We start from the raw sequence: 56,942 nt of genomic DNA, 5'->3' as shown, positions 1-56,942 counted from the left end.
CCCGTCCGATCGTCACGGCGGGCCGGGCCGCGCCGCGGGTCCTCGTCGTCGCGGTGGGGTCGGCGGCCGCCGACCGGCCGGATCGGCCCGAAATCCTCGTCCTCCCAGGGCTGCGAGACCGTACCGCGTCCGCGGTCGCCGGGTCGCGGAACCGGTCCGCTGCCGCGCCGTTCGCCCACCCGCCCGCGGCCGTCCGCGTCGATCTCGGCATCGCGGCGCCGCGGTTCCGGCCCGTCCCACCGCTCGTCCTCGCGCCGCCCACGCCGGGGTTCGTCCTCGCGCCGTCCGCGCCGGTCGTCATCCCGGCGCTCCACCGGCCGCGACCCACGCGCGTCGTCCCACCGCCCGGGGGACGCGGCGTCCCGCCCGGACAGCGCGTCCTCGCGCCGCCCCGGCAGTGCATCGTCCCGCCGCCCCGGCAGTGCATCGTCCCGCCGCCCGGGCAACGAGTTTTCCCGTCGCCCCGGCAGCGCATCGTCCCGCCGCCCGGCCGATGATTCATCGCGGCGCCCGGAGGCCGCACCATCCCGCCGCGGTGAAAGCCCGGCATCCCGCCGGACCGGAGCACCGTCCTCCCGCCGCCCCGAAGGCGCGCCATACCGATCACCCGGCCGCCCCGCCTGCCGCTGCCGCCGCTCCGGATTCTGCAGAGCAGCCGGATCCACGATCGGAAAGTCCGGTTTGTCGAAGTCGATCCCCAGCTCGGGCCGGTTGAAGTCGATGTCGTCGAAGTAGTCCCCGGACAGGTTGTCGACCGAGGTGTCGATCGGCACGAAGTCCGGATCGTCGAGCCAGCTGGGCCGCTGGTCGTCGAACGGCGCCCGGGGTCGACGAGCCCCCGAGTCGTCACTGTCCGTGTTCGAGCGGCGGGTGGGGATGACCGGGTCGGGGGCGGTCCGCTTCTCGAAGTGGCGTTCCTGGGCTACCGCGTACTTCGGCATGAAGGAGTATTCGTTGTACTCCTCGTCCCAGTATTCGTCGTCCTCGAAGCTCATGACGCGGCCCCGTTACGGCTGGGGAATGTCCCACCGCCCCGTCGCCGCATCTGTGCCACCGTCCTCACCTTGGACCACCTCCGCGCCCCCGGTGCCCGCCCCTCGCGCCCCGGATGAAACCGCCCCACGTGGTGGATGGGGAAGGTTAATCACGGATTTGCCTGGTGCGCCACCGCCTGCGGAGCCCCCTTACCGGGCCCGCGAAGCCGGCGGGGCCGGTGACCGCCCCGGCGCCGCAGCCCGCCGGGTGTGTTCGGTCGCTGGAGAATACGTCCGCCGTACGCTCCGGGTTCAATGAGGTGAGCAGTCACTATGCCGGGTTTCCGGGGAGGGTGCCGCGACGCCGGGTGATCCGGCGGCCGCGATCCGGAGCGCCGCTCGGCTTAAGGATTTCTTAAGATTCATTTCAGGAGACCTAGGAACTTGCGGGTGACCCTGATCAGGTGACGGAACGTGGCGAAGGACACCCCGCCTGAACGCGGATCATGAGGGCTCCGCCTGGCACGGTTGTGGTGCGGCCCGGTCCACAAAGCACGGCCCGCCGCAATGCCGGAGCAGCAGAGGCCGGTGCAAGGCGCAGGAAAGTGAGAAGCTCCCCGGCCGAGCGGCCGTCGCCCCCCAGTTCTGGCGGCCGCTGACTCGCGCCCATGGACGACCCGCCCGGGAGACCGCCCCCCGACCTTCCGGGCGCTTGGCGGATCAGGGCGCACCAGGCCGGGACGAGGGGCGGCGGCGGGAGCGATCCCGCCGCCGTTCCCGATGTGCGGCTCGGATCCGCCCGTCGGTGCTGAAGGGTTTCGACCTTCCGCCGGCGTACAGCACGGCCGCGGTCACGGGCCGCAGGACGCGCTGGAATACGCATGGTTCGAGGTCGGCACGTCCACCACCCCGCCGCCCCAGAACTGCTCACTCACCGTATATCCGCTGGCGACCAGTGCTTGCGCCGCGGCGCGCCCGCTCGGGCCGTCCTCCCAGGTCACCATCGGCGGGATCGCGCTGTCCACGGTCGGACGCAGGCCCGGCACCGCACCGAGCGTCGCCACGAGTCGCAGCGTCCCGGGCGTCGGCATCACGCGCTGATCATGACGTTCGGTGACGTCGGTTCCTAGTGGCAGGCTTCGATTCACAGAATGTTCCCGACATTTCGCCCGGGGACGAGAGGCGGCTTCCCGCGGACGGCCAGGCGACGGAACGGCGAACATCAGCGATGTAAACCACAGTTCGGCTCACGGTCATGAATCGGTCGGGACCCGGCCCCGGCCCGACCTTCCCCTGGGTGGCATGCGCATCGCGCTGGTCACAGAGTCCTTCATGCCCGACGTCAACGGCGTCGCCCACTCGGTCGTCCGGACCGCGGAGCACCTGATCCGTACCGGTCACGAACCGATCGTCATCGCGCCGGTGCCGGCGCCCGGACCGGTCCCGGCCACCCTGCCGTACCCGGTGGTCCGGATCCCGTCAGTGCCGATGCCGGGCTATCCGCAGATCCGGCTGGGTCTGCCGATGCCGGCCCTGCGGGCGGCGATCCGGGATCATCGCGCCGAGGTGGTGCACCTGGCGAGCCCGTTCGTGCTGGGCGCCTGGGCGCGTACCGCCGCGTCGAGCCTCGGCCTGCCCACGGTGGCGGTCTACCAGACCGATGTGGCGGCCTACGCCCGCGCCCGCAACCTCGGCGTCTGCGAGGATCTGTCGTGGCGCTGGATCCGCCGGCTGCACAACGCCGCCACCCGCACCCTGGCGCCGTCCACCGAGTCGATGACGGCGCTGCGCACGCACGGTGTCGAGCGCGTGCACCTGTGGCGCCGGGGTGTCGACGACGTCCGGTTCCATCCGGGTCGGCGCAGCGCCGGTGTCCGACGCGCGCTGTGCCGCGACGGCGAAGTGCTGGTCGGTTTCGTCGGCCGGCTCGCCGTCGAGAAAGAGGTCGACCTGCTGGCCGGCGTCTCCCGCCTGCCGCATGTCCGGCTGGTGGTGATCGGCGACGGCCCGGCCGAGGCGCACCTGCGCCGGGCGCTGCCGGAGGCCACCTTCCTCGGCGCCCGGCACGGCGGCCAGCTCGCCCGGATCTACGCCAGTCTCGACGTGTTCGCCCACACCGGCCCGTTCGAGACGTTCGGCCAGACCGTCCAGGAGGCGATGGCCAGCGGCATCCCGGTGGTCGCGCCGGCCAAGGGCGGCCCCCGCGACCTGGTCCACCACGACCACACCGGTCTCCTGGTCCCCGCGCACGAGGAGACGGGTTTCACCGATGCCGTCGCCCGGCTCGCCGCCGACCCGTCGCTGCGCCGCGCGATGGGCGCCGCGGGCCGTGCCGCGATCGCCGGCCGCAGCTGGTCCGCGGTCGGTGACCAGCTGCTCCACCACTACGCCGAGGTTCTCGGCAGGCCGCTCGCCCGTCAGGAGGTTGCCCGCCCCCGGGCCGCTGCCGCTTGAGGAGCCGATTGCGGCGTACGCCGTCAGCCCGCCCGCCGCGCCCCCGCCGCGCCCCCAGGACCGCCGCCCCGACAGACCCCCGCCCGGCAGACCCCCGCCCGGCAGACCCGCACCCCCGCAGACCGGCCCCGGCAGGCCCGCGCACCGTCACCCCGCCGCGCACCCCGGGAAATCGCGCCCCGACACGCCCGGGCGCCGCCGCTGCGCGAAACGGACCCCGCGAGCACCGCCGCCACCTGAGATCTGCAGTACACCGGCTTGCCCGGGACGCTCCGCCGGTCTTTGATTTACGTCCCGGAAACCGCGTCCCGGGCGGGCCGGGTGGCCGGGCACAGCGGTCAGGGAGCACGATTGCCCTCGGCGCGCATCGCCGCGCCGTGACCACCATCACGGCGTCACCACCGACCGGGACCGGAGCCGCTGACTAGGGCATGAGGCCAGCATGAACAATGACCGAACCGGAGTCCGGCATCGCCTTCTGGACGCCTGCCGTTCGTCCAGGCTCGGCCTGCTGGTCGCCCGTCGCCGGGACCACCTGCCGGTGCTGACGACGCGGGCTCTGCGCTGGGCCGGTTTCGGTGGTGCCCTGCTGCTCGCGCTGGCCGGCCTGTTCGGCGGGGCGCTGCCGGACGAGGGCGGCCACAACCTGCCGGTCACCACGCTGTGGCTGGCCGGCACGGCGCTGCTGGGGTACGCGTGGTGGTCCGGCCGGGATCGCGAGCTGAGCCCCCGCTGGGTGCTCGGCACCGCCGCGCTGTGGGCGGTCCCGTTCCTGCTGGTGCCGCCGGTCGGCAGCCGCGACCTCTATTCGTACAGCTGTCAGGGTGAGCTCTTCGCGCACGGCCTGAGCCCGTACACGTCGACCGCGCAGACCCTGCCCTGCTCGTGGGTGGGTGCGGTGCCGCCGATCTGGCGGGACACGATCACCCCGTACGGTCCGCTGTTCGTCCTGCTGGCCGGTGCGATCATCCTGCTCGGCCAGGCGGTTGCGCTCCCGTCCGGCCTGGTCGACGCGCTGCCGCCGCACCTGGGTTCGCTGATCCTGCCGCTGGTCCTGTTCCGGCTGGTCGCGCTGGGCGGCGTGGTGGCCATGGCGGCCGGGCTGCCGGTGCTGGCCCGCCGCTGCGGGATCGCGCCGGCCCGCGCCCTGTGGCTGTCGCTGGCCGGTCCGCTGATCGGCCTGCACCTGCTGGGCGGCCCGCACAACGACGCCGCGATGCTCGGCCTGCTGGTCGGCGGCCTGGCCGTGGTCACCCGGTGCCCGCGGCACTGGGCGGCCCGGGTCGGCGGCGGGGTGCTGCTGGGCGCCGCGGTCGCGGTGAAGGCCACGGCCGGCGTGGCCATCCCGTTCGCCGTGCTGATCGTCGCCGCCACCTACCGGAGCCGGCTCCAGGGCCTGGTGATCGGCACGCTCGCGGTCGCCGGCTCGTCGGTGGCCGCGCTGGCCGGCATCACCGTGGCCGGCGGGCTCGACCTCGGCTGGATCGCCGGCCTGTCGGACAGCGGCGCCCTGGTCCAGTTCAGTTCGATGCCCACCGCGGTCGGCATGACCATCACGTACGCCGGCCGGCTCTTCGATCCGGATTTCGACGCCGTGCCGGCGGTCCGCGCGGCCGCCTACGCCGTGCTCGCGGTCGCCCTGGTGGTCATCTGGGTCCGGGCGTTGCGGGACCGCGCCGACCCGGTGCGGGCGGCGCTGTTCGGCTCGGCCGCCGCGATCGTCGCCACGGTCGCCCTGGCCCCGGTCTTCCTGCCCTGGTACATGTTGTGGCCGCTGACCCTGCTGGCGGCCACCACGCTGCGCACCAAGGCGGTCATGGTGATCACCATCGTGGCGTCGTTCTCGGTGCTGCCGGACGGCTCCGGGCTGGTCCGGTCGCTGAAGTTCCCGGGCGCCCCGATGGTGACCCTCTACCTGATCTACCTCGGTGTCCGCCAGGTGCGCCGGTGGCGCGGTGGGCGCGAGCTTCAGGCGCTGGTCGCGGCCGACGGCATCAGCGAGGCCGAGCCGAGCACCCGGGCGACGGCGACCTCGATGACCACCCGGGCCGGGTTGGGGCGCGGCGTCCGGTAACGACCGGCGTACCGCCGCTCCGCCTCGGCGACCGCGGCCGGCTCGTCGCGGATCACCGCGAGGCCCTCCAGGGTGCTCCAGCGTGGCCCGTCGACCTGGCAGATCGCCACCCGCTGCTGGCCGCGCAGCACGTGCCGCACCTTGGCCGAGCCGCCGGAGGAGATGATCCGGGCGATCCCGGTTTCCGGGTCGAGGGTGGCGCCGACCGCCACCACGTGCGGCGACCCGTCGGCGCGCAGCGTGGTGAGCGTGCACAGATGCCGCTCGGTCCAGAACTCCCGCAGGGCCGTCGACTCCAGGCTGATCACGCCGCTCATGCCACCTCCGCTGCCAGCTCGCCGCGACGGACCGCCGCGACGAGCGCCTGATGATCCTTCTCCACCTGGTCGGCGTACGACCGGGCGAACTTGGCCAATGACTCGTCCAGCTTGTCGCTGCCGCCGCAGTATCCGGCGATCATCGACGCCCCGCTGGTCCGGGCGTGCGACTTGGCCAGCAGGTAGCCGCAGATCCCGGCGTAGTCGGCGAGCGCACCGGCGTTGATGTCCTCGACGACGATGGCGCCCTTCATGTCGCGGAACTGCCGCACGTAGTACTGGTGCTCACCCACGGTGGTCCAGCCCAGCAGCGGGTCGCTGACCGTCTGCAGCGCCTGCTGGTATTCGACCACCCGCTGCCCCTGGTGCCGGTGCCAGGCCAGCGCGCCGTGCTGGTGTTTCGCGATCACCGACCGGCGGGCCTGCTTGAGCTGGAGGAAGACCACGTCCTCCGGGTCGCTGCCCTCGCAGAGCGCCACGTACGCCCGCAGGCCGACCGAGCCGACGCCGACCACCTTGTGCGCCACGTCGATGACCCGGTAGCCGCCGAGGATCCGCGCCCAGTGCGGTTTGAGCGTGTTCAGATAGCCGTCCAGGGCCTCGTCGAGCAGGTCCCGGTCGGCGTCCGACGGCCGGGTGATCACCGGCGGCTCCTCGACCAGCCGGCGGCTGCCGTCGCGCCGCTCGGTGAACCGGGGCAGCGCCCGGTCGCTGGTGCGCCGCCGGGCCCGGCGGGCGGCCCGCTCGATCTCGTCGCGGAAGCTGCCGCGGGTCGCCACCGACCGCATCGCGTCGACGTTGAGCCGGTCGAAGGAGCGGGCCAGCAGTGGCCGGGCGGCCAGATCGGCGATCTGCCCGCGGTACTCCTCGACGCAGTGCTGCACCGCCTCGGCGCAGGCGCTCTCCCGGAAGCCGTTGACCCGGCCGGCCACGTGGACGCTGACCACCAGGCGGCGCAGGTCCCACTCCCAGGGGCCGGGGTGCGCCTCGTCGAAGTCGTTGAGGTCGAAGACCAGGTCCCGCTCCGGGGAGGCGTAGAAGCCGAAGTTGCCGAGGTGGGCGTCGCCGCAGATGACCGGGGTGATGCCGGTGTGCGGCAGGCCGGCGAAGTCGTCGGCCATCAGCCCGGCGGTGCCGCGCAGGAACGCGTAGGGACTGGCGATCATCCGGCCGATCCGGACCGGCACGAGCCACGGCAACCGGCCCTCGTGCGAGGCCCGCACCTGACCCACCGGGTCGGGCCGGTCGGCCGGCGGACGCCACTGCGCCACGTCCGACCGGGGGGACCGCTCGCGCAGAGCCCGGCCCATCTCGTATCGTTCGGCGCGCGGCCGTGCGGGACGGCGCAGGGAGGTGAAGCCCTCGTCGCCCGCTGAGCCGGGCACCACAGGGCTGCCGATGGTGGGTGTCGCGTCCATTGCTGCCGAGAGTACGGGTCGGTGAGCAAGGGTCGCGGAGGGGCTCGCGGCACCGGCATTGTTATCGATAACATTTCCCACACCGGGAGACGCGGCGCGCCGCTACGCTCCATCAGATCGGTACCTGGCGAGGAGCGCAAGTGGAGACCAAGGGATCACGTTCCCCGGCGATGACCGACGTGGCACGTCTGGCGGGCGTCTCCCACCAGACCGTCTCCCGCGTGCTCAACGATCATCCCAACGTCAAGGAGCAGACCCGCCTGCGGGTCCGGGCCGCGATCGCCGAGCTCGGCTACCGCCCCAACCGGGCGGCCCGCGCCCTGGTCACCGGCCGGTCCCAGCTGATCGGCGTGGTGGCCCGCAACAGCATGCTCTACGGCCCGGCCTCGATGCTCACCGAGTTCGAGCAGGCGGCCGCCGACGCCGGCTTCGCGGTCAGCGTCGGCAGCGTGCGTGAGCTGGACCGGGACTCGATCGCCGCGGTCGTCGACCGGCACCTGGACCAGCGGGTCGCCGGCCTGGTGGTGATCGCCCAGGTCGCCTCGGCCACCGAGGCCCTCGCCGAGATCCCGGCCGACGTACCGGTGGTCTGCATCGACGGCGACCCGGCGGCCGGGCGCTCGCTGGTCACCGTCGACCAGGTGGCCGGCGCCCGGGCGGCGGTCCGGCACCTGCTGGAGGCCGGCCACGAGACCGTCTGGCACGTCTCCGGGCCGACCGACTGGTTCGACTCGGCCGGGCGCATCCAGGGCTGGCGGCAGACCCTGCAGGAGGCCGGCCGGGAGGTTCCGCCGCTGCTCAGCGCCGACTGGTCGGCCGCCGAGGGCTACCGGGCCGGGCAGATGCTGGCCCGGATGCCGGAGGTCACCGCGATCTTCACGGCCAACGACCACCTGGCCCTGGGCGTGCTGCGGGCACTGCACGAGCGGGGCCGCCGGGTGCCGCACGACGTCAGCCTGATCGGCTTCGACGACGTGCCCGAAGCGGCCTATTTCATCCCCCCGCTGACCACCGTGCGCCAGTCGTTCGGGGACGTGGCCCGGGCCGCTCTGACACTTCTGCTGGGACAGCTCAGGGACGCCCCGCGGCCCGCCGATACGGTGATCGTCCCGGCACGGTTGGTAGTGCGCGAGAGTGTCGCCCCGCCCGCGTAAGTCTCGATTTCGCGGCCGTTACTTTGTTGTTGCGAAGAGCCGTTGACACGACTTTTGTTAGCGATAACACTGATCGCACATCACGAGATGGCCGCCAAGATCCTTGACGGGCTCATCATCGCGTCTCCGGTGCTGCACGATGAAATGCGTGGGATGTCCGCATCCCGCCCGGCGTGACCCGCCCTTCCGGCGGAGACCGCCGGCCCGGCACGACCCGCCTCCCGCGGCGGGAACCGCCGGCCCGGCACGACTCGTCCCCACGGCGAGGACCGCCGGCACGCGCAGCCAAGCGCCACGGAGGCCCGGTGACTGCACCACGACACCAAAGGAAACGGATGAAGCCGCAGATCTGGTTTCTGACCGGCAGCCAGCACCTGTACGGGCCGGAGACGCTCCAGCAGGTGGCCGACCAGTCCGCTGAGATCCAGCGCACCCTGGCCGCCGGCCTGAGCGCCGAGCTCGTCACCCGCCCGGTGCTGACCGACTCGGGCGCGATCAAGCAGGTGATGCTCGACGCGAACAACGACGCGACCGTGATCGGCGTGATCGCCTGGATGCACACGTTCTCGCCGGCCAAGATGTGGATCTCGGGTCTGGACGCGCTGCGCAAGCCGCTGCTGCACCTGCACACCCAGCACAACATCTCGCTGCCCTGGGAGTCCATCGACATGGACTTCATGAACCTGAACCAGGCCGCGCACGGCGACCGCGAGTTCGGGTTCATCCAGGCGCGCCTGGGGGTGCCGCGCAAGACGGTGGCCGGCCACGTCTCCGACCCGTCCGTGGTGTCCCGGATCGACGGCTGGGCCCGCGCCGCTGCCGGCCTGCAGCGCCTGCGCACCCTGCGGCTGGCCCGCTTCGGGGACAACATGCGCGACGTCGCGGTCACCGAGGGCGACAAGGTCGAGGCCGAGCTGCGCTTCGGCGTCTCGGTCAACACCTACGGCGTGAACGATCTGGTCACCGTCGTCGACGCGGTGGACGACAAGGCGGTCGACGACCTGGTCGCCGAGTATGCCGACCGGTACGAGCTGGCCCCCGAGCTGGCCGTCGGCGGGGCGCGGCACGACTCGCTGCGCTACGGCGCCCGGCTCGAGGCCGGCCTGCGGCAGTTCCTCACCGAGGGCGGCTTCGGCGCGTTCACCACCAACTTCGAGGACCTGGGCGGCCTGCGGCAGCTGCCCGGCCTGGCGGTGCAGCGCCTGATGGCCGACGGCTACGGTTTCGGCGGCGAGGGCGACTGGAAGACCTCCGCCCTGCTGGCCGCCGTGAAGGCGATGGGCACCGGCACCGGCCGGGGCACCTCCTTCATGGAGGACTACACCTACCACTTCGGTCCGGGCGAGCCGAAGATCCTCGGGGCGCACATGCTCGAGGTCTGCCCGACCATCGCGTCCGCCCGGCCGCGTGTCGAGATTCATCCGCTGGGCATCGGCGGCCGGGAGGACCCGGTCCGCATGGTGTTCGACGCCACGCCCGGCCCGGGTGTGGTGGTCGGCCTGGCCGACCTCGGTGACCGGTTCCGCCTGGTGGCGAACGCGGTCGAGGTGGTCGAGCCGGACGAGCCGCTGCCGAACCTGCCGGTGGCCCGTGCGGTGTGGAAGCCCGCCCCGTCGCTGTCGACCTCGGCGGAGTGCTGGCTCACCGCTGGAGGACCGCACCACACGGTCCTCACCCAGGCTGTCGGCGCGGAGGTCCTGCGGGACTTCGCGACGATGGCCCAGACCGAGCTCCTGCTCATCGATGACCGCACCTCGACCGACGACTTCGCCGACCGGGTGCGGTGGAACCAGGCGTACCACCGTCTGGCCCGCCCCCTGTAACACCGCTCTCAAAGAGGAGATTCACCGTGAAATACACCCGGCTCCTGGCGGCGCTCGGCGCTGCCACGCTGGTCACCACCATGGCGGCCTGCGGCTCCAGCGAGAAGACCGCGGACAAGGCCGCCGGCAGTGGGAACACCGCGGGCGCGCTGATCGGCATCACCATGCCGACCAAGTCCTCGGAGCGCTGGATCCACGATGGCGACAACCTCAAGCAGCAGCTCGAGGGTCTGGGTTACAAGGTCGACCTGCAGTACGCGGAGAACGACATCCCGACCCAGACGCAGCAGCTGGACAGCCAGATCACCAAGGGCGCCAAGCTGCTGATCATCGCGTCGATCGACGGCACCGCGATCTCCAACCAGCTGGACAACGCGAAGAACGCCGGCATCAAGGTCATCGCGTACGACCGCCTGATCCGGGGCAACGCGAACGTGGACTACTACACCACCTTCGACAACTTCAAGGTCGGTGTGCAGCAGGCCACCTCGCTGCTGACCGGTCTCGGCGTGCTCAAGGCCGACGGCAGCAAGGGTGACGCCAAGGGCCCGTTCAACGTCGAGCTGTTCGCCGGTTCCCCGGACGACAACAACGCGACGTTCTTCTTCAACGGCGCCAAGAGCATCCTGGACCCGTTCATCAAGGACGGCACGATCGTCGTGAAGTCGGGCCAGACCGACTTCAAGACCGTCGCCACCCTGCGCTGGGACCCGGAGACCGCGCAGAAGCGCATGGAGAACATCCTCACCTCCACCTACAAGAGCGGCGCCAAGGTCGACGGCGTGCTGTCCCCGTACGACGGCATCTCGATCGGTATCCTGTCGGCCCTGAAGTCGGGTGGCTACGGCACCGCCGCGCAGAAGTTCCCGATCGTCACCGGCCAGGACGCCGAGGTCGCGTCGGTCAAGTCGATCATCAAGGGTGAGCAGTACTCCACCATCTACAAGGACACCCGTCAGCTGGCCAAGGTCACCGGTGAGATGGCCGACGCCATCCTCAAGGGCCAGACCCCGCAGACCAACAACACCACGGACTACGACAACGGCAAGAAGGTCGTCCCGGCCCAGCTGCTGCAGTCGGTCATCGTCGACAAGGACAACTACCAGAAGGTGCTCGTCGACGGCGGTTACTACACCGCCGACCAGCTGAAGTGATCCGGATTCCGCGCCCCGCCCGCCACCCGCGGGCGGGGCGCGGACTTCATCGGCCCTTAGGAGGGTCTCTATGACCGACACGATCCTGCGGATGACCGGGATCACCAAGACGTTCCCCGGCGTCAAGGCGCTCCAGGACGTCGACATCGAGGTGCGCAGGGGCGAGATCCACGCCATCTGCGGGGAGAACGGGGCCGGCAAGTCCACCCTGATGAAGGTGCTGTCCGGGGTCTACCCGCACGGCACCTACGAGGGTGACATCGAGTTCGAGGGTGAGCCGTGCCATTTCGGCGGCATCCGCGACAGTGAGCACCGGGGCATCGTCATCATCCACCAGGAGCTGGCGCTCGCCTCGAACCTCTCGATCGCCGAGAACATCTTCCTCGGCAACGAGCGCAGCAAGCGCGGCTGGATCAACTGGAACGAGACGAACGCGGCGGCGGACGATCTGCTGCGCCGTGTCGGCCTCAAGGAGAAGGCTGTCACGCCGGTGGTCGAGCTCGGCGTCGGCAAGCAGCAGCTCGTGGAGATCGCCAAGGCGCTCTCCAAGGACGTGAAGCTGCTCATCCTCGACGAGCCGACCGCCGCGCTCAACGACGACGACTCGGCGCATCTGCTCAACCTGCTCCGAGGCCTGCGTGACGAGGGCATCACCTGCGTCATCATCTCGCACAAGCTCAACGAGGTGATGGGAATCTCCGATCGCGTCACCATTCTGCGTGACGGCCGGACCATCTGGACCGACGAGATCGAGAACCTCACCGAGGACAAGATCATCTCCGGCATGGTGGGCCGCGACCTCGAGCACCGGTACCCGGAGCACGAACCGACCGTCGGCGAGGAGGTGCTGCGGATCGAGGACTGGACGGTCTACAGCCCCACCCAGCCGGACCGCGCGCTGGTCCGCAAGGCCAACCTGACGCTGCGCCGCGGCGAGATCGTCGGCCTGGCCGGGCTGATGGGCGCCGGCCGCACCGAGCTGGCGATGAGCGTCTTCGGCCGCTCGTACGGGGTGAACATCTCCGGCCGGCTGATCAAGGACGGCAAGGAGATCAAGGCGCGGACCGTGCGCGAGGCGATCGACCACGGCATCGCGTACGCCACCGAGGACCGCAAGCGGTACGGCCTGAACCTGATCGAGGACATCAAGCGCAACGTGTCCGCGGCCGGTCTGTCCAAGCTGGCCAAGGGCGGCTGGGTGGACGGCAACGAGGAGTTCAAGGTCGCCGACGAGTACCGGGCGAGCATGAACATCAAGTCGCCGACCGTCGAGGCGGTGGTCGGCAAGCTGTCCGGCGGCAACCAGCAGAAGGTCGTACTGTCCAAGTGGATCTTCACGGATCCGGACGTGCTGATCCTCGACGAGCCCACCCGCGGTATCGACGTCGGCGCCAAGTACGAGATCTACACGATCATCAACCGGCTCGCCGACGAGGGGAAGGCCATCCTGGTCATCTCCTCCGAGCTGCCCGAGCTGCTCGGGATCTGTGACCGCATCTACACCCTCTCGGCCGGCCGGATCACCGGTGAGGTGCCGCGCGCCGAGGCCACCCAGGAGAGTCTGATGACTCTGATGACGAAGGAAGAACAGGAGGTGGCGCCGTGACCGTCGCACCTACCAACGCTGACCTGTCGATCAGCGAGGGACCGGCCGGTGCCGGGAACGCGGCCCAGCGGAAGGTCAACTTCGACCTGAAGTCGAGCGGCATCTACATCGCGCTCGCGCTGCTCGTCCTGGGCTTCACCATCTGGACCGGCGGCGACCTGCTGGCGCCGCAGAACCTCAGCAACATCATCGTCCAGTACTCGTACATCCTGGTGCTGGCGATCGGCATGGTGCTGATCATCATCGCCGGCCACATCGACCTGTCGGTCGGCTCGGTCGTCGCCGCGACCGGTGCGTTCTCCGCGGTCATGATGGTCAACTGGGGCCTGCCCTGGCCGGTCGCGGTGATCGCGACGCTGGTCATCGGCGCCCTGATCGGCGCCTGGCAGGGCTACTGGGTGGCGTACTTCGGCATCCCCGCCTTCATCGTCACGCTGGCCGGCATGCTGCTGTTCCGTGCGGTCACCTACATGATCCTGGGCAACAAGGGCATCGGCCCGTTCCCGGACGAGATCCGCACCCTGGCCAACGGCTTCATCCCCGGTTTCCTGGGCAACGTCGGGCTCGGCAGCCTCGGCGGCGCCGACCTGTTCAGCCTGGTCGTCGGCATCCTCGTCGTGGTCGCCATGGTCTTCGTGCAGTGGCGCGCCCGGATGGGCCGGGTCCGCTACCGGCAGGCCGTCGACCCGATGTGGCTGTTCGTGGCCAAGGTCGCCGTCCCCGCGGCCCTGGTCATCTTCCTGGTCGTGCAGCTCGCCCGGTTCCGCAACCTGCCCTGGGTGCTGGTCCTGCTCGCGATCCTGGTCTGCGCGTACACGCTGGTCACCAACCGGGCGGTGTTCGGCCGCCAGATCTACGCGGTCGGCGGCAACCTGCAGGCCGCGACGCTGTCCGGTGTCAAGGTCAAGTCGGTCGTCTTCTGGCTGTTCGTCAACATGGGCGTGCTGTCCGCGGTCGCCGGCATCATCTTCGCCGGCCGCCTCAACCTGGCCGGCCCGACCGCCGGTAACAGCTTCGAGCTGGACGCCATCGCCGCGGCCTTCATCGGCGGCGCGGCCGTCCAGGGCGGCGTCGGCAAGGTGGTCGGCGCGATCACCGGTGGCCTGATCATGGGCGTGATCAACAACGGCATGGGCCTGCTCGGCCGCGCGCCGGAGGAGGTCATGCTGTTCAAGGGCTTCGTGCTGCTGCTGGCCGTCGCCTTCGACGTCTGGAGCAAGCGCCGCACCGCCACCGCCAAGTAGGCAGGGGCGCCGCGAGGCAGTGGGCCGTCACGGTGACGTGGCGGCCCACTGTCGTCATCGGGCCACGGCACAACCGAAACTGCTCGGCCGTACGCCGGGGAACACCCCGTCCAGCGACCCGAAACCGCAGCGCCTCTGCAGCACCTCCCCGATCACCGACCGGTAGTCGGTGGTGGCCGCCAGGTCGCCCGCCACCAGCGCGCCGGGGGTCAGCCCGGGCCAGTCCGCGTACACCTTCCCGCCCCGGATCCCGCCGCCGAGCAGCAGCATCGCGTTGCCGTGGCCGTGGTCCGCGCCGTGCGAGGCGTTCTCCTGCACCCGCCGGCCGAACTCACTGATCGTCAGCACCGTGACGGAGCCGAGCGCCGGGCCCAGATCGGTGGTGAACGCGGCCAGCGCGGCCGCCAGGTCGGCGAGGTTGTCGTACATCCGCTGGCCCTTGACCGCGGTGCCGAGCCCGTTGTGCATGTCCCAGTCGCCGCAGTCGACCGCCGCGGTGACCAGGCCGGCCTTCGCCTTGATCAGCCGGGCCACGTCCCGCAGCGCCGCACCGAGCTCACTGTCCGGATACGTGGCTGCCGCCGCGTACGCCGCATCGCGGACCGTGTGGACCGCGGCCAGCGCGCGGTCGGCGGACCGGGCCGGACCGGCCAGCGCCGCCGGCGCGTCGGCGTACATCGCCCGCAGCGCCGCGGCCATCGGCCGCTTCCCCTCGCCGGCCAGGCTGAAGCCGTCCAGTCCGGTCATCGCCACGTCGTCGGCCGCGCCGAGCAGGATCCGGGCCGGCATCGCGTGCCCCAGCGACACCCCGGCCAGCGGGGCGGTCGCACCGGTCAGCCCGAGCATCCGGTCCAGCCAGCCGCTGCGCAGCGAGGTGCCGGGCGCGGCGTTCTCCATCGCCTCCATCGCGGCGAAATGCGACCGGGTGGGGTTCGGCTGACCGACCGCGTGCACCGCCGCCATCCGGCCGCCCTGCCAGAGCGGCAGCAGCGGGGCGAGCGCCGGGTGCAGGCCGAAGGTGCCGTCGCCGGCGATCACCTGACTCTTCGGCACACCGATCCCGGGCCGGGCCGTGTAGTAGGCGCTGTCGCCGATTGGGACGATCGCCGAGAGCCCGTCGAAACCGCCGCGCAGTGAGATCACCACGAGCGTGTCGCCGGAGTACGCGCCCGCGGCGAACGCCACCCGGGTGCTCAGCGCGGCCCCGGCCACACCGGCCAGGGTGGCGCCCAGGATGCTGCGGCGGGAAACGGTGCCGTTCATGATCACCTCAGCGGGAAGGACGGCGCGTCGAGGACGAGCGCGATCAGGTACGGGGTGTGCCCGGCCAAGGACCGGTCCAGGACAGTGTTCGGCAGCTTCCCGGCGGCACTGAGCACGGCGGCGGTGTGCGCCGGGGGCAGAACGGTGCCGATCAGCCGGGTGGCGAGCGCGTCGATCAGCGCGCCGTAGGTCGCCGGCAGCACCGGAACCAGCGCCCTGAGCAGGTCGGCCGGCCGGCTCAGCTGCTTCGGATACCAGCCGGCGGCCAGGTTGAGGTGCCAGTTGCAGCGCAGCAGGAACGCCGACGGCGACGCCCAGGCCGCCGCGACGTCCGGATACCCGTTCGGCGGCGCCCAGCGGAACGGCGCCTGGCCCGCGGTCACCGCGATGTCGTAGAGCGCGTCCAGCCCCTTCACCCCGTCCGCGTCCGGGCCCAGGCCCAGCACCCGCACGGTGGCGATCAGATCCTCGAACGGGGTGCGGACCTTCTGCCCGGCCGCGGCCGCGAACTCCGGCGCGGTGAACAGGGCGCGCAGCACCGGCACGATCGCGGTGCCGTTGTCGAGATAGACCTTGGCCAGCCGGGTGACCAGCGCGGCCGGCGGCTCGTCGGCGACGAACCGGACACACAGCTTGCGGGCCAGGTTCCGGGCGGTCGCCGGATGCATGGCCAGGTGGTCGAAGAACGCCAGCGCGGCCGGCTCCCCGTTGACGCCCGCGTTCGCGTGGCGGAAGCCGAGGATGTCCACGCCGCCCACGGCGTGCCGGGTGGTGTCGTACACGTAATCCCCGGTCCTGCCCACCGTCATGCCGGTGAGCAGGCGGGCGGCGTCCTGAACGTCGCCCTCGTCGTAGGCCATCCCGACCGTGTGCAACTCCATCAGCTCACGGGCGTAGTTCTCGTTGGGGTGCGACCGGGTCGACGAGCGCTGATCGAGATAGGTCAGCATCGCCGGGTGCCGGGCACTGGCCCGGAGCATGTCGGCGAACCGGCCGAAGGCGTGCTTGCGGATCACCTGGGCGTCGTAGTCGGCGCGGGTGTCCCACACCCCGGCGGACGGCGCGGCGACGTGCAGGTGGTTGGCCCAGAAGGCGGCCACCGTCTCGAACAGCTGCCGCTCGCTCCACGCGGCCCGGGCGATCGCGGCCCGGCCCAGCTGGCGGAAACCCTCGTAGGAGTCCTTCGGCAGCGCGGCACGCACCTGCGCCGGGGTGGCGCCGGCCAGCGGCAGCCGGGCCAGCACCGCGTCGCAGCGGCTGTCGTCGATGCGCTGCGGGTCGAGCTGACGGTCCAGCCAGCCGGCGGCGCCCAGTCGGCGTGCCTCGGCGAGAGAGTCCGGGGTGGCACCGAAGGTGGTCCGGCGCAGCAGGTGGGCAACCAGGTCGTCGGCCGTCGTCATGCCCGATGCTTCGGCGGCTGCGCGCCGGCGCCGCACGACGGCAACCGTGACTCACCGGTCCGCAATCCGGGCGCACCCGTGACCGGACAACGGTGACGGACGTAGGCTTCGTCCCGTGGATCAGGCTGAAACGGTACGCACCCCGTCGTCCTGGGTGGTCGTCGGACTCGACAACGGCGGCACCTGCAACAACGCCACCGTCCTCGACGCGACGGGCCAGTTCCTGGTGAACAATCTCGTGGAGAACCCGTCCCGGGTCCTCGACGGCCCCGAGTCGGCGGTCGAGTCGCTCGCCGAGGCGTTCACCAACATCCTGGAGCTGACCAGCACCCCGCTGTCCCTGGTCCGCGCGGTCGGGCTGGACACGCCCGGCCCGGCCAGCGCGCACGGAGTGATCTCCTCCAAGGGCGCCACCAACTTCAACCAGGTGTCGTGGCACGGCTTCGACATCCGCGGCGCCCTGGAGACCCGGCTCGGCCTGCCGGTGATCTACAACAACGACGCGAACGCCGCCGCCCTCTACGCCCACCACCGCCACTTCGGCACGGCCGCCCTGGAGACGTCGTCGGTGGCCGCGATCGTCGGCACCGGCCTCGGCGGCGGCGTCGTCGAAAACGGCAAGGTGATCCGCGGCGCGGCCGGAATGGCCGGCGAGCTCGGTCACGTCCAGATTCCCCTGCACGGCGTCCTCGACGACGGCCAGCCGGTCCCCAGGTGCAACTGCGGCTTCGAGGGCGACGTCGAGTCGATCGCCTCCCTCACCGGCATCCGCAACAACCTGCTGCCGTACTGGCTGACCCGCTTCCCGGGACACCCCCTCGCCGCCGAGCCGATCGGATCAGCGGCCAAGATGCTCCGCGGCTACGGCGAGAAGGACGACCCGCTGGCGATCGCCGTCTTCAGCCAGCAGGCCCGGGCGATCGGCAAACTCTTCACCATCGCCGCCAACTTCACCGACCCGTCGGCCTACTTCCTGGGTGGGGGAGTGGTCGAGGCCGCCCCGCACTTTCGCCAATGGTTCCTGAACACCGTCCGCGAAAGCACCCAGCTCCGCGACGAACAGGCCAGAGCCGCCACCTTCGCCCTGGTCGCCGACCTGGACATGGCCGGCGCCCGAGGCGCCGCGGTCGCCGCCCTCGACGCGGTCTCCACCGGCACCCGCTGACCGCGTCGGCACCCGTCCCGCCGGCTCGGGCCGGCGTCCGCCACCGATGCCGCGAACGCACCGGGCCGGACGCCCCGGTCAGCATCGGCCCGCGCCGCGAAGCCGTCCAACGGATCACCCGTTCAACGGTGCCTGACGGGGCGCCGGCAGGACATCTCTCCGGTCGGTGCGAATCCGCCGGCTCATGACGTCGATCCGGTCCGCGCAGGTGGTCAGCGCGGCGCGGGGCGCATCGCGTACGCCAGGAGCGGTCTATTCGTCTTTCAGGGCCGCTGCCACATCCGGGAACATCGGCAGATAGTCGGACAGGCCGAGGGTGTCGAAGAGGCGCCGGAGGAAGCCGGACGGGGCGGCCAGCCGCACCCAGCCGCCGCGCTCCATGGCGCGGCCGTGGGCGGTGACCAGGACGCCGACCCCCATCGAGTCGCAGAAGTCGAGGCCGGAGACGTCGACCACGACCCGGGGTGCGGGGCGTTCGACCAGGCGGCCGAGGTTGGCCTTCAGCGCGGGCGCGGTGTCGATGTCGAGCGAACCGCGCAGGACGAGGACGGCCGTGTTCGGTGGGTGGTGCGCGACCGATACCTGCATGTGCTGTTTCTTTCGATCGGGGGGCGGGCTGCATCCAACCCTATGCGAGCCCGCCCACCGTCGCAGTTCTCAGATCGAGTTGCGCCATTTCCGACCGTTACGCCCGATCAGCCGGTCCGCGTCGGCCGGTCCCCAGGAGGCCGCCTCGTAGGTCGGGATCGGCGAGCGGTCGTTCGCCCAGTGCTCGATGATCGGGTCGACGACCCGCCACGACTGCTCCACCTCGTCACTGCGGATGAACAGCGACGCGTCCCCGACCAGCGCGTCCAGCAGTAGACGCTCGTACGCCTCCGGCGACTCTTCCACGAAGGTCTGGTCGTACGAGAAGTCCATGCTGGCGGTGCGGACCCGGAACGAGTGGCCGGGCACCTTGGCGCCGAAGCGCAGCGAGATGCCCTCGTTGGGCTGGATGCGCAGCACCAGGGCGTCCGCGTCCAGTTCGGTGAGCTGGCTGGTCGGGATCGGCAGGTGCGGTGGCCGCTGGAACTGCAGGGCCACCTCGGTGACCCGGGCCGGGAGACGCTTGCCGGTGCGGACGTAGAACGGCACCCCCGCCCAGCGCCAGTTGTCGACGTTGAGACGCAGCGCCGCATACGTCTCGGTGCGTGACAGCGGGTCGACGCCGATCTCCTCGCGGTAGCCGGCCATCAGCTCCTCGCGGGTGCCGCCGCGCGTGTACTGCCCGCGGACCGCGGCGTCGGCGATGTCCCGGTCGGTGGGCAGCCGGATCGCCTGCAGCAGTTTCACCTTCTCGCTGCGCAGGCCCTCGCCGCCGAACGAGGCGGGCGGCTCCATCAGGGCGAGCGCGAGCACCTGGAGCACGTGGTTCTGCACGATGTCGCGCATCGCGCCGGCCGACTCGTAGAATCCGCCGCGGGTGCCGACGCCCAGCGTCTCGGCCACCGTGATCTGCACGTGGTCGACCCACGACCGGTCCCAGATCGGCTGAAAGATCGAGTTGGCGAAGCGCAGCGCCAGCACGTTCTGGACGGTGTCCTTGCCCAGGTAGTGGTCGATGCGGAACACGCTGGACTCGTCGAACGCGGCATGCACGACGCCGTCGAGCTCGCGCGCGGTGGCCAGGTCCCGCCCGTACGGCTTCTCGATCACCAGGCGGGCGAACGAACCCTCGTTCGCCTGGTTCAGCCCGGCGCCGGCGAGTCCGCAGATCACCGGCTCGAACGCGTTCGCCGGGGTCGACAGGTAGAACAGACGGTTACCGGACGTGCCGCGCTGCGCGTCCAACTCGTCGAGCGTCTCGGCCAGACGCTTGTAAGTCTCCGGGTCGTCGTAGCCGCCCGACACGTACCGCACGCCACCGGCCAACTGTCGCTTGTCGGCCAGGGTGCGGTCGCCCAGGGCGCTCTCGGCGAACTGCTCGTCGGACATCGGCGTCCGCGCGACGCCGACCAGTGCGAACTGGTCGGGCAGCCGGTTGTGGCGGGCCAGGCTCTCCACCGCCGGCAGCAGCTTGCGCCGGGTCAGGTCACCGGACGCGCCGAAGATCACCAGTGTGGCCGGCGGCGCGCTGCGCTCCTGGATGAGCTGAGGTTGGTCCATCGTCTCGTCAGTCCTCCGACCGTTGTTACCGTCCGTCTGAACCTTACGCAGCGGCCCCCTCGGATGGTTCACCCCGATGTGTGCCGCCGAGCACAATGACAACGCTTCCCTCGATGCACCCAAGACCTAACCGATAAAAGTGGCAAAATGGGCGCAAAGGTCTGGCAACCGAAGGGGACCCCGTGAAGTACCGGCTCGTGACCCGCAGCGACTTCGACGGCCTGGTCTGCGCCGTGCTCCTGCGGCACCTCGACATGATCGACGACATCATGTTCGTGCACCCCAAGGACGTGCAGGACGGCGTCGTCGACATCACCGACCGTGACATCCTGACCAACCTGCCCTATGACGCTCGCGCCTACCAGGTCTACGACCATCACCACTCGGAGACCATCCGCAACGAGGGCGACCGCAGCAACCACATCATCGACGCCGACGCGCCGTCCGCGGCCCGCGTCATCTACGACCACTTCGGCGGCCGGGCCCGCTTCCCGAAGGTCTCCGACGACCTGATGCTCGCCGTCGACCAGGCCGACTCGGCCGACTACGGGCTGACCGACATTCTCAGCCCCACCGGCTGGACACTGCTCAACTTTCTGATGGACAGCCGCACCGGCCTCGGCCGCTTCCGCAACTTCCGGATCTCCAACTACCAGCTGATGATGCAGCTCATCGACGCCTGCATCGAACACCAGGACGTCCACGAGATCCTCGCCCTGCCCGACGTGGCCGAACGCGCCAGCCTGTTCCACGAATGCTCGGCCCGCTTCGTCGACCAGCTCCACCGGGTCACCCACATGGACGGCGACGTGGTCGTCGTCGACCTGCGCGACGAGGAGGTCATCGAGGCCGGCAACCGCTTCATGGTCTACGCGCTGTTCCCGGACGCCCGGGTGTCGGTGCACATCATCTGGGGCCGCCAGAAACTCAACACCGTCTTCGCCTGCGGCAAATCGATCCTGGACCGCACCTCCCCGGTCGACATCGGCGAGGTGATGCTCCGCTACGGCGGCGGTGGCCACATCGCCGCCGGCACCTGCCAGGTGCCCCACGACGAATCGGACCGCGTCGAACGCGAGATCATCGACGCCCTCCGCACCGAACGGGTGGTGCCGGTGTAGGCGCCGGTCGTTCGCCTGGATCAAGATCAAATTCATGATGCGGATGTCGTAGGTCCGCGCTGATAACTGATCGCCGCTCCCGCCGAGGCCGGATCACGGCGATCAGGCCGCTGGTGCGCCCTGAACGATCGCCGCGACCCTTCATTGCCCGCGGCTGGTCACCGAAAACCTTCCCCGCCGCGTGAGCCGCCCCGCGCCACCCTCAGTGCCCGCGCCGCCCGTCTTCAGCGCCTGCGCTGCCGGCCGTGCGTGGGTTGGTCCCGCTCCAGGGTCGTGGTGAGCTGGACGGGTGCGTTGCTCTGCCCTCACCGCCCGCGCTGCCGGCCGTGCGTGGGTTGGTCCCGCTCCAGGGTCGTGGTGAGCTGGACGGGTGCGTTGCTCTGTCCTCACCGCCCGCGCTGCCGGCCGTGCGTGGGTTGGTCCCGCTCCAGCGTCGTGGTGAGCTGGACGGGTGCGTTGCTCTGCCCTCACCGCCCGCGCCGCCGGCCGTGCGTGGGTCAGTCCCGCTTGAGCATCGTGGCGAGATCCTCCGCCGGCACCGCCCGCGCGCTCTTCCTGCCGCATCGTCGTGTCGGGCGGGGGCGTCGCGCCGTGTCGTACCGGGCTCGCGGCGCGGTGATGCGGGGCCGGGTGGTGAGACGTTCGGGCGGGTGAGGAGGGGTCCTCACCCGCCCGGGCGCGCGGATCACGGGCCTTGCCCGGGGCCCCACCCGCCTGTCGTGGTACGCGCCCCACGCGCGTATCCACGACAACCTCACGCACACCCGCGTGAGGTTTTCCCGCTGCAGGACCCTGCCTGCGTGGGAGTCTTCGTCAGCCTTTGAGGCTCCAGCGGCCCGCCGGGATGGGCTCGCGGTCGTCGTCGGTCGTTTCGGGTCCGCCGTCCGCATCCGCCGAGGCGGGCGCTGCGGCTGCACTCTCCGCCGCGATCCCGGCGCCTCCGGCCGGGCCGCTGTCGGCGACGGCGATCCGGGCGCTGTCGGTCGTGGCACCGGGCACGCTGTCCGCGTCGGCGATCCGGGCGTCGTCTGCGGTGGCACCGGGCACGCTGTCCGCGGCAGCGATCCGGGCGCTGTCTGCGGTGGCACCCGGGCCGCTGTCCGCGGCAGCGACCGGAATGCCGTCGGCCGGGCCGGCCGAAGTGCCGCCGGAAGCAGCGGAAGCCGTGGTGTCACCGCTCGGGGTGGCGGCGGCCGGTTCCGGGGTTTCGTCGGGTTCGTCGTCGGGCGTTTCGTTGGCGCGGTGGCGGTTGCGGAGGATCAGCCAGCCGGCGCCGAGGAGGGCGAGGGCCGCGACGATCCAGCCGACGATGCCCAGGACCGAGGCGCCGCGGTCGTTCTGTTCGACTTCGGCGACCGCCTGGCGGAACAGTTCGTCCTCGTCGGCCGAAGCGGAGTCGCCCGCAGAACCGCCGCCCGTGGAGCCCGCCGCGCCGCCCGTGGAACCTGCCGCGCCGCCCGTGGAACCCGCCGCGCCCGCTGCCGTGCCGCTGTCCGTGGCACCGGTGGAACCGTGGTCGTGGGCGGTCGCCCCGGACGGGTCCGGGGTGAGGGTCAGGGTGGCGGGCATCGCCGGGGCGGGTTTGCCGTCCGCGTACGCGCCGGTGAGCTGGAACGTGATCGTGCTCAGCGTGGGGAGCGGGCCGAGCGCGACGCTGAGGTCGGCCGCGCCGCCGGGGGCGATGGAGGTGCCGCCGACCGCGATCCAGGTGATCGACTTCGGGACCTGGGTGACCGGGGTGCCGTTGTGGATCGTCTTCAGCGGGGTGTTGAGGTTCTGCCACTCGATCTGGGGCGCCCAGTCGTCGACCGAGAGGGGATAGACCTCGGCGATCGGGGTGTCGGCCGGGATCTGCAGGGTGACCCGCGTCAGCGGCCGGGTGCCGTCGTTCTCGACGTGGTAGGTCAGGTTCTGCCCACTGCCCTGCGGCACGCTGGGCGGACTGACGGTCACGCCGGCGTACGCCGGACCGGCGGTCACGCTGAGCACCCCGGCGGCGGTCACGAGAGTGAGCGCTGTTCCCAAATACCTCACGGGAGTTAGTTCGGATCACAGCTTCCGATGGTTCAACCGCGCTCAGAAGATTTTTTCCGCGGCCGGGGGTGGCGACGAGCGTCGGGGGCGGGTGCCGGATGATGGACGGATGCGCGACGTGTCGATCAACGGCGAGATGATCCGGCTGGGGCAGTTCCTGAAGCTGGCCGATCTGATCGACACCGGCGGCGAGGCCAAGGTGCTGATCGCGTCGGGTGACGTCACGGTCAACGACGAGGTCGACACCCGCCGCGGTCGCCAGCTGCACCCGGGTGATGTGGTCGAGGTGCTCGGCAACCGGGCCCGGGTCGTGCCGTGAGGCCGGCTGGCCCAGCCCTCTGAGCTGGGCGGATCCGGCTGACGTCGGACCGCCGGAATATGATCCACTCTTTTGACGGGTTTCTTGTCCGGAGGCGGAACCGCAGCCCCCGGCGTCTCGTCGTATGAGACATGACCCGAACCCGCGGCCTGCTGGCCGCCACCGCCATCCCCCTGATCCTGATGGCCGGGTGTGCCCGGCCGGGTGAGGCCGGCAGCATCACCGAGAGCGCCCCGGCCCCCACCGCGGACGCCACGGTCCTGGTCCGTCTCGGATACCAGGGCGGTTTCGTTCCTGAGATCTACCGTTTCGTTCGGTTGCCCGAGGTGACGATCTACGCCGACGGCCGGGTGGTCAGCAACGGTCCGGTGCCGGCGGTGGCACCCGGCCCGGCGCTGCCCAATGTGCAGATCAGCAAGATCACGCCGGAGCGGGCCCGGCAGTGGGCGGCCGACGCGGTCGCGGCCGGGGTGAAGGACGGCGCCGACTTCGGTACGCCCGGCGTGGCCGACATCCCGGACACGGTGGTCACCGCGGTCACCGACGGCCGGGCGCAGACCGTCCACGTGACGGCGCTGCGCGAGACGCGTCCGGATGATGCGCAGGTCACGGCCGCTCAGAAAGCGGCCCGCGCCAAGCTTGCGGCGTACGTCGACAGTCTGCGCGCCCTGGCCACCGAGACCGGTTCGCCCGCCCCGGACGCCTACCGCCCCGAGTCGGTGGCCGTGCTGGCGCAGCCGTATGTGCCGGTCGACGACGGCCTGGAGCAGAAGCCGGTGGCCTGGCCGGGTCCGGCACTGCCCGGCGCGACGCTCTCCGGCACCGTGCACTGTGTGGCGGTCTCCGGCGCCGAGCTGACCAAGGTGTGGGCCGCCGCCGCCACCGCCAACCAGCGCACCCCGTGGACCTCGGGCGGCAAGCAGTGGCAGGTGATGTTCCGGCCGTTGCTGCCGGACGAGACCGGTGGTTGCGCGGCTCTGGGCAAGGCCTCGTGATCCCGTTCAGCGGTGACGAATATGACCCCGATGTGCGGATGATCCGCAGGCCCGCTAGCGTCGGGGAACGTGAGTGGAACGGGGATGCTGGCAGCGCAGATCCTGGTGGCGCTGGTGCTCCTCGCGGTGCTGGCGTTCGGCGGGATGGCGGTCTTCGCGGGGCGGCGGTCGCCGGTCACGCCCGCGCCGGAGCCGGAGCCCGAGGTGGTCGAGCTGGAGACGGGCGCCGGCGAGGTATGGGCGGCGGCGCAGCGTGCGGCGCAGGCGGCTGACCAGGCGCGCGAGCGGGCGACCGAGGCCAATGGTGAGCGCGACCAGGCCGAGGAGCGCTATCAGCAGGCAAAATGGGATTCCTGGACCGGTCCGAAGGACGAGGGTCGCACCCTGGTCGAGCGGGCCGCCCTGGAGGCGTACCGCCGCGGTGATCTCTCGGTCGACCAGCTGAACCGGATCTGGGCGCAGACCCGGCCCGGTGAGGACGAGGTCGAGCGGATGGACCAGGAGATCGCCGAGGCGAAGCTGCGGTACGCGGCGGCGCTGACCGAGGCGGTCGAGGAGCGGCGGGCCGCGCACGTCGCGGAGGTGGCCGCCGAGGTTCTGGCGGAGGAGGCGCGGCTGGCCGAGGAGACGGCGCTGGCGGCGCGCCTGGCGGCGCAGGAGGCGGCCGGTCTGTCGGGACTGCTGCAGGGGCCCGGGGAGCATCCCGGGCCCCCGGCAGGTCAGTGAACCTCGACCAGGTCCACCACGAAGATCAGCGTCTCGTGCGGCTTGATCACGCCGCCCGCGCCGGCCGCGCCGTAGCCCAGGTGCGGCGGGATGGTGAGCTTGCGGCGGCCGCCGACCTTCATCCCGGCCACGCCCTGGTCCCAGCCGGCGATGACCTGCTGGCCGCCGACCCGGAAACCGAGCGCCTGACCCCGGTTGTAGGAGGCGTCGAACTCCTTGCCCGTCGACTGGGCCACGCCCACGTAGTGGACGCTGACGTACTCGCCGGGCTTGGCCTCCGGGCCGGTGCCCTCGACGATGTCCTCGATCACGAGATCGGCGGGCGCTTCGTCGGGGATGTGACCGACGTCGGGCTTGTTCATGAATCCTCCAGAATGGTGTTACCTGACTCGGTCATGCAATCACAGGCCCGCGCCCGCTGAACGAGCGGTGCCGGATCTGCGTATCTCCTGGGTGACCGGGACCGTCCCGGTCGTGTGATCCGCCTGGGAGTCAGCCGTGCGTCTCTTCGTCGTTCTGGCGGCCGCCGCCACCCTGACCGCCGCCGTGCCGGGGACGGCCGCGTTCGCGCACGGGGCGCCGACCACGCCGATCAGCCGGTCGGCGGCCTGCGCCGGGAACGGGACGAAGACGTCGGCCGCGGCGTGCAAGGCGGCGAAGGCGGCCAGCGGGGGTTTCCTCGGGGCGTTCGACAACCTGCGGATCGCGGACGTCAACGGCAACGACCGCAAGGCGGTGCCGGACGGGAAGCTCTGCAGCGGGGGACTCGACGCGTACCGAGGCCTCGATCTGCCCCGCGACGACTTCCCGTCGACGGCGGTGCGGTCCGGGCAGAAGCTGGCCATCGCCTACCGCGGGACGATTCCGCATCAGGGGCAGTTCCGGATCTTCCTGAGTAAGCCGGGTTACAGCCCGCTGAAGCGGCTGACCTGGGACGACCTGGGGAGTAAGCCGCTCGCCGCGTTCACCGACCCGGCGTTCAGCGACGGCGCGTACCACATGTCGGTGACGCTGCCGCAGCGGACCGGGAAGCAGATGTTGTACGTCGTCTGGCAGACCTCGAGCACCCCGGACACCTACTACTCCTGTTCCGACCTGGACTTCCCGGCCGCGCCGGCCGTGCAGCGGTCCACCGCGGCCGCGCCGGCGTCCCCGGCGTCCCCGTCGTCGTCCGCCTCGCCGGCCACCGCCACGCCGCTCGCCGTGGCCTCCTCGGCCCCGGCCCTGGCCGCGCCCTCGTCCCCGCCGGCCGCGGCGGCCACCGCCGCACCGGTGCTGGCGGCGGCCACGGACAGCACCCGGGTGGGCCACTGGCTGATCTTCGGGGCGTTCGGCGCGGCGGTCGTGGCGGGCGCGATCGCCCTGGGCAGCCGCCGTCGCCGCCAGCGATGACGGGTTTTCGAAAAAAGTTTTGAACCCTCGGTTCGTGGATCACGTAATCATCGGCGTCGACAATGCAACGCCCGTCCGGCCCCCAACAGACGAAAGGCCCAGCATGAGTCGTAGTCGTTACCGCGCCCAGGCGTTCCCGCGGTTGAATCGCCGGCGGATGCTGGCACTCACCGCCGCAGGTGTCGGGGTCTCGGCCGTTTCGGTCGCCGGGCTCAGTCTCGCCGGCGAGAACTCGACCACGTCTGCATCGGACTCCTCGCCGCTCGTCATTTCGGTCCGGGATGCCAAGAAAGGCACTTTCGACGTCTTCGTGGGAGACGCGAAGAAGACCGTGACCGACAAGAAACTCGTCGCCCAGCTGCTCAAAGCTGCCGGCCGCTGATCTGAGGGGACTCGGAGAAAATGTCTTCCCACCGCGAAGCGCCGGAAATCAGCAAGGACCCGGTCGCCGACAGTTCTGATCTGTACGCGTTCGTCAGCCCCGACGATCCGGACACGGTCACCATCATCGCGAACTACGTGCCGCTGCAGATTCCGGCGAGTGGCCCGAACTTCTTCGAGTTCGGCGACGACGTGCTCTACGAAATCCACATCGACGCGAACGGCGATGCCCGGCCCGACGTCACGTACCAGTTCCGTTTCCACACCGAACTGCGTAACGACCGGACGTTCCTCTACAACACCGGGCAGATCGAGTCGCTGGACAGCAAGAACTGGAACCGGCGGCAGTTCTTCTCGGTCACCAAGGTCGACCGGCACGGCAAGCAGACGGTGCTGGCCAACAAACTCCCGTGCCCGCCGTGCAACGTCGGCAAGATCTCCATCCCGCACTACGCGAAGCTGGCCGAGCACGCCGTCCACAAGCTGAAGTCGGGGGAGAAGGTCTTCGCCGGACAGCGCGCCGACGCGTTCTTCGTCGACCTGGGCGCCATCTTCGATCTGGGCACGCTGCGGCCGTTCCAGAACAAGCACCTGGTCGGCAAGACGCTGTTCAACTATGCCGGCAAGGCGGTCAACGCCACCGACAAGACGAACGTGCACAGCATCGCGGTACAGATTCCGCTGAGCGCGGTCCGGCGTGACGGCAAGAAGCGGGTGAAGGCCTCCGACGCGGGCGCGGTGATCGGCGTGTGGACGACCGCGAGCCGCCGCGAGGTGCAGGTCCGGGACGGCTCGAACGTGCTGGTCGGCCCGCAGGTGCAGGTGTCGCGGCTGGGTAATCCGCTGTTCAACGAGGTCATCGTCCCGATGGCGCAGAAGGACAAGTGGAACAGCCTGCCGCCGAGCGAGGACAAGAGGTTCGCCGAATTCGTGGCCAAGCCGGAGCTCGGCTCGCTGCTTCCGGTGCTCTACCCGGGCCTGTTCGACAACCTGGCCGCCCTGAACAAGGCCGGCAAGGACCGGGCGGACCTGCTGGCGATCCTGCTCACCGGCATCCCGTCCGGGATCATCGACGGCTTCCAGAACAACACCGGCAGCCTGCAGGCCGACATGCTGCGCCTGAACACCGCGATCGCCCCGGCCGCGAAACCCAACGCGTTCGGTGTGGTCGGCGGCGACCTGGCCGGCTTCCCCAACGGCCGCCGGATCGCCGACGACGTGGTCTCCATCTCGCTGCGGGCGATCGCCGGCGCCACCGTGCCGCTGGTCGACAAGGCGTTCAAGCCGGACGCCGCGGCGTCGCTGGTCGAGCAGGGCCTGAGCATCAAGGACGTCAGTTCGGGCCTGCTCAAGAAGTTCCCCTACCTCGGGACGCCCTTCGACGGATTCTCGGTGCCGGCATGAGCCACGACCACCACCACCATCACACGCTGGCCCCGTCCGGACAGGGCACCGTGATGCTCAACATCGGCGGCCGGATCGGCGCCCTGATCATCCACACCTCGGCCCGTTTCCACGGTCACGAGATCGAGATCAGCTCGTCGGCCGACCGCGACACACGGCAGCACGCCGCGGTCCGCGCCCGCTACGTCGGCGGCGGCGTCACCTACTGTGTGGTCATCGACGCGCTGGCCGAGGGAACCTACCTGATCTGGGCCGCCGACCCGGAACCGCTGGCCACCGTCGAGGTCCGCGGCGGCGCGGTCGCTGAGTACGCGTGGCCGGAGAACGCCGTACCCGGGAGAACGCTTTTGACCGTCTAGTGTGTAGGGATGTCGGGGGGTGAGGTCCCGGTCCACGTCGCGCTGCACACCAGCGACGTGGATCAGGCCCGTGCCTTCTGTCGCAGGCTCTACTACGACCCGCTGCGCATCGAACCGGTCGGCGACCCCGGCCGGTTCGATTTCAGCGCCGACGTGGTCGAGCTCGGCCCGATCACGGTCGGCGAGGTCGGCTACGGCACCGACATCCGCGTCGCGATCGGTGCCCTGGAAACGTCGTACCACGTGCTCGTCCCGCTCACCGGCGTGCTCCGGTCCCGGCACCGCGGCACCCTGGTCGTGGCCGACCCCACCCGCGCGGTCGTCTACCGCCCCACCGGCGACATCGAGCTGGACTGGCCCGGCACCTGCCGCCTGCTGAGCGTCAAGGTCGAACGCGGCGCCCTCGAACGCGAACTGGACGCGGCCCTCGACCAGCGCGTCGTCTCCCCGCTGCCGCTCGGCGCCAGCTTCGACCTGGTCGACGGCCCCGGCCGCACCTGGGTCGCCCTGGTCCGCCTCCTGCTGTCCGAACTCCGCGGCCCGGACGCCCTGGCCAGCCAGCCCCGGATGGCCGCCCGCTGGCGCGACATGGTCGTCAGCGGCCTGGCCCTCACCGTCGAGCACCCCTACGGCGACGAACCCGCCGGCCTCCAGGGCCCGCACCGCCCCCGCACCGTCAAACGGGTCCTCGACGCCCTGCACGCCGAGCCCGCCCGCCCGTTCACCTCCCACGAGCTGGCCACCATCGCCGGCGTCGGGGTCCGGGTCCTGCAGGACGCCTTCCGCCAGCACGTCGGCATGGCCCCCATGACCTACCTGCGCCGCCTGCGCCTGGACGGCGTGCACACCGAACTCTCCCGCTCCGACCCCGCCACCACCACCGTCAGCGAGGTCGCCTACCACTGGGGTTTCACCCACCTGAGCCGCTTCGCGGGCGCGTACCGCGCCCGCTTCGGAGTTCCCCCCTCCACCACCCTCCGAGGCCGCCCGTAGGTGCCGGTCTCCGGTGCGGCATCTCCTTCTCGGATGCTCATGCCACAATGCCGCCCATGATCCGGATCGTCATGGGTGCGTTGGTTCGCGACGATCAGATGCTGCTCGTCCATCGAAGTCCGAGCCGCCCTGTCCACCCGGACGTGTGGAGCCTGGGCGGCGGCCACATGGAGCCGGGCGAGACGGAACTGGCCGCGCTCGCCAGGGAGCTGGACGAGGAACTGGGCGTGCAGATGGTGCCGGGCTCGGCGATCCATCTGTGTCGGCTGCAGGTCGGCCGCGGAGGGGAAGCCGTGCACTTCAGCGCCTGGATCGTTGAGGAGTGGGAGGGGAAACCGGTGAATGCCGCCCCTGAAGAGCACGACGAAATTCGATGGTTCCGACCCGCGGAGCTGCCTCCTCTCACCCCCGAACCGGTACGCACGGCGCTGATCGAGGCGATGCGGAACACCCGCGCCTGAGCCACCGGTCCGGGCCGGGCTCAGTCCGCCACGAACATGGCGATGTCGTGGCCGAGTGACGTCAGGGTGAAGAGGGCGTACACGGCTGTCAGGGCCGCGGTGGTGAGCGACCACCTGAACAAGCGCGGCGGCACGGTGTGCCGGAGACCGGCCCATCCGCTGGCGGCTGCACCGATCAGTGCCAGCGGTACGGCGAGACTCGCACCCCATACCGTGATGTAGTAACCCGGCGACCCGAGCAGCAGCCCCGGAACCACCCACAGCCAGGTGGGCGGGTACTGCCGTGGGGCCCACAGGTACGGGATGATGGCAGCCGCCAGGTAGGCCGCGAGCACGTACAGCTGTACGGCGACCACCGTTCTGACCCAGGGAACCGACAGGCGGACTTCCGATCCGTACCCACTGTCGACATGTGCCACGACGGTTCTCCTTGCACCTCGGGGAAATTCCGGCTGGTTCGCCGACCGTCCCATGACAGTAGGGGTCGAGATCCACTCGCCGGATCCCCCGTGGTCAGCCCACGAAAAGCCGACGTTTGGGGCCGGGTGCGGGCAGTGACCTGCCGGGCGCGACCGCGGTGAACGCCGCCGCGGTGGCACCGGATGGTCCGCTCTACGGTCACGAACTGACGCGAGCCGAAGCACTCGCCCACCCGAGAGCCGGCGGATTTCCGCGTCCGTGCCGGCCGCCGCGCTGCCGTCCGCATCGGTCCCGCTGTATCTCGTGGCCCGGTACGATGCCGGGATCTGATCATGATCCCGAGTTGCGCGAGGAAGGCCGCACCATTGTTCCGTGAAGGCTTGAGAACGAGGGCCTGTCGCCCCAGCCCGGTGGTCCTGGCCGTCGCCGCGCTTCAGGTGGCCGCCGCCACCCTGGCTCTGCCCATCGCCACTCCCGCGGCCGCCCAGGCCGCCGCGCCGTACCGGAAGGTCGGCTACTTCTCCCGCGCCGCCGTGAAGCCCAAGGCCGAGGGTGGCGCGGACTTCCAGATCCGCGACCTCGACGAGAAGGGTTCCGCGGCAAAGCTGACCAGCCTGCACTACGCCTTCGGCTCCATCTCGGCGGCCGGCGAATGCCAGATCACGAGCGACGAGGCCCGGCTGGACTATCAGCAGGAGTATCCGGCGACGGACAGCCTCGACGGCGTGGCGGACCAGCCGGGACAGGCCCTGCGCGGCGTCTTCAACCAGATCCGGCGGCTCAAGGCCAAGTACTCGCTGCGGACCTCCATCTCGTTGGGCGGCGGATCCGGGTCGGCGAACTTCGCCGAGGCGGCCAGGACCGCGGTCTCGCGGGAGAAGTTCGTCCGATCCTGCATCGATCTCTACATCAAGGGCGACCTTCCGCAGCTCGGCGGCCAGCCGCAGGGCGGGATCGGGGCCGGCGCCGGCGTCTTCGACGGGATCGACATCGACTGGGAGTACCCGGGGGCAACCGGGAACTCCCTGGAGAAGCACAACTACACCCTGCTGCTGCAGGAGTTCCGACGCCAGCTCGACGCCTACCGGCAGGGCGCCGAGGGCCGACCGTACTATCTGCTCACCGCGGCACTGCCCGGCGGCGCCTACACCCTGGGCCGGGGATACGAACTGCCGGCGATCTTCACCTACCTGGACTGGGCGGTGCTGATGGCGTACGACATGCACGGCGCCTGGGAAAGCCCGTCGACCACCAACCACCAGTCGGCACTGCACCTGAATGCCGCCGACCCCGACCCGACCGATCGCAGCGTCGACATCTACCTCAAGAATCTCACCGACCATGGCGTCGCCCCGGGCCGGCTGGTGCTCGGCGTTCCCTTCTACAGTCGTGGCTGGACCGGCGTCGACGCCACCGACAACGGCCTGTTCCGTCCCGGTACCGGCGTCTCCGACGGCCGGGACTACCGAACCGTCAAGGAGTACGTGCACAACGGCTTCGTCCGGCACTGGGACGACACCGCCAAAGCGGCGTGGCTGTTCAACGGCAACACCTTCTGGACCTTCGACGACCCCGCCGTGATGACGGAGAAGGCCGGGTACGCGAAGGCGGCCAAGCTCGGCGGGATCGGCGTCTGGGCATTGAACCAGGACGACGACCAGGGCGCCCTGCTGGCCGCGATTGACAGCGGCCTGCGGTAGGCCCCGGCGTTCCCGACACCGCTCGCCGACCTTGATGCGTCGAGCTCGGCGGGCGGTGTCGAGCGCGGTCGGGGCTGTGCGATCATGGGGCCATGATGATCAGAAAGGCCCATGGCCGCTGACCGCCGGCTCGCGCTTCACGCGACGCTCCCGGATCGTTACGCCCATCTCGAGGTCATGGCCTCGACTATCGATCATGACGGTCGGCTCGTCGTCCTTCTCGCCGATCCGGCGCAGGGCTTCGTGGCGGTCCCGCACCTGACCGAGCTGCGTCCGCCACCGCTTTACGATGCGACCGCCCTCATCTGTGCGGGGCTCGAGGTTCGTGAGATCCCGCTGAAGGGCCTCGACCTGTGGTTCTCCGGCATCGACTCGCTCGGCGACGGCGTCGTGTTGTCCGCCGCCCGATGTGCTGCACCCGGCGTCTGCGAGGAACGCTACGGCGAACCGGTGCCCGAGGAGGATCTGACCCTCACCGCGAACGTGCGGGTCTTCGACGGTCACGGTCGGGCGCAGGCGGCGTTCTACGCCGGAGACGGTATCGAGCAGCTCGTGACCGACGCGCGAGGGCAGATCTGGATCAGCTACTTCGACGAGTCGAACTACTGGTTTCCCCACTCGGACGGCACCCGCTCGTACGGCTTCATGATCGGTCTGGCGCGGTGGGACGGCGGCGGCGGCGAACCCTGGATGGTGTCATCCGGCACCCCTACCCTGCCGTGGTGCGACTGCTACGCACTGAATGTCGGACGCGAGCGGATCCGCGCGTGCCCGTATCCCGACTTCGCCGTGGTCGAGCTCGACGCGAACAGTGTCCGGGCCGTCGTCGACAACCCCATCACCCGTTGCACCGGCCTCGCCGTCGTGGGTGCGGAGTTCGCCTTCTTCGATCAGCACCGGGCCGGCGACGGGTTCCGGTGGGGCATTCGTCGCGGCCGTCAGGATGGGGAGCGCATCATTGAGACCGGCCGCGAGCAGCTGGAACTGCCGGACGGCCGGCAGCCGTCGGGCTGGGCTCGGGGCAGGGTCGGCCGTGACGGGATGCTGTGGTTGCGGATGGACGGTGACCCCGGTCGTTGGTACCGGTACGACATCGATGCGTGAGGCCTTCGCCCCGCCGCTACCCGGTCGCCGGCGACGGATGCGACGAGCCCGGGACCGCTTGGGTGGCCGGCCGCGGTTTTCCGTACCACCAGCCCTGTCCCAGATCGCATCCGTTGGCCCGCAGCCAGTCGTGCTGCGCCGCCGTTTCCACGCCTTCGGCGACCACCCGATGGCCGAGCGCCCGCGACATGGCCAGTACCGCCCGCACAATGGATTCGTCCGCGCCGCCCAGCCCCACCCCGGAGATGAAGGCGCGGTCGATCTTGACGATGGAAACCGGCAGCCGCTGCAGGTAGCTCAGGGACGAGTAGCCGGTTCCGAAATCGTCGATGCACAGTGTCACGCCGAGGGCGCGCAGCTGGTGCAGCGCGTCGAGGCACGTGTCCAGGTCGGTCATCAGGCCGGATTCGGTCACTTCGAGCCACAGCCCGGCCGCGGGCAGTCCGGTGCGCCCGAGGACTTCGCGCACCCGTTCGGCCAGATCAGGTTCCCACAACTGGCGTACGGCGAGGTTCACCGACACGTGCAGGGCCGGGTTCCCGGCGCGCCACGTGCGGAGTTGCCCCGCGGCCTTCTCCAGCAGCCAGGCGCCGGCCGGGACGATCAGCCCGGTGTCCTCGGCGACCGGGATGAACTCTGCCGGGGACACCGTTCCCAGCGTCGGGTGGGTCCAGCGCATCAGCGCTTCGAAGCCGTCGACCTGCCCGGTCGGCAGATCGATGATCGGCTGGTAGTGCACGTCGAGTTCACCGTTTCCGGAGGCCCCGCGGAAGGCGCGTTCCAGCGTTATCCGGGTGCGTACCCGGTCCCGCAGTTCGGGGTCGAAGACCACGGCGCGACGGCGTCCGGCATCTTTCGCCCGGTACATCGCGGTGTCCGCGTCCCGGATCAGTTCGACCGGGTCGGGCCGGCCGGGGGAGTGCGCGATCCCGATGGAGGCGGTGACGTCGACCGCCCCGACGGACAGCGGCACCGGTTCGGCGAGCACTGTCAGCAGCCGCCCGGCCAGGGCCGCCGGGTCCTCGGCACGGACCGCCACGATGAATTCGTCGGCACCCACCCGGCACACGAGGTCGTCGGCCCGGGTTTCCGCACTGATCCGGTGTGCCACCGCGCGCAGCAGTTCGTCACCGACCTCGTGCCCCCAGTGGTCGTTGATCAGCCGGAACCGGTCCAGGTCGAGGAAGAGCACACTCACGCCGGGCCAGTCCGCGATGGTCGACGTCAGCAGGTCCCGGTTGGGCAGCCCGGTCAGCGCGTCGTGGTCGGCCTGCCAGCGGGCCCGCTGTTCGGCGCGGGCCCGGGAGTTGTTGGCACGGACGATCCGGGACACCGCGATGAAGATCAGCGTCAGCGACAACACCGCCCGGACCAGCGCGAACCGCAGGCCGTGCGGGGGTGCTACCACGGTCAGCACGGTCGGCGCGCACAGCGCCGCGGTGATCGCCGCGGTGCGGGACATCCGGAGTTGCTGTGACCGGTTCGGCACCGGCTGGGTGAGTACCACCACGGTCGGATGGAGCATGCAGGCGGAGTTCGCCGCGTACGCGATCAGGGCCGCCGCACCGACCTCGGCGAGCGGGATGGTCCGGGGTCCGGCATCGAACCAGCCGCGGACCGCGAGCACGATGTCGGCGGCCAGCAGGGCCGTCGCGCTGACCGAGAAGAACCACATCGCGGGCGCGCCGGTGCGGCCCAGCAGCAGCATCGGCAGGACGATCATCAGCAGGCCGGCGGCGACCAGCGGCAGCGCCGCCGCGACCAGGTTCTCCCAGTGCGGGTCGTGTCCGGCGAACCACGGCTCCATCCACAGCGACCAGACCACCAGCGCCGATCCGGCGCCCAGCAGGATGGCGTCGACCCGGGCCGGTTCGTCGGCACCGGCCCGGCTGCGCCGCAGCAGGTCGATCAGCCCGGCCCCGAGCATCAGGTAGCTGACCAGCAGCATCACGTTCGGAAACACCGTCGCGTGCGCCAGCGTCCGCGCCGCCTCGCCGGCCACCGCGCCGGCCTGCGCCGCGAGCAGCAGGACCCAGGGCCGCCGGCGCCCCGCGCCGAGGTTCTTCCCGATGCCGAAACCCCCGGCAACCACGCAGATCAGGACCCCGATCAGGTACGCCGTGGGCGCGATCCGTGGCCCGCCGAATCCGATCAGCAGGGCGCCGGGCCCACTGAGCGCCACCAGCAGCCACGCCGCCCGGCCCCGTCCGGCGGCCCCTGTCGGCGGCGACCCGTCGTCGCTCACACCTGCGATTCTGGCACCACTCGCGCCGTCTTCACCCGTATTGCCCAGCCTTGTCCGACGGCGGCACCGCCCGGTCCCGGAGGACGACGGCGGCACCGCCCGGTCCCGGAGGAACCGCCGCCCCACCTCGGCCGGCGCCGCCACGTCGTCGTCGCTCATCACCGGCGTGGAGAACGGCGAGTCCGGCACCTGGCCAGGCGCCGGCGTCGGGCCCGGCCGACCACGGCCGGGCCGGTGCGCGTACCGCCGCAATCGGCTTCTAAAGCTCGATCCGCTGTCCCTTGCCGATCACGACCACCCCGTTGTCGCTGACCGTGTAGAGCTTGCGGTCGCGGTCGAGGTCGACGCCGATCTGCGCGCCCTCCGGAATGGTGACGTTCTTGTCGATGATCGCGTTGCGGATGACCGCGCGGCGGCCGACCGAGACACCCTCCATCAGGACCGCGCCGTCGACGTGGGCCCACGAGTTGACGCGCACGTTCGGCGAGATCACCGAGCGTTCGACGAGGGCGCCGGAGACCACCACGCCGGGGGAGATCATCGAGTCGATGGCGCGGCCCTGCCGGTCGTCGTAGCCGTGCACGAACTTGGCCGGCGGCCACGAGCCGTAGTTGGTGAAGATCGGCCACTCGTGGTTGTACAGGTTGAAGATCGGCAGGGTGGCGATCAGGTCCATGTGGGCCTCGTAGAACGAGTCGAGCGTGCCCACGTCCCGCCAGTACCCGCGGTCGCGGTCGGTGGCCCCGGGCACGTCGTTGTCGCGGAAGTCGTAGACGTTCGCCTCGCCGCGCTCGACCAGCATCGGGATGATGTTGCCGCCCATGTCGTGCTTGCTGTCCGGGTTCTGCGCGTCGGCGGTCACCGCCTCACACAGGGCGCGGGTGGTGAAGACGTAGTTGCCCATCGACGCGTAGACCTCGTCGGGGGAGTCGGCCAGGCCGACCGCGTCGCGCGGCTTCTCCCGGAAGGCTTTGATCTTCTTGCCGTCGGGGCCGACGTCGATCACGCCGAACTGGTCGGCGAGCGACAGCGGCTGGCGGATGCCGGCGACGGTGACCGCGGCGCCCGAGGCGATGTGGTCGTTGACCATCTGCTTCGGGTCCATGCGGTAGATGTGGTCGGCACCGAAGACGATCACGTAATCCGGCGACTCGTCGTTGATCAGGTTGAGGCTCTGGTAGATCGCGTCGGCGGAGCCGGCGAACCAGCGCGGGCCGAGCCGCTGCTGCGCGGGGACCGGGGTGACGTAGTTGCCGAGCAGCGTCGACATCCGCCACGTCTTGGAGATGTGCCGGTCGAGCGAGTGCGACTTGTACTGGGTCAGCACGACGATCTTGAGATAACCGGCGTTGGCGAGGTTGGAGAGAACGAAGTCGATCATCCGATAGATGCCGCCGAACGGGACACCGGGTTTGGCCCGGTCCGCCGTCAGGGGCATCAGGCGCTTGCCTTCTCCACCGGCCAGAACGATCGCAAGCACCTTGACAGCCATGGGAAGGACGCTAATATCCGGGCCGCTAGTTCGCCACCCAAAGTGTATCGCTACTTGATTAAGCGACGGTGGCGCTGCTCTCTCTGATCCATGACTCGATCGCCGCGGGCTCGGCCGGACGGCCGAAATGGTAGCCCTGGACGAGGTCGCACCGCAGGTCACGCAGCACGGCCGCCTGTTCCGGGGTCTCCACGCCCTCGGCGACGGTGATCAGACCCTGACTGCGCGCGAGTTCCAGGATCGCCTTGGTGAAACTGACATCGCTGATGAACGAACGGTCGATCTTCAGGATGTCGACCGGCAGCTGCCGCAGGTACGCCAGCGACGAGTAGCCGGTGCCGAAGTCGTCGATCGCGATCCGGATGCCGTGCTCGCGCAGCCGGCCCAGGACCGGGGTGTCGGCCGCATCGATCAGCACCGACTCGGTGATCTCCAGGACCAGCCCGGCCGGCGGCAGACCGGTCTCGGCGAGGATCGCCAGCACGGTGTCGGCGAAGTCCGGGTCGCGCAGCTGATGGGTGGAGACGTTCACGGTCACGTAGATGCCGTCCCGGCGGTGCCAGCCGGCCGCCCGGGCGCAGGCCAGTCGCAGCGCCCGCAGCCCGATCGGCCCGATCAGCCCGGTCTGCTCGGCCACCGGGATGAACACCCCGGGCGGCACCAGCTCGCCGTCGCGGCGCCAGCGCATCAGCGCCTCGACCCCGCTCATCCGGCCGCTGACCGGGTCGACCACCGGCTGGTAGTGCAGGAACAGCGTCTCGTCGGCGAGCGCCTGGCGCAGCCCGGCCGCGAGGCACGCGCGCTCGCTCTGCTCGGCGCGCAGCCGCTCGTCGAAGCGGGCCAGCCGGGCTCCGCCGGCCAGCTTGGCGGCGCGCAACGCGAGGTCCGCGTCACCCAGCACGGCCGAGGGCGGATTGCCGGGTACGCCGTCGGCCACCCCCGCGCTGCCGCAGAGGTGGATCCGGCGCTCGTCCACGGACACCGGCACCCGGGAGATCGTGTCGAGCACCCGCGCGGCCAGGTCGGCCGCCCCCGCCGGGTCGGTGAGCAGCAGGGCGAACTCGTCCCCGCCGAGCCGGGCCACCAGCACCGCCTCGGGAGCGAACAGCAGCAGCCGCCCGGCGAGCTGGCGCAGCACCTCGTCGCCGACCGGGTGCCCGTAGGCGTCGTTGACCGCCTTGAACCCGTCGAGCGAACAGAGCAGCAGGCAGTGCGGCCGGTCCCGGACCGCCGGGGTGGCCAGCTGCTCCAGCAGCAGCTCCCGGTTGGCCAGCCCGGTCAGCGAGTCGTGCCCGGCCCGGTAGGCCAGCTTGCGCTGCAACGCGGCCTGCTCGTCGACCGCCCGGCACAGCTCGGCGGCCCGGTGGCCGGCGTCGCGCGCCAGCATGCAGATGCGCAGCACCAGCAGCCCGCACAGGGCCGAGGTGAGCAGCGCCGGCACCCAGGTCGCGACGTCGTGCCGGGCGGTGAGCAGCGGCAGCATCGGGGCGAGCACGGCGATCGCGATGATCCGGGCGAGCCGGCCCCGGCTGACCTCGGTGCCCCGGGGGTCACCGGTGCCGAGCGCGCCCGCCCGGGGGTGCCGGGCGGCCGCGGTGACCAGCACCCCGGCGTACTGGATGAGCAGGAACGAGCCGCCGCCGGGCAGGAACGGGCCGACCCCGGCCGAGCTGGTCGCGGCGTACAGCATGTGCGCGCCGAGCAGCAGCGCACCGGAGCCGCCGAGCAGCCGTGCCGGGGCGCCGTGCCGGGAGGTCAGTCCGCGCAGGGTGGTGGCCAGCAGCGCCATGTCGACCAGCGCGTACAGCGCGGCCAGGGCGCTGTCGACCTGCTGGTAGCCGGGCGCGCCCAGATACGGCAGCACCACGAACGACCAGGCCAGCATGGCCACGCCGAGCACCACCGCACCGGCCTCGACGCTGATCTCGGCCCGGCTGTAGTGGCGGCCACCGCGCCGGGTGAGCAGCGCCGCGCCGGCCGCCGACAACAGATAGAGCGGGACGAGGCTGAAGCCGGTCGGGGTGTTGGCCGGCGGGACCGGGCCCCACATCCAGAACGCGGTGGCGACCACCGCGGCGACCCGGGCGACGGTCTGCAGCCACCAGCCGGCGCCCAGCCGCAGGCGCAGTGTGGCCCCGATCGTGGCCACCTGGATCAGCAGGAACAGCACGCCGCTGCCGGTCAGCTGGGCGACGGTGACCGCCACCGCGCCGGCCACCAGCACGTACCGCCAGGCTCCTGGTCCGCTCCACTCCCGCACCCGGCCATTGCAGCCCACGGCGGTTGCCGGACGGGTGCCGGACCGGGTCGCCGCGGGTTGCGGTGGGCTATTGTGCGGGGCGTGGCTCTGCGTGTGGACCTCCTGACCCGTGAATATCCGCCGGAGGTGTACGGCGGCGCCGGCGTGCACCTGGAATACCTGACCAGGGACCTGCGGCGGCTCGCCGACGTGCGGGTGCACTGCTTCGGCGCACCCCGCACCGAGGAGGGTGTCACCGCGTACCCGGAGCCCGCCGAGCTGGCCGGGGCGAACGCCGCGCTGCGCACCATGGGGGTGAATCTCGCCATGGCGGCCGGCACCGCCGGCGCGAGCGTCGTGCACAGCCACACCTGGTATGCGAATTTCGCCGGGCACACCGCGAAACTGCTGCACGGCATCCCGCACGTGGTCACCACGCACAGCCTGGAGCCGCTGCGCCCGTGGAAGGCGGAGCAGCTCGGCGGTGGCTACGCGCTGTCGTCGTTCTGCGAGCGGACCGCTGTCGAGGCCGCCGACGCGATCGTCGCGGTCTCCGGCGGGATGCGCCGCGACGTGCTCAAGGCATACCCGTCGGTCGACCCCGACAAGATTCACGTGGTCTACAACGGCATCGACACTGATCTTTACGTGCCCGCCGTGGAAACGGACGTGATCGACCGGCTCGGCATCGACCGGAACCGGCCGAGCGTCGTCTTCGTGGGCCGGATCACCCGGCAGAAGGGCCTGCCGTACCTGATGCGGGCCTGTCACGACCTGCCCGCCGACGCCCAGATCATCCTGCTGGCCGGCGCCCCCGACACCCCGGAGATCGCCGCCGAGGTCGCTCAGCTCGCCGCCGGTCTCCAGGAGCGGCGCAGCGGCGTCGTCTGGGTGCAGGAGATGCTGCCCAAGCACGAGGTCATCCAGGTGCTCACGCACGCCACGGTGTTCGTCTGCCCGTCGATCTACGAGCCGATGGGCATCGTCAACCTGGAGGCGATGGCCTGCGAGACCGCGGTCGTGGCCACCGCCACCGGCGGCATCCCGGAGGTGGTCGCCGACGGCGAGACCGGCCTGCTGGTCCCGATCGAACAGGTCGAGGACGGCACCGGCACCCCGGTGCACCCGGAGAAGTTCGTCGCCGACCTGGCCGCCACGCTCACCCGGCTGCTCCAGGACCCGCAGCTCGCCGAGCGGATGGGCAAGGCCGGCCGCCGCCGTGCCGTCGAGCACTTCAGCTGGGCCCGGATCGCCGAGGACACGATGACCGTGTACCGGTCGGTGCTGTGACCCGAGTCCAACGCCTGCGCCTCGGTCTGCTGCTGTCGGTGGTCCTGATCGCCGCACTGGCGATCGGCGCGGGGTTGGTCCGGGCCGCCTTCTACCGCGCGTCGGCGGCGGCCCCGGTCACCGGTCCGGCCGCCGCGGTCGCCGGCACCGTCGCGCAGTGCGCCGGGCAGCCCGCCCGGGCCGCCCGTGAGCTGCGCGGCATGTGGCTGACCACGGTCTACAACGCGGATTTCCCCAGCCGCCCGGGGCTTGGTGAGGACCAGGTCAAGGCGGAGTACGAGCGGTGGCTCGACCTCGCGGTGGCGCAGAACCACAACGCGATCTTCGTGCACGTACGCCCGAGCGGGGACGCGTTCTGGCCCTCCGCCTACGCGCCCTGGTCGAACTGGCTGACCGGCCGGTTCGACGGCAGGTCGCCCGGCTGGGACCCGATGGCGTTCATGGTCTCCGAGGCGCACGCCCGCGGGCTGGCGTTCCACGCCTGGTTCAACCCGTACCGGGGGACCCAGCCGGCTCCCGGCGGCATCGGCACCGACGCCGCCAAACTCGCCCCCAACCACCCGCTGCGCCTGCACCCGGAGTGGCGCATCGCGTATCCGACCGGCAGGACCGGCCGTTTCTACTTCGATCCGGGCATCCCGGAGGCGCGTCGGTTCGTCGAGGATTCGATGCTGGAGGCCGTGCAGAAGTACGACGTCGACGGCGTGCACTTCGACGACTTCTTCTACCCGTACCCGGAAGGCAGCGGCCAGGACTTCCCGGACGCCGCCTCCTACCAGCGGTACGGTGCCGGAAAGTCGAAGGCGGACTGGCGCCGGGAGAACGTGAACACCCTGGTCCGCGAGATGCACGAGCGGCTCCTGCAGGTCAAACCGTGGGTCTCGTTCGGGATCAGCCCGTTCGGCATCTGGCGCAACCGGGCCACCGATCCGTTGGGTTCGAACTCCGCCGGCCTGGAAAGCTACGACACGATCTACGCCGACACCCGTAGGTGGGTGCAGTCCGGCTGGCTGGACTACGTGGCCCCGCAGCTCTACTGGACGATCGGGTTCAGCAAAGCCGACTACCTGACCCTGCTGAAATGGTGGACCGACCTGACCCGGGGCACCCGGGTGCAGCTCTACATCGGGATGGCCGACTACCGGGTGGGCGAGCCGGGAGACTGGAGCGACCCGGCGATGCTGGACCGGGAGATGGCACTGAACCGGAAATACGCCGCCCAGGGCGAGATCCACTTCAGCGCCGGCCAGGTGCGGGGCGACCGGCTGGGTGCGGTCAGCCGGTATCGCCGGGCCTACTACGCCACGCCGGCCCTGCAGCCCCGCCTCGACCGCCTGGCCGCACCCGCCCCGGCGACCCCGCGCCTCACCACGGCCCGCCCCGGCCCGGCCGGCCGGCTGATCCTGACGGCGACCGGGCTGGGCGCGACGAACTGGTCGCTGTACCGCACCACGGGCGGCCCGGCCACCCTGGTCGCCACCGGCCGGTCCGGCGCCGAGATCGCCGACCCGCACCCATCGGGAAAGGCCACCTACTGCCTGGGCGCGGTGGACCGGTCCGGCACGGAGAGCCCGCTCAGCCCGGCCCTGTCGAGCTGACGGCTGTCCCGCGGCCTCGTCATCGGTGCTGTCGAGCAGGCTGTCGCCTGGTAGGAAGATTGCCATGGTCCAGATGGACCCCCTCAGCGCACGTCCCGATGGACGACGTTCCGTCTTGTCGACGACTCCGAGCCGCCCGACCCACCGGGCCTGAGCGCGCCCGATCACGGCTCCCCGGCCTGACGGGTTCTGCACCTCCGGCGGCTTTCCCGAGGACGGCGTGGTGGTCGGTGACGGCTGCTGGACCTCCTCCGGTGGGCAAGCGTTTCGGTGAGGTGGGCAGCCCGGCTGCGGGCACATCGGGGGCGGAGAGACGCTTAGGTTTATTGCAAGTTCTTTCTTCGGTGGCGCGGCGTGTCATCAGCAGCCGATTGTGGCATTCTGGTGACGCATTGACGCAGGTCACAGATTTGTTGGGATAGGCAACGAACAATTCCTAAATCGCCTATTCGGACAAATAGGCTTGACCTGACGACGCTGTCCCACCACTGTGGATGACGCCTACCGCGCAAGTTCTGGAAGTACTTGCAATCAGCGGTGAGGATCATCAAAGGGGACTGTCATGAATCGCACCACCGTTCGGGCCGGCGTGCTGGCCACCGCCCTGATCAGCGGCGTGCTCGGGGTGGCCGGCCCGGCGCTCGCCGCCCCGGTCACCGACGCGGCGCCGGTCGCCGCCGCCGGCACCGCCGTCGCGCCGATCGCCGCGACCTTCAACGTGACCGCCGGGTTCACCAGCTGGGGTCAGAACGTCTACGTCGTCGGCAGCATCCCGGCGCTCGGCTCCTGGGACGTCTCCAAGGCGGTGCCGCTGACCACCACGAGCAGCGCCTTCCCGACCTGGACCGGGAGCGTGGCGCTGCCGGCGAACACGTACACCGAGTTCCAGTACGTGGTGAAGAACGCCGACGGCAGCGTCGCCCGCTGGGAGAAGGGTTTCCAGCAGAACCGCACCACGATCACCCCGCCGACCGGCACCTACGTCACGCACGACACCTTCGGCGCGTACTGATCCGCAGTGGTCGCGCCGAGGGATATGGCTCAGATACCCCTCGGCGCGACCCCCGCAGTATCGCATCGGGCGGCTCGTGGGTTACGCGCGAGCGAGCGGGCCGCCGGCCGGTCAGGCGAAGGTGACCTCGACCAGCGGGCTCTTCGCCACCCAGACCTCCTGTTCGAGGCCCGGCTTGCTGGTGAACTCGGTGAGCGGGGCGAGCAGCCCGGTGAAGACCTTCTCCCGCTCGGCCGGGTCGGTGATCGGGCGGGCGACGGCCGGTAGGTCGGCGGTGGCGGTCTCCTTCAGATGGAAGGTGAAGGCCGGGTTCGCCACCAGGTTGGCGTACCAGTCGCGGGGCTTGACCGGGGTGCCGGTGATGTAATAGCGGCCGTCGAGCCGGTGGAACCAGATCTCGATGCGGCGGGGCTCGCCGCTCCTGCGCCCGATCGTGGTGATGTCGATGACCCGGTCCTGCGCCAGTGCGGTGGCGGTCGCGTCGCTCATGCCTGCTCCCTCGTGCGGAAAGCGTCCGGAAATCGTCCTTCAGCGGGAACCTCGGCCGAGGCCCTTCTATTTCCGACCGCGGCGGAAGGAATTAGGCGACCCGGCAGTAGAGCCGGCGCCGGGAACGCGCCAGGCCGGCCACGGCGTCCAGAATCTCCCGGGCGAGTTCCGGGTCCAGCTCCTCGCCGTCCCCGGCGCGTGCCGCGACCCACTCCCGGCTGACCGTGTCCAGGGTGCGCCGGTCGGCCGCGGCCAGCGCCTTGGTGACGGCCGGCAGGAAGCTGAAGATCAGCGGCTCGTCGTCGTTGATCTGCTCCGGGCCGTCGACGTCGTCCAGATCGCGCCGCAGCAGCAGGCTCTCCCACTCCTCCAGGGAGGCGAAGATGTCGAAGTTCCCGAATGCGACCGCGTCGCGGCCGGGACCGTGGTCGTCGGCGGCGTCGTCGTTCGCGGCGGTGAAGAAGGTGATGATCGTGCTCATGGGGATCAGCCGGTGACCTTGCCGTCGGCCACCTCGAGGTGGCGGTTCGTGGCGACCGCGGACAGCATCCGGCGGTCGTGGGTGACGAGGAGCAGGGTACCGGGATAGGTCGCCAGCGCCGACTCCAGCTGTTCGATGGCGGGCAGGTCCAGGTGGTTGGTCGGCTCGTCGAGGACCAGCAGGTTCACCCCGCGCGCCTGCAGCAGCGCCAGTGCCGCCCGGGTGCGTTCGCCGGGGGAGAGGGACCCGGCCGGCCGGTTGACGTGGCCCGCGCGGAGACCGAACTTCGCGAGCAGCGTGCGTACGTCCGCGTCGTTGAATTCCGGAACCGCGTCGCCGAAGGCGCGCGCCAGCGTCTCGGTGCCCAGGAACAGCCCGCGGGCCTGGCCCACCTCGCCGACCACCACGCCCGGCCCGAGCGCCGCCGAGCCGGCGGTCAGCGGCAGCCGCCCGAGCAGCGCCGCGAGCAGCGTCGACTTGCCGGACCCGTTGGCCCCGGTGATCGCGACCCGGTCACCCCAGTCGATCTGCACGGTGACCGGGCCGAGGGTGAACGAGCCGCGGTCGACCCGGGCCTCGCGCAGGGTGGCCACCACCGCACCGGCGCGCGGCGCGACGGCGATCTCCATCCGCAGCTCCCACTCCTTGCGGGGCTCCTCGACCACCTCCAGCCGCTCGATCATCTTTTCCGTCTGCCGGGCCTTGGCGGCCTGCTTCTCGCTGGTCTCGCCGCGCAGGCTCTTGCCGATCTTGTCGTTGTCCGGGGCCTTGCGGCGGGCGTTGCGGACCCCCTTGTCCATCCAGGCGCGTTGGGTGCGGGCGCGCTCGAGCAGCTCCTCCTTCTTGTCGGAGTACTCCTCGTACTGCTCCCGGGCGTGCGACCGGGCCCGCTCCCGCTCCTGCAGATAGGACGCGTAGCCACCGCCGTACAACCGGATCTGATGTTGATGAAGATCCAGTTCGAGGACCTTGGTGACGGTACGGGTGAGGAACTCCCGGTCGTGGCTGACCACCACGAGCCCCCCGCGCAGCCCCTGCACGAAGTTCTCCAGGTGGGCCAGCCCGTCCAGGTCGAGGTCGTTGGTCGGCTCGTCGAGCAGGAATACGTCGTAGCGGCTGAGCAGCAGCGACGCCATGCCCGCCCGGGCCGCCTGGCCGCCGGACAGGGCGGTCGTCGGCAGCTCCAGATCGATCCGCACGTCGGACGAGGTGAGCGCGAGCGCGCGTTCCTCCAGGTCGGCGCCGCCCAGGTCGAGCCACCGCTCCAGAGCGGCCGCGTACCGGTCGTCGGCACCGGGAGCGCCCGCGGCCAGTTCCTCGGCGGCGGTGTCCATCGCGGTCTGCGCCGCGGCGACCCCGGTGCGCCGGGCCAGGAAGTCGCGCACCGTCTCGCCGGCCCGCCGCTCCCGCTCCTGCGGCAGGTAGCCGACATTCGCGGTGGGCGGGCTGAGGGAGACGGTGCCGCTCTCGGCCGGCAGCAGGCCCGCGAGCGTGCGCAGCAGCGTGGTCTTGCCCGCCCCGTTGACGCCGACCAGGCCGATCACGTCGCCCGGCGCGACCACCAGGTCCAGCCCGGTGAACAGGTGGTGGTCGCCGTGCCCAGCGGCGAGATCCCGGGCGATCAGTGTGGCGCTCATCAGTCAGTCATCTAAGCACAGGCCCCGGCTGAACCTTCATGACGGCGAGTCATCGGCCGATCACCCTTGCGTGAGAAGGCTGGAGCGGGTGATGGTGCGTGATCCGATCACGCTCGCCGCGGTCGCGTGGACGGCGCTCGGCCTGGTGCTGCTGTTCGCGCTGGCCGGCCACTACAATTCCCAGGTCCGGGTGTTCTGGCTGTTCCAGCCGCCGCTCGACCTCCTGGTGGCGTATTCCTCCTGGCGGGTCAGCCGGATCGCCACCGGAGCCGTCGGTCGTTTCTGGCGCATGCTGATGGTCACCTCCGCCCTGTTCCTCCTGGGCGACTCGGTGCAGTCCGTCCTGTCGCTGACCCGGCAGCACCAGTGGTCGACCGGCGGCGGCGTGATCCAGTCGGTGTGCTTCGGCACCGGCGAGCTGCTGATCATCGTGGCCATGCTGATCCACCCGTACCCCGGCCGGTCCCGTCGTGAGGCGCTGGCCTTCTGGCTGGACAGCGCCACGGTGATGGTCGGTGGTGCGGTGGTCACCTGGTCCTTCGCGTCCAGCTCCGGCCCGCAGGACGAGAACGCCAGCCCGATCGGCGCGCTGGTGGGCGCCGCGGTCGCGCTGACCGCCGGATTCGCGGCCGTCAAGATCTTCCTGAGCGGGAACGCGCCGATGCACAAGGCGGCCGCCGTCCCGATGATCGGCTCGGCGGTGGTGATCGGGGTCAGCGTGTTCGCCGCCCCGCCCTCGACGCAGGACGGGTTGCCGGCGTACGTCTACGCCCTGCGCTTCGTGCCGTCGCTGCTGATCGCCGTCGGCCCGCGGATCCAGGAGATCATCGCCGGATTCGACCAGACCGCGTTCGGCGCCCGCCGCCGGCGCCCGTACAGCCTGCTGCCGTACGGCTCGATCGCGGTCGTCTTCACCACCCTGCTCGTCGTGCTGCCGCAGGGCTCGACCCGGCGCCTGTGGGGCGTGGTGGGTGGCCTCGGGGTGATCGTCGCCCTGGTAGTGGCCCGCCAGCTGGCCGCCTTCCACGACAACACCCGCCTGATCGACCAGCTCGACAGCACCCTCACCGAACTGCGCGAGCACGAGCAGCGGCTGCGCCACCAGGCCCTCTACGACGAGCTGACCGGGCTGGCCAACCGCGCCCACTTCCGGGAGGAGACCACCACCGCGCTCGAGGACGCCCACCCGGGCAGCGTCGCGCTGCTGCTGGTCGACCTGGACGGCTTCAAGGCGGTCAACGACACGCACGGGCACGGCGCCGGCGACCTGCTGCTCGCCGGGGTGGCCGAGAAGCTGCGCCAGTCGGTGCGGGCCGGCGACCTGGTGGCCCGCCTCGGCGGCGACGAGTTCGCGGTGCTGCTGCGCGACTGCACGGTGCGCGACGCCGAGCAGACCGCGCAGCGCATCCTGCGCTCGATGACCGAGCCGATCGACGTCGGCGACCTCGCGGTCTGCGCGAACGCCAGCATCGGCATCGCCTGCGCCGAGGAGCGCGACGACGTGCGCACCCTGCTGCACGACGCGGACATGGCCATGTACGCCTCCAAGCACCAGGGCAAGGGCACGTGGAACCGGTATCAGGACGGGATGGCCCTGACCGGTCACTGACCGATCGGCACCGCGTGCCCGGACACCCGCACCCCGGGTTCGCCGGGCACCAGCCGGACGGTGATCCGGCTGGGCCGGCCCAGGTCGTCGCCCTGCCGCACGGTGAGCGTCGCGTCGTCCGCGACCAGGCCGAGCTCCCGCAGGTAGCCGCCGAGCGCCGCGGCGGCCGCACCGGTCGCCGGGTCCTCGTAGACGCCGCCGACCGGGAACGGATCGCGCACGTCGAAGGTCTGCGGATCGGCGCGGAACACCAGCTGCACGGTGGTCCAGCCGGCCTCGGTCATCAGCGCTTTCAGCGCCGGCACGTCGTAGTCCAGGTCCGCGAGCCGCTCCCGGCCGCGGACGGCCAGGATCGGATGCCAGGCGCCGGCGTACGCCACCCGGGGCGGCAGCCCCGGGTCGAGGTCCGTGGCGGCCCAGCGCAGCGCCGCCAGCAGCGCGCTCACCGCGTCCGCGCCGAGCGGCTCGACGCGCGGCGGGACGCTGGTCAGCGTGGCCACCCCGTGGGTGTCGACGGTCACCGGCACCTCACCGGCGTTGGTCAGGAACACATGCTCGCCCGGCCCCAGCGCGACCGCGGTGGCCACCGTCGCGTGCCCGCAGAACGGGATCTCGGTGAGCGGGCTGAAGTAGCGCACCCGGTACCGGTCGCCGTCGCGCGAGGTGACGAATGCGGTCTCCGAATAGCCCAGGTCGGCGGCGATCGCCAGCATCCGGGCGTCGGACAGGGCGGCGGCGTCCCGGACCACCCCGGCCGGGTTTCCGCCGGCCGGATCGGTGGTGAACGCGGCGTACGACTCCATCATGGTGACGACTCTGCCGCGCGCCGCGGCCGTGACCTAACGCCAATCTCGCGGCGCTGGCCGCGTTCGCGATCACAGTCGCCGGTTGTCCCGTCTGCGGAGTAGCGTTCCTGCGGTGACAGAGGGTCCTACCGCGATCATCTCCGAAACTCCCGCCGACCTGCCGCGCACCCTGGGCGAGCTGCGTGCCACCGGGCACGAGTTCCGCACCGTGAAAGAGGAGCTGCGCGACAACCTGCTCGACAGGCTGCGCTCCGGCGAGCCCCGCTTCCCCGGCATCGTCGGCTACGACGACACCGTGCTGCCCGAGGTCGAGCGGGCCCTGCTCGCCGGCCACGACATGGTCCTGCTCGGTGAGCGCGGCCAGGGCAAGACCCGCCTGATCCGCGCCCTGGCCGGGCTGCTGGACGAGTGGACGCCCTACATCACCGGTTCCGAGCTGCACGAACATCCGTATCACCCGCTCACCCCGGCGTCGCGCCGGCTGGTCGCCGAGGCCGGCGACCTGCTGCCGATCTCCTGGCTGCACCGCTCCGAGCGGTACGGGGAGAAGCTCGCCACCCCGGACACCAGCGTCGGCGACCTGATCGGCGACGTCGACCCGATCAAGGTGGCCGAGGGCCGCTCGCTGGGCGACCCGGACACCATCCACTTCGGCCTGGTGCCGCGCACCAACCGGGGCATCTTCGCGGTCAACGAGCTGCCCGACCTGGCCGAGCGGATCCAGGTGTCGCTGCTCAACGTCCTGGAGGAGCGCGACATCCAGGTCCGCGGCTACCAGCTGCGGCTGCCGCTGGACCTGCTGCTGGTCGCCTCGGCCAACCCGGAGGACTACACCAACCGGGGCCGGATCATCACCCCGCTCAAGGACCGCTTCGGCGCCGAGATCCGCACCCACTACCCGGTCGACCTGGAGCTGGAGACCGCGCTGATCCGGCAGGAGGCGGCGCTGGTCGCCGCCGTCCCGGAGCACCTCGTCGACGTGCTCGCCCGCTACACCCGCGGGGTCCGCGAGTCGTCGTCGGTCGACGCCCGCTCCGGCGTGTCGGCCCGGTTCTCGATCGCGGCCGCCGAGACGGTGGCGGCGTCCGCGCTGCGCCGGGCCGGCCTGCGCGGCGAGCGGGAGGCGGTCGCCCGGATCTGCGACACCGTGTCGGTCACCTCGACGCTGCGCGGCAAGGTGGAGTTCGAGAGCGGCGAGGAGGGGCGCGAGACCGAGGTCCTCGCCCACCTGCTGCGGGTCGCCACCGCCGAGACGTTCCGGGCCCGGCTCGCCGGGCTCGACCTGTCCGGCTTCACCGACCTGGTCGCCGAGGGGGCGATCATCCAGACCGGTGACCTGGTCAGCGCCGAGGAGTTGCTCACCCAGATCGGCACGGTGCCGGGGCTGGCCAAGGTGCTCGACCGGCTCGGGCTGGGCGACGCGCCGAGCCCGGGGCAGGCCGCCTCCGGAATCGAGTTCGTGCTGGAGGGGCTGCATCTGACCCGGCGGCTGGCCAAGGAGATGACCGACGACGGCCGCACCCTCTACGGGAGCTGACGATGGCACGAAACGTCTTCCGGTACGGGGCCTGGCGGGACGGGCCGGACCCGCTCGCCCCGCCCTACGACGTGCGGGCCGCGGTCGACGAGATGGGTGAGCGGGTCATGCGGGGCGACAGCCTGCGCGACGCGCTGCGTGACCTGATCCGGCGCGGGCCGCGGGACGGCCGCGGGCTCGACGATCTGCGCGACCGTGCCCGGCGGCTGCGGCGGGACGCGCTGCGCCGGGGAAACCTGGACGGCGCGGTGACCCGGGCGCGGCAGATGCTCGACCAGGCGCTCGCCGAGGAGCGGGACACCCTGCGGGCCCGGGACGACATGGAGTCCCGGTTCAACGAGGCGGTCCTGGACAACCTGCCTCGGTCCACCTCGCAGGCCATCGCGGAACTGTCGGAGTATGACTGGCAGTCTCCGGAAGCTCGCGACATCTACCGGCAGATCCTCTCCGGGCTCCGCCGGGAGGTGGTCGAGCAGCGCTTCGCCGGCATGCGCGACGCCCTGCGCAACGGTGACTTCTCGGAGGTGTCGGAGATGCTGGGCGACCTCAACGGTCTGCTCGGCAAGCATGCCCGCGGCGAGGACACCACCGACGCGTTCCAGCAGTTCATGGAGAAGCACGGCCGCTTCTTCCCGGACAACCCGCAGAACGTCGACGAGCTGATCGACTCCCTGGCCCGCCAGGCCGCCGCGGCCGAGCGGCTGATGCGCTCGCTGAGCCCGCAGCAACGCGAGGAACTGCAGAGCCTGATGGACCAGGCGCTCGGCGACGGCCCGTTGCGGGGACAGATGAGTGAGCTCACCGACAACCTGCGGGCGCTGCGCCCCGGCCTCAACTGGGGCCGCGGCGAGCGGATGCGCGGCTCCGAGGACCTCGGCTACGGCGACGCGGCCGCCGCCCTGGGGGACATCGCCGACCTGGACGAGCTGATCGACCAACTGGGCCAGGAGCACCCGGGCGCCACCCTCGACGACGTCGACGTGGAATCGGTCGAACGCCAGCTCGGCCGGTCCGCCGCCGACGACCTGCGCCGCCTCCGCGAACTGGAGCGGGAGCTGCGCCGGCAGGGCTGGGTGGAACGCGACGGCGACGGGCTCACCCTGTCGCCGAAGGCGCTGCGCCGGCTGGGCCAGACCGCCCTGGCGAAGATCTTCCACGACATCGGCGGCAAGCGCGGCGACCACGACATGCGTGACGCGGGCGCGGCCGGCGACCTGATCGGCTCGTCGCGCCGCTGGGAGTTCGGCGACGACCAGCCGCTCGACGTGGTCCGCACGATCGGCAACGCGGTCCGCCGCCGGGCCGCTTCGCGCGACGTCGCCACCCTGCCCGTACGGCTGGCTCCGGAGGATTTCGAGGTAGCCGAAACCGAACGGCGGTCCTCCGCCGCGGTCGCCCTCTGTGTCGACCTCTCCTATTCGATGTACGCCGACGGTCGCTGGGGCCCGATGAAACAGACCGCCCTGGCCCTGTCGCATCTGGTCGCCACCAGGTATCCGCAGGACGCGCTGCAGATCATCGGCTTCGGCAGGTACGCCATGGCGCTGAGCCAGGGTGAGCTGGCCGGCACCGAGCCCACCCTGGAGAAGGGCACCAACCTGCAGCACGCCCTGAAACTGGCGGCCCGCCACCTGCGCCGCCACCCGGGGGCCGAACCGGTCGTCCTGGTCGTCACCGACGGTGAGCCCACCGCGCACCTGGAGGACGACGGCGAGGCCCTGTTCTGGTGGCCGCCCACCCCGGAGACCGTCCGGGCCACGGTGCGGGAGGTCGATCTGCTCACCCGCTACGGCGCCACGCTGAACGTGTTCATGCTCGGCGACGACCCGGGCCTGCAGCGTTTCATGGACGCGGTGGCCCGGCGCAACGGCGGCCGGGTGTTCAGCCCGGACGCCGAGGAACTGGGCCGCTACGTGATCGACGACTACGTCAACGCCCGCCGGGGCCGCCACTGAGGCCTTGACGGCGCCTTCGGTAAGCCGTAACTTACCGTTCGTGGCTACTTACCAAGCGCCTGACGGGTGGGAGATCCTCGGTGACCCGAGCCGGCGCGCGATCGTGTCCTGCCTGGCCGATGCGCCGCGGGCGGTCGGCGAGCTGGCTGATCGACTGCCGATCAGCCGGCCCGCCGTGTCCCAGCACCTCAAAGTGCTCAAAGCGGCCGGCCTGGTCGACGACGAGGCGGCCGGCACGCGCCGGGTCTACCGTCTGAACGCGACCGGTGTGGCGGCACTGCGGGATCAGCTCGACGCGTTCTGGAGGCAGGCACTGCAGGGCTATCAGCAAGCCGTCTCGTCCGAAGAGGAAACCCCATGACCCGGTCCACCACGCCGATCGTGCTCCGGCAGATCGTCGTCCCCGCCTCCGTGCAGCGCGCGTTCGCCGTGTTCACCCAACGGTTCGGCGATATCAAACCGCGCGATCACAATCTGATGACCGCACCGATCACCGACACCGTCCTGGAGCCGCGGGTCGGCGGCCGGATCTACGACCGGGCCGCGGACGGTGGCGAGTGCACGTGGGGTCACGTGCTGGCCTTCGAGCCGCCGCACCGGCTGCTGTTCAGCTGGGACATCGGACCGAACTGGCAGGTGGAGCCCGACCCGGCCAACCGCAGCGAGGTGGAGGTCCGCTTCGTCGCCGAGGCCGACGACCGCACCCGGGTCGAGCTCGAACACCGCAACCTCGACCGGCACGGGCCCGGCTGGGAGGGCATCCGCGACGCGGTGGACGGCGACAACGGCTGGCCGCTGTACCTGCACCGCTTCGTCACGGCGCTGGGCTAGTCCCGCAGCGTCTCCGAGGGGGCCGTGCCGTAACGCTCCCGGTAGGCGGCGGCGAACCGGCCCAGGTGGGTGAACCCGAAGCGGTACGCCTCCTGGGCCACCGTCGTCGTCCCCGGCTCCGCGCCGGCCAGGCTGTCGTGGACCAGGCCGAGCCGCAGCTGGCGCAGATACGTCATCGGCGGCATCCCCACATAGCGCGCGAAACTCTGCTGCAGCGCCCGCGAACCCACCCCGGCGATCCGTGCCAGGTCCGCCACCGTGAACGGCCGGGCGGGCTGCGCGCGCATCGCCTCGACCACCCGCCGGATCGCGCCGGGCGCGGCCAGCGCCGGGGTCTGCCGCTCCAGCGGGTCCCGATACCGGTGCTCGGTGCTCAGCAGCAGCCCGGTGACCAGCGCCTCCCGCAGCCGGGCACCGATCACCGGATGCCCGGTCAGCCCGTCCGGGCAGCCCACGTCCTCGACGATCAGCCGGGCCAGCCGGGCCCAGCCGGCGCCCGGCCCCTGCGCCGTGTCGAGCACCGGCGCGAGCTGCACCGGGCCGCGCACTGGACGGTCCAGCAACTGCTCCAGGTGGGTTTCCAGCTCGGTCCGGCTGATCTTCACGGCCAGCAGCCGGCAGTCACCGTCCCACCGGTCCACGATGGTGTCGCCGACCGGCTGGAACACCGCCGCGGACCGCCCGGCCCACGCCCGGCGCGGCGCGTCCCGGCCCTGATGCCAGCTCAGGCCGCCGGTCAGCGGGAGATTCACGTGGTAGGCGCCGAGTTCCCCGGCACTGACCCGCACATCCACCCCGAAATCCAGATCCCCGAGGGTGACCGCGGTGCAGCCGCCGACCGCGAAGCGCGCCGTCCAGTCCCGCCGCTTCCGCAGCACGTCCATGTCGACGGCGTAGAAGTACTTGCGCAACACCTCCCGGGCCTCGCCGACGTCGCTGATCTGATGAGTCGAAGCTTGCACGCTCAACAGCTTGACCGGTCAATTGAGGCGGTGCCAATCAGTGTTAAATCCGCCTCCTCCTGACTGATCGGGCGATTTGTCGGGGTCAACCGGTGTACCTGGCGGCCGGATGCCCGGTCAGCAGCCCCGGTGGCAGCCGCCGCCCGCAGATCACCATCAGCAGATCCTGGGCCCGCCCGTGAACCGCCTCACCGGCACCGTGCGCCCAGTCACGATCGGTCGCCACCAGCCGCACCCCGTCGAGATCCGCCCCGAAATACCCGACACTGCGCGGCGACATCCCACCCAGCACCAGCGTCATCCGCGCTACCGGCACCTCCCGCCACGGATCGATGTCCAGCGTGTGGATGACATCGTGGGACAGCGCCCCCACCAGTCCACCCCCGGGTGGCGACCAGGGGTGCTCCACATTGTCCCGCACCGCCGCGAGCAACGCGGCACTGCTCAGCCGCGCCGCGTCCCGCCGGGCCACCCGATCCGCCATCCGATCGAAATTCCCGCCCGCCCGCGCGAAATCCACCAGGAACCGCGGCAGCGAAGCCCGGAACGGCTGCGTCACATGCGCCACCACCTCCCGCACCCGCCAGCCGTCACACAGCGTCTCCCGGTCCCACTGCTCCGCGGTCAATTCCGCCAGCAGCGCGGCGAGCTCCCGCCGCTGCGCCGCGATCTCGGCCCGCACGTCGGTCACCGTCGTCATCTCCACTCCCTTCGCGCCCTCCGGGCGCGCCTCGTCGAAGGGGATACGGCGGCGGGTCCGCTTTTTCATCGGTCCGCCGATTGCCGCGTACGCCGTCAGCCGCCCACCTGCACCCACCCCTGCGCCGCGCCACCCGCACGTGGTGCGCTGACCCGCCGCGGCCGGGCGGGGCGGCGGGGTGGCTATCTTCGGGGATGTGGAGGAGGTGCTGGCGGGGCTGCGGGTCGAGCTGACCGGATACTGCTACCGGATGCTCGGTTCCGGGCACGAGGCCGAGGACGCTGTCCAGGAGACGTTCGAGCGGGCGTTGCGCGCCGCCGGCCGCTACGACGAGGCGCGCGGCTCGGTGCGCACCTGGGTGTACCGCATCGCCACCAACGTCTGCGTCGACCTGCTGCGCGGAGCCGCCCGGCGCGCCGTGCCGCTCGACCTGGCCGCGCCCGGTTCCGCGGGCGAGCCGTTCGGTGCGCTGCTGGCGCCCGGTGCGGAGGTGCGCCCGATCCCCGACGCGCGGGTTCTCGACCTCGCCCAGGACCCGGCCACGCTGGTGGTGCAGCGGGAGAGCATCCGGCTGGCCTTCGTCGCCGCCCTGCAGCACCTGCCGCCCCGGCAGCGCTCGGTCCTGATCCTGCGCGACGTCCTGTGCTGGTCCGCCAACGACGTCGCCGCGCTGCTGGAGAGCTCGGCCGCCTCGGTGACCAGCGCTCTGCAGCGCGCCCGCGCCACGCTGCGGACGGTGGCCCCACACCCCGGCGACCCGCTGAACCCGGCCGACGCCGACCAGCGAACCCTGCTCGCCCGCTACTGCGCCGCCTTCGAGAGCCACGACATCGCCGCCCTGGTCGCCCTGCTGCACGAGGACGCCACCACCTCGATGCCACCGTTCGCCTGGTCCCTGCACGGTCGCGACCGGATCGGCCTGGCTATGAGCGCCCCCGAAGCCGCCTGCACCGGCCACCGCCTGCTCCCGACGGCCGCCTCCGGACAGCCGGCCTTCTGGCAGATGCGCCCGACAGAGGCCGGCCACGTCCCGTTCGCCCTGGTGATACTCGACATCGCCGACCACCGCGTGGTCAACACCACCACATGGCTCGACACCACCGGCCGGCACCTGCCCACCCCGCCCCCTTCCCTGTGGTCCCTGTTCAACCGCCACCCCTGACCGCCCGCCCGGTCCGTCGGTGCTTGCACCGGATCGGTGAGCGGAGGTAAGGGACGCGGCACTGCCGGCTGCAGGGGAGCGGGGTCGCTGCAATGAGGGCGGGAAGCGCGCCGCCGGCTAGTCACCTAGCCTCCTAGGATTCCTTAGACGGTGTGGCGGGCGTGACTGGGCGACGCCGAGCGGTAGGCAGGTGGTTATAGTGCTCAGCGACCGTGACACACACATCCCGGAAGTCCGGGAGGCGCGGCGTCCCGCCGAATCAAGCGCGGCACAGCGCGTCGTGACCGATTTCGGCATGCCGGATCGGTTGGCGTAGGGGCGCCGTATCCGGGCCGCGGCACAGGGGGAGAGGAAGTCGCGATGTCGTATTCGTCCATCGAGACCTCCAATCGGATTTTCACGATTCCGAATGTGATCAGCTTCATCCGGCTGCTCGGGGTGCCGCTCTTCCTCTATCTGCTGCTCGGCCCGGAGCGCGATGTCGCCGCGGTGATCGTTCTCGCGGTCGGCGGGACGACGGACTGGGTCGACGGCTATGTGGCGCGCCGGATGAATTCGGTGTCCCGTCTCGGCGAGCTGCTCGACCCGTTCGCGGATCGGCTGTACATCCTGGCGACGCTGATCGGGTTCACCCTGCGGGAGGTGGTCCCGTGGTGGCTGACCGGCGGGCTGCTGCTGCGTGAGGTGGTTGTGGGTGTGGCGCTGCTGATTCTGCGGCGGCACGGTTACGGGCCGCCGCCGGTGCACTACGTCGGCAAGACCGGCACGTTCGTGCTGCTGGCCGCGTTCCCGGTGGTGCTGCTGGCCAAGGCGGTGCCGTCGATCGACTGGTGGGCCGGTCCGGTCGGCTGGGGCCTGGCCTGGTGGGCGCTGGGCCTGTACTGGGCGGCCGGCGTGCTCTACCTGGTGCAGGCCGCGCGGCTGTTGCGTGCCGACCGGGACGGTCGGGCCGCGGCCCGGACGGTCACGCCGTGACCGATCCGGCGATCCCGGGCGGCGCTCTCCCGGAGCCGGCGAAGCCGGACGCCGCCCCGCAGCACTCCGGCGCGCGGCGACCGACACCTACCTCGCAGGAGTCGGGCACGCGGAAGCCGACACCCGCCTCGCAGGATCCACCCGCGCGGAGGCCGAACGCGGCGACGCCCGATCCCGACGGCACGGCGGCCGGGAAGCGGACCTACGGTCCCGACTTCCTCACCGCGCTGTTTCAGAATCCGCTCGATCCCGGGTATGCCGACGCCGCCGCCCGCCGCGCCGAGGGGCATGTCCGCACGGGTGCCCGCAAGCGGCTCAC

The 56,942-nt window shown here is 71.2% G+C and carries 51 protein-coding genes (2 of these 51 only partly in view); 31 read left to right on the top strand and 20 right to left on the bottom strand.

Going from position 1 to position 56,942, the window contains the following annotated elements; genetic code table 11:
- Positions 1-995 carry the beginning of a hypothetical protein gene (locus ACSP50_RS43115; protein ID WP_014692085.1) on the bottom strand. Its footprint begins 5,929 nt before the window's first position, so only the first 995 of its 6,924 coding nucleotides appear in the window; the start codon lies at positions 993-995; its stop codon lies beyond the left edge, outside the window.
- Between the two features lie 830 nt (positions 996-1,825).
- The gene (locus tag ACSP50_RS25070; protein ID WP_043512133.1) at positions 1,826-2,068 is read right to left on the bottom strand and encodes a hypothetical protein; all 243 of its coding nucleotides are present in this window, start codon (positions 2,066-2,068) and stop codon (positions 1,826-1,828) included.
- A gap of 208 nt (positions 2,069-2,276) precedes the next feature.
- On the opposite strand from ACSP50_RS25070, the gene ACSP50_RS25065 reads away from it, so the two are divergent.
- Complete coding sequence (locus ACSP50_RS25065; protein WP_014692083.1) at positions 2,277-3,428, top strand: glycosyltransferase family 1 protein; 1,152 nt, start codon at positions 2,277-2,279, stop codon at positions 3,426-3,428.
- Positions 3,429-3,870: 442 nt separating this feature from the next.
- Positions 3,871-5,502 (top strand): polyprenol phosphomannose-dependent alpha 1,6 mannosyltransferase MptB, encoded by a 1,632-nt coding sequence (gene mptB / locus ACSP50_RS25055; RefSeq protein WP_014692082.1) that lies wholly within the window; start codon positions 3,871-3,873, stop codon positions 5,500-5,502.
- On the opposite strand, the gene ACSP50_RS25050 is transcribed toward mptB, so the two are convergent.
- Both ACSP50_RS25050 and ACSP50_RS25045 read right to left on the bottom strand, forming a co-directional pair.
- Complete coding sequence (locus tag ACSP50_RS25050) at positions 5,397-5,819, bottom strand: TIGR03618 family F420-dependent PPOX class oxidoreductase (RefSeq protein ID WP_014692081.1); 423 nt, start codon at positions 5,817-5,819, stop codon at positions 5,397-5,399. The genes mptB and ACSP50_RS25050 overlap by 106 nt on opposite strands.
- Positions 5,816-7,237 carry a DUF2252 domain-containing protein gene (locus tag ACSP50_RS25045; RefSeq protein WP_014692080.1) on the bottom strand — a complete coding sequence of 474 codons (1,422 nt, stop codon included), beginning with the start codon at positions 7,235-7,237 and terminating at the stop codon, positions 5,816-5,818. The genes ACSP50_RS25050 and ACSP50_RS25045 overlap by 4 nt, the downstream gene beginning before the upstream one ends.
- A 170-nt stretch (positions 7,238-7,407) precedes the next feature.
- Between ACSP50_RS25045 and ACSP50_RS25040 the strand changes: the two genes are divergently transcribed.
- The 5 genes from ACSP50_RS25040 to mmsB all read left to right on the top strand — a co-directional run bounded on the left by ACSP50_RS25040 (position 7,408) and on the right by mmsB (position 14,218).
- On the top strand, positions 7,408-8,391 hold the full coding sequence (locus ACSP50_RS25040; protein ID WP_043512132.1) for a LacI family DNA-binding transcriptional regulator: 984 nt from the start codon (positions 7,408-7,410) through the stop codon (positions 8,389-8,391).
- Between the two features lie 335 nt (positions 8,392-8,726).
- Entirely contained in the window at positions 8,727-10,214 is a 1,488-nt protein-coding gene (araA, locus tag ACSP50_RS25035) for an L-arabinose isomerase (protein ID WP_014692078.1), read from the top strand.
- 26 nt (positions 10,215-10,240) lie between these two features.
- Positions 10,241-11,368 carry a multiple monosaccharide ABC transporter substrate-binding protein gene (gene chvE / locus ACSP50_RS25030; protein WP_014692077.1) on the top strand — a complete coding sequence of 376 codons (1,128 nt, stop codon included), beginning with the start codon at positions 10,241-10,243 and terminating at the stop codon, positions 11,366-11,368.
- A 70-nt stretch (positions 11,369-11,438) separates the two neighbouring features.
- Positions 11,439-12,974 carry a multiple monosaccharide ABC transporter ATP-binding protein gene (gene mmsA / locus ACSP50_RS25025; RefSeq protein WP_014692076.1) on the top strand — a complete coding sequence of 512 codons (1,536 nt, stop codon included), beginning with the start codon at positions 11,439-11,441 and terminating at the stop codon, positions 12,972-12,974.
- The gene (gene mmsB, locus ACSP50_RS25020) at positions 12,971-14,218 is read left to right on the top strand and encodes a multiple monosaccharide ABC transporter permease (RefSeq protein WP_014692075.1); all 1,248 of its coding nucleotides are present in this window, start codon (positions 12,971-12,973) and stop codon (positions 14,216-14,218) included. The genes mmsA and mmsB overlap by 4 nt, the downstream gene beginning before the upstream one ends.
- 54 nt (positions 14,219-14,272) lie before the next feature.
- On the opposite strand, the gene ACSP50_RS25015 is transcribed toward mmsB, so the two are convergent.
- Entirely contained in the window at positions 14,273-15,481 is a 1,209-nt protein-coding gene (locus ACSP50_RS25015) for a DUF1501 domain-containing protein (RefSeq protein ID WP_014692074.1), read from the bottom strand.
- Positions 15,482-15,483: 2 nt separating this feature from the next.
- On the bottom strand, positions 15,484-16,881 hold the full coding sequence (locus tag ACSP50_RS25010) for a DUF1800 domain-containing protein (RefSeq protein WP_014692073.1): 1,398 nt from the start codon (positions 16,879-16,881) through the stop codon (positions 15,484-15,486).
- A gap of 115 nt (positions 16,882-16,996) precedes the next feature.
- Here ACSP50_RS25010 and ACSP50_RS25005 point away from each other — a divergent pair, with 115 nt between their 5' ends.
- The gene (locus tag ACSP50_RS25005; protein ID WP_014692072.1) at positions 16,997-18,046 is read left to right on the top strand and encodes an ROK family protein; all 1,050 of its coding nucleotides are present in this window, start codon (positions 16,997-16,999) and stop codon (positions 18,044-18,046) included.
- 252 nt (positions 18,047-18,298) lie between these two features.
- Here ACSP50_RS25005 and ACSP50_RS25000 read toward each other — a convergent pair whose 3' ends face one another.
- Both ACSP50_RS25000 and zwf read right to left on the bottom strand, forming a co-directional pair.
- A complete protein-coding gene (locus ACSP50_RS25000) occupies positions 18,299-18,634 on the bottom strand; it encodes an STAS domain-containing protein (protein WP_014692071.1) in 336 nt (111 codons plus the stop codon).
- A gap of 69 nt (positions 18,635-18,703) precedes the next feature.
- Entirely contained in the window at positions 18,704-20,194 is a 1,491-nt protein-coding gene (gene zwf / locus ACSP50_RS24995) for a glucose-6-phosphate dehydrogenase (RefSeq protein ID WP_043512131.1), read from the bottom strand.
- A gap of 182 nt (positions 20,195-20,376) precedes the next feature.
- Between zwf and ACSP50_RS24990 the strand changes: the two genes are divergently transcribed.
- The gene (locus ACSP50_RS24990; RefSeq protein ID WP_014692069.1) at positions 20,377-21,315 is read left to right on the top strand and encodes an exopolyphosphatase; all 939 of its coding nucleotides are present in this window, start codon (positions 20,377-20,379) and stop codon (positions 21,313-21,315) included.
- A gap of 813 nt (positions 21,316-22,128) precedes the next feature.
- Here the strand turns inward: ACSP50_RS24990 and ACSP50_RS24985 are convergent.
- Complete coding sequence (locus ACSP50_RS24985) at positions 22,129-23,340, bottom strand: DUF1775 domain-containing protein (RefSeq protein WP_172898804.1); 1,212 nt, start codon at positions 23,338-23,340, stop codon at positions 22,129-22,131.
- A gap of 118 nt (positions 23,341-23,458) precedes the next feature.
- Here ACSP50_RS24985 and ACSP50_RS24980 point away from each other — a divergent pair, with 118 nt between their 5' ends.
- The 3 genes from ACSP50_RS24980 (at position 23,459) to ACSP50_RS24970 (ending at position 25,389) form a co-directional block, all read left to right on the top strand.
- Positions 23,459-23,668, top strand: a complete 210-nt coding sequence (locus ACSP50_RS24980) for an RNA-binding S4 domain-containing protein (protein ID WP_014692067.1) — start codon at positions 23,459-23,461, stop codon at positions 23,666-23,668.
- Between the two features lie 131 nt (positions 23,669-23,799).
- Entirely contained in the window at positions 23,800-24,663 is an 864-nt protein-coding gene (locus tag ACSP50_RS24975; protein ID WP_014692066.1) for a hypothetical protein, read from the top strand.
- A gap of 69 nt (positions 24,664-24,732) precedes the next feature.
- The gene (locus tag ACSP50_RS24970; protein ID WP_155123619.1) at positions 24,733-25,389 is read left to right on the top strand and encodes a hypothetical protein; all 657 of its coding nucleotides are present in this window, start codon (positions 24,733-24,735) and stop codon (positions 25,387-25,389) included.
- Here ACSP50_RS24970 and ACSP50_RS24965 read toward each other — a convergent pair.
- Positions 25,383-25,751 carry an FKBP-type peptidyl-prolyl cis-trans isomerase gene (locus ACSP50_RS24965; protein WP_014692064.1) on the bottom strand — a complete coding sequence of 123 codons (369 nt, stop codon included), beginning with the start codon at positions 25,749-25,751 and terminating at the stop codon, positions 25,383-25,385. The genes ACSP50_RS24970 and ACSP50_RS24965 overlap by 7 nt on opposite strands.
- Positions 25,752-25,887: 136 nt before the next feature.
- On the opposite strand from ACSP50_RS24965, the gene ACSP50_RS24960 reads away from it, so the two are divergent.
- The 6 genes from ACSP50_RS24960 to ACSP50_RS24935 are packed head-to-tail and all read left to right on the top strand — an operon-like array spanning position 25,888 to position 30,379.
- Positions 25,888-26,781 (top strand): lytic polysaccharide monooxygenase, encoded by an 894-nt coding sequence (locus tag ACSP50_RS24960; RefSeq protein WP_014692063.1) that lies wholly within the window; start codon positions 25,888-25,890, stop codon positions 26,779-26,781.
- A gap of 34 nt (positions 26,782-26,815) precedes the next feature.
- Entirely contained in the window at positions 26,816-27,163 is a 348-nt protein-coding gene (locus ACSP50_RS24955) for a hypothetical protein (protein WP_231956714.1), read from the top strand.
- A 20-nt stretch (positions 27,164-27,183) separates the two neighbouring features.
- Positions 27,184-28,566: a DUF4331 domain-containing protein gene (locus ACSP50_RS24950; protein WP_014692061.1), complete on the top strand. Its 1,383-nt coding sequence runs from the start codon at positions 27,184-27,186 to the stop codon at positions 28,564-28,566.
- Entirely contained in the window at positions 28,563-28,925 is a 363-nt protein-coding gene (locus ACSP50_RS24945; protein WP_014692060.1) for a hypothetical protein, read from the top strand. Before ACSP50_RS24950 ends, ACSP50_RS24945 begins: the two co-directional genes overlap by 4 nt.
- A 9-nt stretch (positions 28,926-28,934) precedes the next feature.
- Positions 28,935-29,918 carry an AraC family transcriptional regulator gene (locus tag ACSP50_RS24940; RefSeq protein ID WP_014692059.1) on the top strand — a complete coding sequence of 328 codons (984 nt, stop codon included), beginning with the start codon at positions 28,935-28,937 and terminating at the stop codon, positions 29,916-29,918.
- Positions 29,919-29,974: 56 nt separating this feature from the next.
- Entirely contained in the window at positions 29,975-30,379 is a 405-nt protein-coding gene (locus ACSP50_RS24935; RefSeq protein ID WP_052311946.1) for an NUDIX domain-containing protein, read from the top strand.
- Positions 30,380-30,399: 20 nt separating this feature from the next.
- On the opposite strand, the gene ACSP50_RS24930 is transcribed toward ACSP50_RS24935, so the two are convergent.
- Positions 30,400-30,798: a hypothetical protein gene (locus ACSP50_RS24930; protein WP_014692057.1), complete on the bottom strand. Its 399-nt coding sequence runs from the start codon at positions 30,796-30,798 to the stop codon at positions 30,400-30,402.
- A gap of 381 nt (positions 30,799-31,179) precedes the next feature.
- Here ACSP50_RS24930 and ACSP50_RS24925 point away from each other — a divergent pair, with 381 nt between their 5' ends.
- Positions 31,180-32,499 (top strand): glycoside hydrolase family 18 protein, encoded by a 1,320-nt coding sequence (locus tag ACSP50_RS24925; protein ID WP_157432798.1) that lies wholly within the window; start codon positions 31,180-31,182, stop codon positions 32,497-32,499.
- A gap of 111 nt (positions 32,500-32,610) precedes the next feature.
- A complete protein-coding gene (locus tag ACSP50_RS24920; protein ID WP_014692055.1) occupies positions 32,611-33,603 on the top strand; it encodes a hypothetical protein in 993 nt (330 codons plus the stop codon).
- Between the two features lie 16 nt (positions 33,604-33,619).
- Here the strand turns inward: ACSP50_RS24920 and ACSP50_RS24915 are convergent, their stop codons facing one another.
- The 3 genes from ACSP50_RS24915 to ACSP50_RS24905 form a co-directional block, all read right to left on the bottom strand.
- A complete protein-coding gene (locus ACSP50_RS24915) occupies positions 33,620-35,848 on the bottom strand; it encodes a bifunctional diguanylate cyclase/phosphodiesterase (RefSeq protein WP_052311716.1) in 2,229 nt (742 codons plus the stop codon).
- Positions 35,849-36,107: 259 nt separating this feature from the next.
- A complete protein-coding gene (glgC, locus tag ACSP50_RS24910) occupies positions 36,108-37,340 on the bottom strand; it encodes a glucose-1-phosphate adenylyltransferase (RefSeq protein WP_014692053.1) in 1,233 nt (410 codons plus the stop codon).
- Positions 37,341-37,398: 58 nt separating this feature from the next.
- A complete protein-coding gene (locus tag ACSP50_RS24905; RefSeq protein ID WP_155123618.1) occupies positions 37,399-39,600 on the bottom strand; it encodes a bifunctional diguanylate cyclase/phosphodiesterase in 2,202 nt (733 codons plus the stop codon).
- A gap of 81 nt (positions 39,601-39,681) precedes the next feature.
- Here ACSP50_RS24905 and glgA point away from each other — a divergent pair, with 81 nt between their 5' ends.
- The 3 genes from glgA to ACSP50_RS24890 all read left to right on the top strand — a co-directional run bounded on the left by glgA (position 39,682) and on the right by ACSP50_RS24890 (position 43,479).
- Positions 39,682-40,869 (top strand): glycogen synthase, encoded by a 1,188-nt coding sequence (glgA, locus tag ACSP50_RS24900; RefSeq protein WP_231956713.1) that lies wholly within the window; start codon positions 39,682-39,684, stop codon positions 40,867-40,869.
- On the top strand, positions 40,866-42,467 hold the full coding sequence (locus ACSP50_RS24895) for a glycoside hydrolase family 10 protein (protein ID WP_014692050.1): 1,602 nt from the start codon (positions 40,866-40,868) through the stop codon (positions 42,465-42,467). Before glgA ends, ACSP50_RS24895 begins: the two co-directional genes overlap by 4 nt.
- A gap of 562 nt (positions 42,468-43,029) precedes the next feature.
- Positions 43,030-43,479 (top strand): CBM20 domain-containing protein, encoded by a 450-nt coding sequence (locus tag ACSP50_RS24890; protein WP_014692049.1) that lies wholly within the window; start codon positions 43,030-43,032, stop codon positions 43,477-43,479.
- 111 nt (positions 43,480-43,590) lie between these two features.
- Here ACSP50_RS24890 and ACSP50_RS24885 read toward each other — a convergent pair whose 3' ends face one another.
- The 3 genes from ACSP50_RS24885 to ACSP50_RS24875 form a co-directional block, all read right to left on the bottom strand.
- Entirely contained in the window at positions 43,591-43,968 is a 378-nt protein-coding gene (locus tag ACSP50_RS24885) for a nitroreductase/quinone reductase family protein (protein ID WP_014692048.1), read from the bottom strand.
- A gap of 91 nt (positions 43,969-44,059) precedes the next feature.
- A complete protein-coding gene (locus ACSP50_RS24880) occupies positions 44,060-44,449 on the bottom strand; it encodes a hypothetical protein (protein WP_014692047.1) in 390 nt (129 codons plus the stop codon).
- A gap of 5 nt (positions 44,450-44,454) precedes the next feature.
- On the bottom strand, positions 44,455-46,086 hold the full coding sequence (locus ACSP50_RS24875) for an ABC-F family ATP-binding cassette domain-containing protein (RefSeq protein ID WP_014692046.1): 1,632 nt from the start codon (positions 46,084-46,086) through the stop codon (positions 44,455-44,457).
- A 70-nt stretch (positions 46,087-46,156) separates the two neighbouring features.
- Between ACSP50_RS24875 and ACSP50_RS24870 the strand changes: the two genes are divergently transcribed.
- Complete coding sequence (locus tag ACSP50_RS24870; protein WP_043512123.1) at positions 46,157-47,695, top strand: GGDEF domain-containing protein; 1,539 nt, start codon at positions 46,157-46,159, stop codon at positions 47,693-47,695.
- Here the strand turns inward: ACSP50_RS24870 and ACSP50_RS24865 are convergent.
- Positions 47,689-48,501 carry a PhzF family phenazine biosynthesis protein gene (locus ACSP50_RS24865; RefSeq protein ID WP_014692044.1) on the bottom strand — a complete coding sequence of 271 codons (813 nt, stop codon included), beginning with the start codon at positions 48,499-48,501 and terminating at the stop codon, positions 47,689-47,691. The genes ACSP50_RS24870 and ACSP50_RS24865 overlap by 7 nt on opposite strands.
- Positions 48,502-48,613: 112 nt before the next feature.
- Here ACSP50_RS24865 and ACSP50_RS24860 point away from each other — a divergent pair, with 112 nt between their 5' ends.
- From ACSP50_RS24860 to ACSP50_RS24845, 4 genes are read left to right on the top strand one after another with little or no spacing between them, the layout of a single operon-like run.
- On the top strand, positions 48,614-50,038 hold the full coding sequence (locus tag ACSP50_RS24860) for a sigma 54-interacting transcriptional regulator (protein ID WP_014692043.1): 1,425 nt from the start codon (positions 48,614-48,616) through the stop codon (positions 50,036-50,038).
- 2 nt (positions 50,039-50,040) lie between these two features.
- On the top strand, positions 50,041-51,993 hold the full coding sequence (locus tag ACSP50_RS24855) for a VWA domain-containing protein (RefSeq protein WP_014692042.1): 1,953 nt from the start codon (positions 50,041-50,043) through the stop codon (positions 51,991-51,993).
- A 40-nt stretch (positions 51,994-52,033) separates the two neighbouring features.
- Positions 52,034-52,354: a helix-turn-helix transcriptional regulator gene (locus tag ACSP50_RS24850; RefSeq protein ID WP_014692041.1), complete on the top strand. Its 321-nt coding sequence runs from the start codon at positions 52,034-52,036 to the stop codon at positions 52,352-52,354.
- On the top strand, positions 52,351-52,824 hold the full coding sequence (locus tag ACSP50_RS24845) for an SRPBCC family protein (RefSeq protein WP_014692040.1): 474 nt from the start codon (positions 52,351-52,353) through the stop codon (positions 52,822-52,824). Before ACSP50_RS24850 ends, ACSP50_RS24845 begins: the two co-directional genes overlap by 4 nt.
- On the opposite strand, the gene ACSP50_RS24840 is transcribed toward ACSP50_RS24845, so the two are convergent.
- Together ACSP50_RS24840 and ACSP50_RS24835 are read right to left on the bottom strand one after the other, a co-directional pair.
- Positions 52,821-53,786: an AraC family transcriptional regulator gene (locus tag ACSP50_RS24840; RefSeq protein ID WP_231956712.1), complete on the bottom strand. Its 966-nt coding sequence runs from the start codon at positions 53,784-53,786 to the stop codon at positions 52,821-52,823. The two genes, ACSP50_RS24845 and ACSP50_RS24840, sit on opposite strands and share 4 nt — an antisense overlap.
- Positions 53,787-53,871: 85 nt before the next feature.
- The gene (locus ACSP50_RS24835) at positions 53,872-54,486 is read right to left on the bottom strand and encodes a maleylpyruvate isomerase family mycothiol-dependent enzyme (protein ID WP_043515356.1); all 615 of its coding nucleotides are present in this window, start codon (positions 54,484-54,486) and stop codon (positions 53,872-53,874) included.
- 178 nt (positions 54,487-54,664) lie between these two features.
- Here ACSP50_RS24835 and ACSP50_RS24830 point away from each other — a divergent pair, with 178 nt between their 5' ends.
- The 3 genes from ACSP50_RS24830 to ACSP50_RS24820 form a co-directional block, all read left to right on the top strand.
- A complete protein-coding gene (locus tag ACSP50_RS24830) occupies positions 54,665-55,648 on the top strand; it encodes an RNA polymerase subunit sigma-70 (protein WP_014692037.1) in 984 nt (327 codons plus the stop codon).
- 360 nt (positions 55,649-56,008) lie between these two features.
- The gene (locus tag ACSP50_RS24825; RefSeq protein WP_014692036.1) at positions 56,009-56,623 is read left to right on the top strand and encodes a CDP-alcohol phosphatidyltransferase family protein; all 615 of its coding nucleotides are present in this window, start codon (positions 56,009-56,011) and stop codon (positions 56,621-56,623) included.
- 227 nt (positions 56,624-56,850) lie between these two features.
- Positions 56,851-56,942: the start of a DUF881 domain-containing protein gene (locus ACSP50_RS24820; RefSeq protein WP_099344154.1), read on the top strand. The gene runs 766 nt beyond the window's last position; 92 of the gene's 858 nt are visible here — the first part of the coding sequence; it begins with the start codon at positions 56,851-56,853; its stop codon lies off the right edge, out of view.

It is taken from the genome of Actinoplanes sp. SE50/110, assembly GCF_900119315.1.
Lineage (GTDB): Bacteria > Actinomycetota > Actinomycetes > Mycobacteriales > Micromonosporaceae > Actinoplanes.
This window is presented reverse-complemented; position numbering and strand designations above follow the sequence as displayed.

Bases quoted from the DNA above. Each gene is read 5' to 3' on its own strand.
- ACSP50_RS25065 (WP_014692083.1), top strand. From the start codon at position 2,277: ATGCGCATCGCGCTGGTCACAGAGTCCTTCATGCCCGACGTCAACGGC.
- mptB (WP_014692082.1), top strand. From the start codon at position 3,871: ATGAACAATGACCGAACCGGAGTCCGGCATCGCCTTCTGGACGCCTGC.
- ACSP50_RS25050 (WP_014692081.1), bottom strand. From the start codon at position 5,819: ATGAGCGGCGTGATCAGCCTGGAGTCGACGGCCCTGCGGGAGTTCTGG.
- ACSP50_RS25045 (WP_014692080.1), bottom strand. From the start codon at position 7,237: ATGGACGCGACACCCACCATCGGCAGCCCTGTGGTGCCCGGCTCAGCG.
- ACSP50_RS25040 (WP_043512132.1), top strand. From the start codon at position 7,408: ATGACCGACGTGGCACGTCTGGCGGGCGTCTCCCACCAGACCGTCTCC.
- araA (WP_014692078.1), top strand. From the start codon at position 8,727: ATGAAGCCGCAGATCTGGTTTCTGACCGGCAGCCAGCACCTGTACGGG.
- mmsA (WP_014692076.1), top strand. From the start codon at position 11,439: ATGACCGACACGATCCTGCGGATGACCGGGATCACCAAGACGTTCCCC.
- ACSP50_RS25015 (WP_014692074.1), bottom strand. From the start codon at position 15,481: ATGAACGGCACCGTTTCCCGCCGCAGCATCCTGGGCGCCACCCTGGCC.
- ACSP50_RS25010 (WP_014692073.1), bottom strand. From the start codon at position 16,881: ATGACGACGGCCGACGACCTGGTTGCCCACCTGCTGCGCCGGACCACC.
- ACSP50_RS25000 (WP_014692071.1), bottom strand. From the start codon at position 18,634: ATGCAGGTATCGGTCGCGCACCACCCACCGAACACGGCCGTCCTCGTC.
- zwf (WP_043512131.1), bottom strand. From the start codon at position 20,194: ATGGACCAACCTCAGCTCATCCAGGAGCGCAGCGCGCCGCCGGCCACA.
- ACSP50_RS24980 (WP_014692067.1), top strand. From the start codon at position 23,459: ATGCGCGACGTGTCGATCAACGGCGAGATGATCCGGCTGGGGCAGTTC.
- ACSP50_RS24975 (WP_014692066.1), top strand. From the start codon at position 23,800: ATGACCCGAACCCGCGGCCTGCTGGCCGCCACCGCCATCCCCCTGATC.
- ACSP50_RS24965 (WP_014692064.1), bottom strand. From the start codon at position 25,751: ATGAACAAGCCCGACGTCGGTCACATCCCCGACGAAGCGCCCGCCGAT.
- ACSP50_RS24950 (WP_014692061.1), top strand. From the start codon at position 27,184: ATGTCTTCCCACCGCGAAGCGCCGGAAATCAGCAAGGACCCGGTCGCC.
- ACSP50_RS24945 (WP_014692060.1), top strand. From the start codon at position 28,563: ATGAGCCACGACCACCACCACCATCACACGCTGGCCCCGTCCGGACAG.
- ACSP50_RS24940 (WP_014692059.1), top strand. From the start codon at position 28,935: ATGTCGGGGGGTGAGGTCCCGGTCCACGTCGCGCTGCACACCAGCGAC.
- ACSP50_RS24935 (WP_052311946.1), top strand. From the start codon at position 29,975: ATGATCCGGATCGTCATGGGTGCGTTGGTTCGCGACGATCAGATGCTG.
- ACSP50_RS24920 (WP_014692055.1), top strand. From the start codon at position 32,611: ATGGCCGCTGACCGCCGGCTCGCGCTTCACGCGACGCTCCCGGATCGT.
- glgC (WP_014692053.1), bottom strand. From the start codon at position 37,340: ATGGCTGTCAAGGTGCTTGCGATCGTTCTGGCCGGTGGAGAAGGCAAG.
- ACSP50_RS24890 (WP_014692049.1), top strand. From the start codon at position 43,030: ATGAATCGCACCACCGTTCGGGCCGGCGTGCTGGCCACCGCCCTGATC.
- ACSP50_RS24885 (WP_014692048.1), bottom strand. From the start codon at position 43,968: ATGAGCGACGCGACCGCCACCGCACTGGCGCAGGACCGGGTCATCGAC.
- ACSP50_RS24880 (WP_014692047.1), bottom strand. From the start codon at position 44,449: ATGAGCACGATCATCACCTTCTTCACCGCCGCGAACGACGACGCCGCC.
- ACSP50_RS24875 (WP_014692046.1), bottom strand. From the start codon at position 46,086: ATGAGCGCCACACTGATCGCCCGGGATCTCGCCGCTGGGCACGGCGAC.
- ACSP50_RS24865 (WP_014692044.1), bottom strand. From the start codon at position 48,501: ATGATGGAGTCGTACGCCGCGTTCACCACCGATCCGGCCGGCGGAAAC.
- ACSP50_RS24855 (WP_014692042.1), top strand. From the start codon at position 50,041: ATGGCACGAAACGTCTTCCGGTACGGGGCCTGGCGGGACGGGCCGGAC.
- ACSP50_RS24845 (WP_014692040.1), top strand. From the start codon at position 52,351: ATGACCCGGTCCACCACGCCGATCGTGCTCCGGCAGATCGTCGTCCCC.
- ACSP50_RS24835 (WP_043515356.1), bottom strand. From the start codon at position 54,486: ATGACGACGGTGACCGACGTGCGGGCCGAGATCGCGGCGCAGCGGCGG.
- ACSP50_RS24825 (WP_014692036.1), top strand. From the start codon at position 56,009: ATGTCGTATTCGTCCATCGAGACCTCCAATCGGATTTTCACGATTCCG.